Genomic DNA, 57671 nt, shown 5'->3' on the forward strand with positions numbered 1-57671 from the left:
CTCCTTTACGTCCAAAATTTTCTGCCTGTTAAATTCTAATTTATCTAGTTCTATTATATTATATAGTTCCTCGCATGTATAGACTCTTACAGTAAATATTACAATCTTGTTATCACTGTATTACCATTTATCTTAGCTTTACCCTTTCGTGTAATATACTTTTCAATATCAAAAACATTTTTCTTATCACAATCTTCCAATAACTTATAATTCTTATGTTTTGTAATATCAAATTTATCAGATAAGAAAAGTCTCACTCCGCTTAGCTTATATATACACTTACCACCATCCATTAAAGTAGAAACTACGTTTAATAACGTAGTTTCAAACTTAATATAAAAGTTAAAAAAAGCTATTAGCAAACTCCATACTAATCTTATTGGTAATAAAATTATTCTAATTATCCATCTCATACATACCCCTAAAAATTAAACTGGATTCATAACAAATCCCAGTTTAGTAATTAGCGTTGTTCTTTAATATAATTTTGATCCTGCTGGAATATTATTATCCAACATTATTAAGGTTTAAGTTTTTACTTCTTCCGTCGTTACTCGCAAATTGCAGATATAATCATACCTTCTGAGTCGACTCCCATCATCTTACGTGGAGGAAGATTACAAATCGCAAGTAGTGTCTTTCCAACTAAGCTCTCTGCGCTATAATATTCCTTAATACCAGATAAAATAACTCTTTCTTTTTCAGAACCATCATCTAATGTAAATTTCAATAGTTTTTTTGACTTTGGAACTTCTTCGCAGTTCTTAACTTTTACAACTCTAAAATCAGATTTTGAGAATGTATCAAAATCAACCATATCTTCAAATAATGGCTCTACTTTTACTTTTGAAAAGTCAATTTTTTCTGTCGTAAGTTTGTCATAAGTTTCGTAAGTTTCTTTTGATAAATCACTATTTTCTGTCTTTTCTAAGCCTATTGGCTTCATTGTTGGGAAAATCCCCTCTACCTTAGATAATTGTCTAAATCTCTATAAAAGTCTATTTTATGGTACTTCTCCATTTACGACAATTTGCTAACTCTCTATAAGTGCCTATAGATTTCTAGCAAATTGTCGTAAATTTGTCGTAAGCTGTCGTAAATTCTAAAATATAAATTTCATTGCTTTTTCAAATTCTCCCATCTGTTCTATCTTAAAATCTTCTGTTGCATCTACATATATATCCATTGTTGTACTAATATCAGAATGACCTAGAATAGACTGCATTGCTTTTGTATTTATATTTTGTTCATTAAGCCTTGTAGTAAAGGTGTGTCTGAAAATGTGATTGCTTAAATGTGGAACTAATAGAATATCATTAGAGCTCGATTTATTTTTATCCATTATACTTAAATTGCAATCTCTAACAATTCTTCTTAAAGCTTTATTAAGTGTTCCATTATTGTGAACCTTTCCGAATCTGTTTAAAAATACAAAGTCTTTGAATCCATCGATTGAATCACAACATTCGATTCCAAAAGTCTTTTGTAACTCTCTTTCCATAAGAAAAGCATCTTTTACTTTTTGAACCATAGGAATACTTCGCTTACCTGATGCTGTCTTCGGTGTATTAATAGCATATCTATTGTTTAATCCTTTACCTTTACTATAATATACCAAAGTCCTATTTACATTTATAAGACCATTATCAAAATCTAGATCGTCCCATTGCAATCCTGTAACTTCTCCAACTCTCATTCCTGTCCAAAGCATAACAATGAATATTGGATACCATTTTTTATATTCATCACTATTAGATAAATATTCTTCAAATAGCACCTGTTCTTCTATTGTCATGGCTTTTTTCTTCGGAGATTCATTTCGATAAGCTACTTTCAATTCTTTCAAAGCATTGTCAGATGGATTAAACCTTATATATTCGTCATCCACTGCTAATTCTAATACCTGATGTAAGACAGTATGAACACAATCTATAGTAGAAATCATTAATCCTTGATCTTCCTTTAATCTGTTATAAAAACTTCTAACATCAGATCTTTTAATATCAGATAGTTTAATACGACCAAAAGTCGGTTCTACAAATTGTTGATACATATAGATGTAATTTTTAAAGGTATTATCCTTTAAACCTCTTTTAACCTTTGTCCATAGCTTAAAAGTATCATTTACAGACAAGCTACTTCCTTCGTTGTTGATTCCATCTATAGTATTGCGTAAAATATCTAATTCCTTTTCTCTTAATTCTTTTAGAGTTTTCGCATAGATAGATTTTCTACGACCTATTTTGTCTTGCCACTTAAATTCATAAGTGCCATTTGACCTTTGATATTCACCGTCTTTTAAAACAACCCCTTTACTATCTTTGCGTCTTTTTACCATAAAAATTCTCCTTTTTTGATAAAAGACACGCTATAATTATTATACCGCATTAAGCGTGTTTTATATATAGTTTTAGATTAAATAGAGAACTGTCTATTTAAATATTCTTCCATTAATTTTTTCTTAATAAGACGCTTACTTCCATTAAATAATACAAAATCGCAATCATTTTCATCCGTTAATTGTCTAACTTTATCTTGACCAATATTAAAATATTCAGATGCTTCTTTTAATGTTAGAAATGCTTTCTCAGAAACACGAACACCTTTTATATTTTCGTTAATCATAAATCCTCCAAATAATATATTTAAAATATTTATTTTAATATTTTTAAAGTTTTTTGACATTGACAAGTGCCTTGGATTAGCGACATAGGAATCTCACCTCCGCCTCTGTTCAGGATGAGCCGGCTTCAACCTTAGAAGTATCATTATCCTCATTTTCTTCATAGCGAATAGGGTATCCCTCCCTATATTCAAACTCTTACTTATCGCTCCCTTTCTTCTTCCCTTGCTTTTAGTTTAGTAGTACTTGTTTTGCCGAATTATTCAGCAGAAAGATCTTGGCGGATAGGTTATTACGCTCCAAAAATGATTAATGTCTTGTCTTGGTCTATTCAATTGTTAAGGTTCAAATATCATTTAGATTTCTTTTAAAGTAGAAAGAGGACAAAACTCCCCTCACTTTATAAAGGAAAATTTGCCCTCTTTGGTAACCAGAAATTATATTTCTTCTATAAATTTCTTTAGTTTTTCTAAAATCTTATCTCGCCTTTTTATTAAAGCAGGATGTGAGATATTTTTAGTCTTTGCTACTGCACGAAGTGTTTCATCATTGAAATATAATCTTTCTATGATTTCCCGTTCATCCTTATTTAACTTTGACATAGCATTTTTTAATGCTTCAATCATCATTTGTGTAGCTACAACTTTTTCTACATCAACGTTTTTATCTTCTAGATTATATTCAAAATTCCCATCGTGATTTAGGGACGAAAAAAATAGCAAGTGGTTTTTCTTGTCCACCTGCTCTAAATATTTTTCGTGTTCTCTTTCTTGCCAGTAAACTTTGTATATCTGCTCACTTACTTTGATTTTTTGCCCACCGACATAAAGGTAATATTCTTTTGTCATTTATGTTTCCTCCATCCTTTTTTTGTCTTTATGTTTTCAGACAAAAAAAGGAGGACTCCTGCTCTTGGGCATGGTTAGTCCTCTAAAATGAAAGAAACTCTTTCTGATAAGAATTATATTTAATTTTTTAACTGAGTTATCTAGCTTATAAACAGCGTAAATCAAAGAAAAAAGGTAAATTTACTTTAATTATATTTATTTGCATATTTCCCTCCATTCTTTTAAATAAACCCACTTATTATTCATTACTTGAATTTTTCAAACTAATTTTATCCATCCTATTTAATTCCCCAAACATCATTACTACACCAACTATTATCATAATTAAATCTACAAGTGGTTCTGCAAACCATACTGCTTTAACTCCAAATATCATTGGTAAAATAATCATAGCAGGTACGAATAAAAATAACTGCCTTAGCATGACTATTATGCCAGCTTTTTTAGCGTTTCCTATTGATTGGAAGAATGTTATAGTCATTACCATTACTCCATATAGGATAAAGATAGAATAAAATAGTCTAAAGTTCCCTATTCCCTGAGTTATAATACTTTCTTCTACTCCAAATAAAGAAAGTATATTCTTTGAAAATGCTAATGCTGGCACCCAAAATATTGATGCAAGAACTAATCCTCCGATAGAAAATACTTTCATAGCTTCTTTTACTCTGTCGTATTTTTTCGCTCCAAAATTTGTACCAACTACAGGTTGTAAACCTTGACTCATTCCCCAAAGTGGAATAAATGAAAAGGCATATATTCTAAGTGTTGCTGCCATCAAGATAGCATTTGTATCTCCACCATATTTAAAGGACATTTTATATAACATTGTTTGTTGAATCATAAATAAAATTTGCATCATCATAGCAGATGAACCTACTCCAAACATTTCTTTTTTTATTTCCTGATCAGGTTTGATTTTATTTATTTTTACTGCTTTACTTTTATATTTGAAGTAATGGAGTGTTATTATTGCTTGAACTAATTGTGCTGTAATAGTTGCAAGTGCAGCCCCTTCTATTGCGTATTTTCCCATTAATTTCATTAGAATCGGATCAAGAATTATGTTTAAAAAAGCCCCTAGCCCCATAATGAGCATTGCTTTTTTCATTAATCCTTCTCCACGCATAACCATGTTTGCTGATTGAGTAAAGTTTACAAATAAAGAACCAATAAAAATTACTCGTAAATATCTGATACCATATTCTTTAATTTCTCCACTTGCTCCAACCATATCTAAAAAATGTGGCGCAAGTAAAATTCCGCCTATTGTAATAATTGATGAGAATAGAATAACCCAAAAGATTAAATTCCCCATAATTTTATCAACTGTTTTTTTGTCGCCCTTTCCTATAGCTCTTGATAAAACCGATGCTGAACCTACACCAATAAGTGTAGATACACCACTATTGAAAAATGTAAGTGGCATAGCTACACCACAAGCTGTCATTGCTGTTTGTCCTATAATATTTCCTGCAAAAATTCCATCCATTAGTGGATAAAGACCTATTACTATCATTCCTATTACAGCAGGGATAGATAATTGAAAAAGTAAATCTATAGGTCTTTTTGTTAATAATTGTTCTTTCATATCTTGTTTCATAAAATTACCTCCTTTTTTTCATCCAGATTTTTTTAGCAAATTTTAAGTTTGATCGAAGAATTCCCTAATTTTTCCCATATTCTTTTCATCTTTAATACCATGCCATTTGACTTTTCCATTCTCCATAAACATAAAATAATCACAACAACATTCTACTAATTCCGGATCATGTGTGATAATAAAAATAGTTTTTCCGTCCTCTTTAAGCCTTATCATTTCATTAGAAACTTCTTTCATATTCTTAAAATCCAAACCACTTGTAGGTTCGTCCAAAATCAGTATTGTCCTATCAGAAGCGATAGCACTTGCAATTGCAACCCTTTGTTTTTGCCCTCCGGATAATGACATTGGATGGCAATCTATAAAATCCATTAAATTTAACTTTTTACATATTTCATCGATCTTTTCTTCTTTATTCTCATCGTTCTCTATACTCAAAAGAATTTCTTCTTTAACTGATTCGGTAAATAATTGATGATTAACATCCTGCATCACCATAAAACATTTTTTTAGCCTTTCTCTTGTAGCATAACTTTCTGTTTGTATATTTAAAGTTCCTTTTGCTTTTTCTTCAACTCCACATAAGCATTTTGAAAAAGTTGATTTTCCAGAACCATTATTTCCTAAAACAGCCACAATAGATTTTTGAGGTAATACAGCATCATTAATTTCAAAAAAAAGGCTCTTTTCCATAACTAAACATAAAATCCTTAATCTCTATTTGTTCCTTAGATTCTATATTTTTTATACGGCTACTGGTATCAATAGGGTGTATGCTCCTTAACCCCATATTATTTAAAATGCTGTTAGGTAATTTCTTGAACTCAACACAAGAAAATTCTTTGTTAATTTTTCCATCTTTCATATAAATAAATCTATCTGCAATATCAATTAAATATTGTAGTCTATGCTCTGCAATAACCACAGTTGACTTTTTTTCTTTCCATTTTTTTATGATATATTTTAACATTTTTATAGTTTGTATATCTAAATTAGAAGATGGCTCATCTAATACATAGATTTCAGGCTCCATAACAGCAGCAGAAGCACAAGCAATTTTTTGTTTTTCTCCTCCTGACATAGAAAACAAGCTCTTATCAAGCAAATCTTTTATATTTAATTCTTTTGTTACCTTGCCAATTCTTCTACAAATTTCTTCTCTTGAAATCCCAAAATTTTCACAGGCGAATGCAATTTCGCTTGTTGAATCTACATTGAAAAATTGAGTTCTTGGATTTTGAAATACTGATCCTACATATTGACTCAATTCATTAATAGAATTTTTAGAAATTTCATGTTCATTTACAATAACGCTACCAGTCAAATTTCCGGAATAATACCCGGGAATTAACCCATTTATCAACCTACTTATTGTAGTTTTTCCGCAACCGGACTCACCACAAAATACAACTACTTCACCAGCATTGATATTTAAATTAATATTATAAATTCCAGCATTCTTATTCCCGCTATCATAAGTAAATGACACGTCTTTAAATTCAATCAATGCTATCCCCTCCTATATAAAAATAGTCCTGTAAAGGCAATTGAAAAGAGTAAAATGAGTAAATCATATATAGTAAACTTTACTTTTACTACAGTAGTTCTCTTTTTCAAAGCTCCCAATCCTCTACTTATTGCTGCCGCCGACAATTCATCACCTATTTTTGCAATAGAAACGATTAAAGGTATTGTTACATATTCCAAGTATAAACTTGGATTTTTCCACGCCTTTTTATTTTTAAAACCAATTCCTCTCATTTTCATAGCAGTCTTAATAGAGTTGTGTTCTTCTTTCAAAGTTGGAATAAACCTGAATGCAACTGCTGTTGGAATAATAAATGCATTGGGAATTTTCCACTTTACCATGGCTGCTATAAACTCGCTCGTTTTTGTGGACATTACAACATAATATCCCAACATAAAAATTGGAAATAGTCTTAAAATCAAGGCATTCAACAATACTGAAATTGTATTTATGAGTGTAGGCAATGTGTACATATCTTTCGTAAAGTGTGCCATAATAGCCAAGGTAAATAGCCCTCCATAAATGAAAGATATCTTAAATTGTTTATTAGATAATAATAATGCTATTGCCACAATGGCGGATATAAGGCTAACTAAAATATCCTTATATCCGACAGACATTATGGTTGTTATAAATATCATAAATAAAATTTTAGTACGAGGATCTAAGAAAAAGCCCTTTGGTTTATTCGGTTTATATACCTCATACTCTTCCATTAAATGATACCCGCTCTCTCAAAGTGTTTCTTAAGCATTTTCCTCCCTAAATTTGCACCAATAACTGAGCCGATAAAAATAATTCCAAATGCAGCAATCCCCATCCAAGAAGGCATATATTTTGCGAGTGCAAGTGCATATTGTTCTCCCATTTGTTGCTTAACACCTTCCATATAGGTATCTGCCATTACCCACATTGGCATTTGACAACCTATCATTCCGCAAGAAAATAGCCAAAATCCAATAACATTCTTTTTAAAACTCTTAAAACCACCTGATTTCATAACCAGATCACTGATAATTCCAAATGGAATGTATCCCACTAATGCTAACCATGTATAGCCCATAAAATACCAAAACACACCGATAATAATTGACATAATCGTAACCATGCCAAATTTTTCTACTTTAGTTAAAAACAACATAAAGGGAATTCCTGTGACTATAGGAATTAGAAGATAGATAGCTGGGTATAAAATAGGTATTGCATTCATCATCCCTATTACAAAAAACAGAACTAAATAAATAGCTGTATAAATTCCTACATTGATTAGATCTTTAGCTGACAATCCTTTTTTCATTTTTTTAATCCTCCTTAAATTAAAATAATATAAATCTACATGAGCTATATTTGAATAATTCTCATATAAATCATTTTCACTTATGACAGTTTCCAATTGACTGCCTTTTGTCGTGCCTCAACAAAATTTTTATAGATACCTTCTGCTTGAATTAGCTCTTCATGTGTGCCTTTTTGATTTATTTTTCCATTTGCTAAAACAAGTATTTGGTTTGCATTTTTTATTGTCTTTAGTCTGTGTGCTATCATTATTACTGTTTTATTTCTTGTGAGTTCCTCCATAGCAACCTGCAATTTATCCTCATTTTCAGGGTCTACATTTGCAGTAGCTTCATCGAAAATAATAATAGGTGCATTCTTTATCATTGCTCTTGCAATTGATATTCTTTGTCTTTCTCCACCAGATAGACTTGCACCTCCCTCTCCTATAACTGTTTCATATTGTTCAGGAAGCTTCATAATAAATTCATGACAACACGCTTTCTTTGCAGCTTCTATAACTTCCTCATGTGTAGCATCCGGCTTGGCAAACTTTATATTGTTCTCAATAGTGTCTTGAAATAAATAAACATTTTGAAAAACCATACTAATTTGTCTCATTAATGACTCCAATGAATATTCTTTAATATTGTGTCTACCTATGCTGATTTCTCCTTTCTCTACATCCCAAAATCTCGCTATCAAATTGCAAAATGTAGTTTTTCCAGCTCCTGAAGGCCCAACTATAGCTGTCATTTGGTTTTGTGGTATCTTGACCGAAATATCATCGAGGATTTTTTTACCTGAATATGAAAACTCTACATTATCAAAAGAAATATCGAAAGTAGTAGGCTTTATGTCTTTTCCATCAATATCCATCTGTGGAAATTCCTCTAACTTCCTTGTTTGCTCAATAGATCCACTAACAACTCTGAGAGAGGTTGTTGCACTTCCTGCCAATTTTATTTGAGAAAAAGCAAGAAAAGAAATTATAATCGTCATAACTGTATTTAAGAATGAGAGTTCTCCATTGATATAAAAGAAAATACCTGCACCTATTATCAAAATGCTAAACAAATCCAAAAGAATATTTTGCGAAATCGTATAAGGTGTAAACAGTTTTTCACAATCAAGATTTATTTTTCTACTATTTTCAATAGCACCTCTGACTTTTTCATCTCCTTTCCCTGTTAAATTGAAAGATTTTATAACAGACATTCCTCCAATTTGCTCTAAAATGGCATCAACTAATTTAGCAGATGCTTTTTGTCTTTTAGGAAGAACACTCCTTGATTTGCTTTCCATTTTTGAGAGAACAAATAAGTACAATAGGCATCCAATTGCAACAATAAAACCTATTCTCCACTCAAATGCTAAAATCATTATTGTAAATATTATCGTGTTTATAAAACCTGATAATGTATTTACCATAACCATTGCGGCGGTATTTTCTACATCTTCTAAAACAGTTGTAGAAATTCCAACCACTTCACCAATATTGTTTTCATTGAAAAATCCCATAGGAATTTTTTTTGAGCATTTCTCCTATTGCTACTCTTTTATTTGCCACCATGAAATAACTTGCATGGCATTGCTGTAATTGTGAAAAATAATTTGTAACACTTCTTCCGATTATGCTAATAACAAGAAGTATTAATGCTATCCACGCAGGCATCATGCTCATGTCTTTTTGGGCAATTGCTTTCACTATAAAATAAATAGCACTGATTTGAAGCATATGAAAAATCGCAAACAAAAAACTTACCCATATAGAGTGATATACATTTTTCTTTTCATCACCTGAGAAATCTAAAATCTTTTTTAAAGCACTTAACATTTCATCTCACCATCCTTAGTTCCTATGTGAGCGTTCCACATATTTCGATATAATTCACAACCTTCCAATAATTCATCATGCTTACCGTATGAAACAAGTTCTCCATTCTCAATTAAGAATATTTGTTCTGCATCTGTTATAGTTGATAACCTATGAGCAATAATAATCACCGTTTTATCTTTTATAAGCTTTGATAAAGCTTGCTTTATAATCACTTCATTTTCAGGATCTATATATGAAGTAGCTTCATCAAGTATTACTATAGGTGCATTTTTGAGCATTGCTCTTGCAATTGATATTCTTTGTCTTTCTCCACCAGAAACATGGCTCCCACTACTTCCGACAACCGTATCGTAACCATGTTCCATTTTCATAATAAAATCATGACAACCCGATTTCTTAGCAATGTCTTCTACTTCTTTATCACTGGCACTTGGATTACCCATTCGGATGTTTTCCCTAATACTTTCGTTGAACAAAAAATTATCCTGAGAAACAAATGCAGTTGAACTATATAATTGCTTTAATGGAATTTCCTTAAGATTGTATCCACCAATATTTATATTTCCTTCCGTAATATCCCAATATCCAGCTATTAATTTTGCTAAAGTTGACTTGCCACTTCCACTTGGCCCAACAAAAGCCACTGTTGTCCCTTCTTTTATGTTTAGGGATATTCCATGAAGAATTTCTTTTTCTTCTTCATATCCAAACTTTACATTTTGTAAATCAATATTATATTGCTGGATAGTCACTTCTCCATCAGAATGCTTTTGTTCTTTTCCTTCTAAAATTGAGTTAATAGAATTAGCAATAGTTCCTATCTTAGCAAGACCATCAACAAAATTGATTGTTTCAAGTAAAGGTCCTGCAATACCTAAAGATAGAATAATAACAGATATAAATACTTCTGCACTCAAACTGCCACTAATGTAGAAATACCAACCAAATGGAAGCACTGTTATCATTGTAGTAGGAGATATATTTTTAGATAAAGATACAGGTAACTGGCAGCTCTTCATCCATTCATAAAAGTATCTTGCATTTGCAATGACTTTATCTTTGTACTTTGCGTACGATCTCTTGTCTTGATTAAATGTTTTTATCACTTCTATTCCATTGACATACTCAACAATTGCAGAATTCATTTCTCGATTTACCTTTACAGATCCTTCATATTGAACAGCATAATTTTTCATTACGAGTCCCATAAAAAGCATCCCCACAGGAATGGATACTAATGATAAAAGAGCCATTCTCCAATCAAGAAATAATAAGTAAATAAATATACTCAAAGAGCCTAATAAATTTGAGGTCATTTCAGGTAAAAGGTGTGCCAGAGGCTTTTCCATACTTTCAACTTGATCAACCATAATTTGCTTAAAATTTCCACTTGGAACAGAGATTATTTCCCCTAATGGCATCTTTGGGAGTTTTTCAAGCATTCTTAAACGAACATCTTTCAGTACATTAAAAGTTGCTTTATGAGATACAGATAAAGCCATAGAGTATAAAAATGATTTTAAAATATAAGATAACAATCCTATTCCTAACCATAAGGAATAAATTTTAAAATCCTCATTTCCCTTTAACAATTCAACTAAAATACGACTTGCTGCAATATATGGAACAATCCCTGCAATAACACCGATACTCGCTATAAATACAGATGTTTTTAACTTTGAATGTTCCTTTTTTGCAAGTTCCCACAATATAGTAGCAGGACTTTTTTGTTTCATAATCAACACCTCCAAATAAAATAACTTAATTAGCTAACTTAGTTATCTTTTCTTTAAAAAATATAAGGGCGTTTAATACCCTTTCCCTTATATTTAAAAACCTCGCAATTTCTCCCATCCATCATAAAAAAACTTCGAAACTATTCTTGTGTTTAACTTTACCTCTTCTTCTGTTTGAGAATGTATTATAATTTCACACAACGCATTGATATAAGCGTGGTTTAACAAATGCATTGCATCTTTAGAGACTTCTGGTTTTATATTCTTTTTATTTGAAACCATATGAAACGCTTTATGTCTATTTATATCTTCCTTTTCCACAAGAAGCTCTATAAAATTATCATATTTCGTACCATATGATTTATATATTAAAAGATTAAATAAATCTTTTTTGCTAAACATATATAATGCAGATTCAATTGACCCTTCAATGTTAATTTTTGATAAATCTTCTCCACAATTTTTTTCTATGTTTTGAAAAGATTCCTCTTCAAACTTGCTATAAAAACCCAAAAGTTCGTTTGCCAATGGATCAACTAAACTGATAAATAAATCTTCTTTATCATTAAAATGCCTGTAAAAAGCACCCGTTGTAACCCCAGCATCTTTGCAAATTTTTCTTAAATTAGCTCGTTCATACCCATCATTTAAAAAATTAACTTTACCACTATCCATAATCTTTTTATGTGTTAAATCGTAACCAGTAATTTCTGTCATATCCCACTTCCTTTACTAACGGCTAAATTTATAAGTTTGCGACATATAGATAACTTAGTTATCATTATATACTCTTATCTTATTTTTGTCAATACGAACAGTAGAAAATCATACTTAATTATGATATAATTACTAATAATTAAATACAGGCTTAACGCTTATAACTTTAATAGCAAGCACAGTAAGTGTACGGACACTTACGAAAAAATTAATGGAGCAGACCTTTACGGAATGCTCCATTTTTTTAATTTTTACCTTGTTAGGGAGAACCCTAAGACCCCTAAATATATTTTATAAAGGAGAATAAAATGACAAATAGATTTAGAAATGAAAGAATAGAAATAAAACTAACTAAAGAAGAAAAAGAAGTTTTTGAAAAGAAAATGAAACTTGCTAATTGCAAAACTATGTCCCACTTTCTTAGAAAATGTGTATTAGAAAAAGAAATTTATGTTGTAGATTTAGAACCATTTAGAAACTTACAATGGCTACTTTCAAATGCAACAAATAATATAAACCAGATTGCAAAAGCTACTTATACAACTGGTGTTATTTACAAAAATGAAATCGAGTCAATGAATAAACAGATAGAAAAATTATCAAAAGAAATATTGCAGATCCATTCCCTACTTCTTAACAAATCAAAAGAAAGTTCTGGTGATTAATATGGCAATTACAAAAATACATCCTATAAAATCAACTCTAAATTTGGCAATAGATTACATTACTAAAAGCGAAAAAACTGATGAAAAAGTCTTAGTATCATCATTCAAATGCTATCCATCTACTGCCCATATTCAATTTATGAAAACACGAGAAGACAATGATACTAAAGGTACAGTTTTGGCTAGGCATTTAATTCAATCTTTTCTACCAGGAGAGGTTGATCCTATAAAAGCTCACGAAATTGGAATGGAATTATGTAAGAAAATTTTAAAAGAAGATTATGAATTTGTTCTTGCAACTCATGTAGATAAAGGGCATATCCACAACCATATAATCTTTAATAATGTTAATTACAAGACTGGTAAATGCTACCAATCTAACAAAAAAACTTACCATAAAATTAGGTATCAAAGTGATGAATTATGTAAAGAAAATAAGCTCTCAGTCATTGATGAATATTATGAAGCTTACAAGAGAAAATATAAAACTGCTGGTAAATCTTGGTACGAATATGACCAAAACAAGAAAGGAAATTCTTGGAAATCTAAACTGCAATTTGATATAGATAGAATGATTAATAAGTCTAAATCTTGGGAAGAATTTTTGGAAAATATGAAATCTCTTGATTATGAAATTAAGTTTGGTAAACATATTGCTTTTCGCCATAAAGATAAGCAAAGATTTACAAGATCGAAGACCGTCGGTGAAGATTATACTGAAGAAAAAATCAAAGAAAGAATAGATTTAGCAATTAAAAATAAAGCTAATCCTATTAAAAAGCGTGTAGGAAATGTCATTGATATATCTACTAATGAAAAAGCTCAATCCTCTAAAAGCTATGAAGTTTGGGCAAGAAAACACAATATCAAAACAATGGCTGATTCAATAATTAAACTTAGAGAACAAGGAATTAATTCAATCACTCAACTAGATGATCTAATCAAAAAATCTGCTGATGATAGACAAGACTTGTTGGATAAAATAAAGAAAATTGAAGCTGAAATGAAGAGTTTATCTCAAGATATGGAAAATATAAATACTATAAATAAGTATCGTGAAATCTATAAATACCATAAGAAAAATCCTGAAGACAAGCAATTTGCAGAAGAATATTATAGTGAACTTTCTGTCTATAAAATAGCCGCTAAAGAAATCTTAAAAAACTATAATAAACTCCCTAATACAAAAGAAATACTATCAAAGCTCGATAAATTGCAAGAAAAAAAGAACACCCTTATGCAAGAGTATTCTTTGAATAAAGAACAATTTTATGACCTTGTTCAGTATAGTAAAAACTATGAAAATTATTATGGGAAGGAAGTGGAGAGATAAAAAGCTATAAAAGAGTAAACGATAACTCTGTGTAATTGCATTAAAGGGTATTATAATATTTATTGTTAAGTATAAGAATTTAAGAGTCAAGTCCATAATATTGTGTAAATTAAACTAGTACAATATTATGGACTTGACTAAATTTTTTAAATACCATTATATTTTAAAAAAACAATTAATACTAAACTTATAAAAATAGCACTAATAAAAGCTATCCAAAAAATAAATTTATCTACTTTAAACTTAGATTTAAATTTTTTTAAAGCTAAATTATATATTCCCACGCCCAATACACCACCTAATGTATTATTAATTATATCAGTTATATCAAATACTCCAATTGACAATGCGTACTGTAAAAACTCTATAGCTAAACTAAAGAAAAATACAAAAAGAATACTTTTTAAATTGTTTTTACGAAATAAAATAGATCTAATCATAATTCCCAAAGGTAAAAAAATGAGTATATTTGATACCATCTCATCAAAAATAACTTTAATATTAACTGTATTGTCATAATAAAATGGTAGTAAATTTATTTGTCGCTCAATCAATAAATTATTGATTGAAAATGTCATTTTAAATACTACAATAAAGATTAACCAAATTATATAGTATACAGTTAGCACTTTCATCCCAACTGAAATATATTGATTTTTCAATTTCATAATTAATTCCCCTTCAATCTATTAAAGTCACTTAAATTCCTTATTATACATTAACTTATATCTATTACAGTTTTCAATTAAATCATCGTGACTCCCATCACCTACTATTTTTCCATTATCCATCACAATAATTCTATCAGAATTCATCGCACATCTTATCCTATGGGTGATATATATAATAATCTTATCATTCAAATTATTTAAAATATTATCAAATCTAGTGGAATGACTTTGAATTATATTAATTATTGTTTGTCCTAATTTAAGAACTAAAAACGGAAAAACACCACTTACAATTGACAATATTATAGTAATCGCAAAAGAATTTTTAACTACTTCATAAATCATCTTGAATGCTATTTTTATACATTCAAGATGATTTATTTTATCCTTACCCATATATTTATCCTCTACTTCCCATTAAAATATTTATTGCTCTATTTTGTTATATGATTTTATACTTAGCAATAAATAGAGAGCAATATTAATTAAAGCCATTATTACTAGAAACTTTGGAATCCATAAAATTTTACCTGGCAACTTAACAAATTCAAATTTTTGATACTGTTCAATTAAGCTATTTTCTGCAGTACCTAATCCCAAAGACGGCAAAAAATAAAATATTGATTTAAACAATTTTTTTCCATACAATAATGCTGGAATAAAAAATAAAGCACTCGATATGGCTGATGAAACCATAGAAACTTTTGAATTTATAGCGACAAATATTGACATCATTGAACTTGCAATAGTAAATAATATACTTAACAAAAATACACTTAATATAACTTTACCTATAGTTAAATTAGATATTGACAGTTGATTAAATAGTAACATTTGAAAAGATGAGTCTAAACCACTAGTGTAAATATATTTAATAGCGCCATAATAAATAGATATATTTAATATCAAATAAAGCGATATAATACTTGCTAAGGCAAGTATCTTGCTGCAAATATATTTATTTCTTCCATTTCTAGTTGTTCTAAAAATTGAATCTAGGTAATTTTCTTTATCTTCAACAATGCATTGTGATGAAATCAATATACATATTAATGATAATATTGTTACAAATATATTTACGAAAAATAGTGTATCTTCACTAAAATACCCTGCATAATAATATGGTTTATTAACCTCTTCATATTTTTTTAGAGCAAATTCTGTTATCTTGTCGTTGTTATATTTCTGTTCTATGTCTTTTTTCAACGCATCATTACAACTTTGATAAAAATTTAAATCTTTTTCTGTATCAAGTTCGTTTACATCAAGTAAACTTCCAGATGTTGTAATTGTATATGGGTATGTTATTACTCTTAATATAGGATCAAATTTCGATATATTTTTTTTAGCATCCTCTGATAAGTTTTCTCTACTGTTTACATTTTCATTATTTAATATTTCTTTATAAGATTTTACTACTTTAGTTATTTTTTCTTCTGTCAAATAACCTATAGAATCTTTACTATCCTCATTAAAGTGTTCTATAGCCTCTTTACCAAAATAAGTAATTGTATCTCCAGAACTTATATCATCATATTGTATACTTACATAAGTAATAAATGATATCAAAAAAGTAAAAACTAAACCCATGCCTAAAAAGACTCTTACCGATTTTTTAAATAAAAATCTTTTAAGTTCCTGTATATATATATTCATAATCTATAAACTATACCTCCCTTACAGCTTTGACAAAGAAAACTAGTCTTATTATTTATAATTATTATAGAAGCCCACAAAATATAGACTAAAATTTCTATATAGTGTGAGCCTCTATGATTCATCATTAATATGATGCTCTAAGAGTTTTTAAAGCGCGAACTCTGTTACCAGTTCTATATTCTCCTTTACCGCCAGTATCACTATCATAATAGTAAAAATTATATTTTGTTTTAAATGTTTTGCCTAATCTCCCTGGATATTCTTCCTTACATAACTCTTTGTACTTATTTTCTAACTTTTCTTTTTCTAGGGTTATTAAGTCCATAATTACCTCCAATTTTTGAATACATCATTACTACTAAACTTGGTAAAATAATAATATATATTACAGCTGATATCATTATAAGACTTGATGAACTCATCCAATTTCCAAAAACATTTACAAAATTAAAATCAGCTATTTGATTTTGTAATGAATTGAGTAGTCCTATTCCTGAAGATGGAAAAATATAGTTTATAGCACTAATCATACCAATAGGAGAAATTATTGTTGGAAATACTGCTAATAAAATTGATTTCATTATGGATTCAACTTTTCTTTTACTTAATACAGAAATAATTAGTGTAGCAAGAATGGTTGAAATCAATATGATACTATTACAAATAAGCATATATTTATTAAACTGTCCAAAGTTCCAATTATGCAAACTTAAAGCACTAAACATCATCTGAACAGAAGTCTTTTTATACTCTGTTCCAAAAGCATAGTCTAATATAGAGCCTTGTATGAAGTTTCCTAAGAGCAAAGTTAATACCGAAATCGTAAGTGTTGCTAGGATTTTATAGATGGCAAACTTTCTTCTCCCATATTTAGTTGTTTTAAATATATAATCTAAATCATTCTCACTATCTGACGAGAATATTGGAGCTGCTACTATAACCATTAAAATTATTATTATCGTATTATAAAATCCTCTATAATCATTTGCATCTGTACTATAATATCCATAATATTCATATGGAGTTTTTATTTTACCCAGTGCTTTTTCAGATTTTTCTATAATTTGATTCTGAGCTTTATTAGGATATTCATTTTCAATTACTTTATTTAGATAACCAAATACTTTATTGTAAAAATATTTGCTATCATTGATATCCATGCTTAAAACTGGAGGAAGGTTATTACTTTGAGAATCAGTGAATACTTCATTTACTTTCTTACTTATATGTTCTATAGGCATAAGCTCCTTTGTATTAATTTCAGGTTTTAATTCAGACCTATCAGTAACATTATATTTTCTTAGTATTTCTCTATATTTTTTTGTGCCATTATAAATTAAATCTTCTGTTATCTTTCCTGAATAAGGCTCTTTAGCTTTTTTAATATATTCTATTGCTTCTTTTCCTTTTAAATTTTTTACTTGATCTCCTTCTCCATAGGTAATTTTTGTAAAATTAATTGGAGCTATGGAAAGCAATATAGCAAGTAGTAATGAAAACAATATTATAATTTGATTTGTTTTTATTGATAAAATTCTTCTTATTTCATTTAAATAAATTCTCATATTAGTTCACCTTAAAGCTTCTATCCTCTGGGAATACCCACAAATAAAAATCTTCCAAGTGAGCTTTTACTAATTTAGAATTATTCAATATATTCTCTTCATTTGATATATATCTAATGAGTACGTTTCCATCATCTTGTTGTTTTACATTAACAACATTCAATTGTGTTTCTTTTTCTGCATATTCTCTATTTGATATAGATGCTTCGTATACCTTATTCTTAATTTTAGATATCAGTTCATCAGTTGTTCCAGAATATACAAATTTACCATCTTTCATAATTAAATTTGATGTTGATATATATTCAATATCAGAGACTATATGAGTCGAAAGCAAAACTATTTTATTTTTTGATATTTCCGTGATAAAATTTCTTAATTTTATTCTCTCACCAGGATCAAGTCCTGCTGTTGGTTCATCTAAAATTAATATTTTAGGATCATTTAAAATAGCTTGACATATTCCTACTCTCCTTCTCATTCCTCCTGAAAGCTTTACTACTTTTTTGTACTTGACATCAGATAAGTTTAATACTTCTAGGAGTTTATCAATCATTTCTTCTGTTTTGCTCTTGTCTATACCTTTTAAAGCAGCTACATATTGTAAAAATGAATTTACAGTAAACTCTGGAGCACAAATAAATTCTTGAGGTAAAAACCCTAACAAATTCCTATATTCTTCTCCTAATTTGTTGATTCTTTCCCCATTATATAAAATTTCTCCTTTACTTGGTTTGCTAATTCCAGTAATCATCTTTATTAATGTAGTTTTCCCAGCACCATTTGCACCTAAGAGTCCCCAAACACCTGGACATAACGTAGCTGATGCATTATCAACCGCTAATTTATCTTTAAATTTCTTACTTACGTTTTTAATCTCTAATTCCACTAAACTACCTCCCTTATCTTTTATGCTTCCTTATTAAAAAGTAAAAAATACATCTTCATGTTAGTGATAAAAATTTTACTCCTCTATGATTTTATTTTAATTGATACAATAAAAAAGTGTTTTAATATTCTATTGATTAATTCTTAAGATTTCATTAATTTTTAAAAAATAAAAACACCTTAATTATGTAGTTTTATACATAATTAAGGTGTAATCCTCATTTATTTTTTAATCTTACAATGACAATAACTTCATTATTAAAACTTTCTACCTCTATCTTACCCTCATGTAATTCAATAATTTCTTTTGCGATAGGTAAACCTAAGCCACATCCCACTTTTTTTGAATTTCTTGCTAGATTTAATCTAGTAAATTTGTTAAACATATTTCTTATCTGCGCTTCTTCTAGTGTATCGGCCTTGTTAATAATTTTTAATATTACACACTTATACGTTTGATATATTTTAACTTTTATCTCTGTATTTGCATAAGAATATAAGATTGCATTTTTTAAAATATTCTCTAAGGCTCTTTTCATTTTATTTGGATCGACATTTACAACTATTGAGCCTTCACTTGAGATATTTATCTTATGATTATTCTCTTTCATCATAGGATAAAGCTCATCTTTTAATTGTATTAAAAAATATTCTAAATCAATTTTTTCTTTATGAATACTAAATTCACCATTATTTAATCTAGCAATTTCAAAAAATTGGTTTATAAGATCTTCTAATCCTAATGCTGTTTCTAATAATTGTCTAATATATTTCTCTCTTTGCTTATTAGGCAAGTCTTTCATTTCATCGAGCATTGATAAATATCCAATGATAGATGTCAAAGGAGTTCTTAGGTCATGTGCTAAGTAGGTGATTAAATCATTATCTTCATTTTCTCTTTTTTTAAGCGTATATTCTATCTCTTTTTGTTTAAATTTTAATCTATTTATGGAATCTTCTAAAGTTTTATAATGAGTCGGGAAACTAACAATATTCTCATCCAAATCGTCTATTTTTTTGCATAAGTCAATATAATCTTTCTCTAATTTTGAAAATTCTTTTATTATAATAATTAATATCCCCAATAATAAAATAACAAAAAAAATCAGATCCAATCTATTAACAAAAAATTCGTGTATTTCATTATTAAATCTAAAAATATTGCTATCTATTGCAAGCATACAACTTAAAACTATAAGTAAAAATATAGCAATTTCTTTTATCAGCTTTTTCAGAATACTTTCAAAGTATTTATCTTTATCCAATCTTATAACCTACCCCCCAAACAGTTGTTATTATATTATTTTGCATTCCTAACTTTTCCCTAATATGTCTAATATGAACTGAAATAGTATTGTTTTTTATATAATATTCATCCGGATATATTTTATAGAATAAATCTTCGGATCCTAGTACTTCAGATTTTTTCTCTAGTAATGATTTTAAAATAATAAATTCAATAGGAGTTAAATCAATTTCCTGTCCATCAACTAAAACTTCTCTTGATTTGATATTTAAATCCACATTTTGATAAGTTAAAATATTTCCTGTACCTTCTTTAGTTTTTAAATTATAATTATTGTATCTTCTTAATTGAGCCTTTACTCTAGCAACTAACTCTCCAGGTAAAAATGGTTTAGTTACATAATCATCCGCTCCAAAGGTTAAGCCCTTAATTTTACTTGACTCATCATCTTTTGATGTAAGCATAATAATTGGATAATTAAAAGACTCTCTAATCTTTTTGCATAAATAATATCCATCTTTATCAGGTAACATAATATCTAAAATCGCTAAATCAAATTCTTCTTCCTTAATATATCTAATTGCTTCCTCTGAACATGTTGCCTTTTTTATAATATAATTTTCATTTTCTAGATATATCTCTATTAAATCTAAAATACTTTCATCATCTTCTACTACTAATACTGAGTAATTCATAACTAAATTTCCTCCATTTTAAATCTATCACTTTTGTCAAAACAACTTTAAAAAAATAAAGAAATTTTTTAAGTAAAAGAATCAAGAAGAACAATACAACATCCTTTTAATGAATTAAATCTATCTTTCTAAATTTCTTAAATCTATAATTTTTGATTTAATATACATTTCTTTCGTTGTTTATAAATGTCTACTTATAAATAAGTATACCATTATTCTTTATCTCATTTCAATATCTATATCTACTATATTGATAATAGATTGTCTTTGCTGTCATCACATATACTATATCTTTTAAAAAGTTTTCGTCTGTTCTAGCCTTCTAATCGTCTTTTCTTTTTCAGACTTCAAATCCAAAACATTTTAGCTTGGTTGGTTTAATAACTTTGAATTTTGTTACATTTATTTTAATCCTAACTTCTTTTCTATACATTTGGTTACTAAAACCATTACTCTGTTTGCCACTACACTGTTTGCTACTGTTAGTATACTGTAATCTACATATCTAACCAACCTTAATATCATATTCATGTTCATCAAGTCAGGTCGTTCCTCTCTTCCACATATCTCCATGTGAAATTTCAGGATTGCTATGGAATTCGTCGACAAATACGCTGTTTAGGGACTTTCACCCCAGTATTGGAACTTGCCCCATCATACAATACAGTAAGCAGACAAAAACCTGCCCCCTATAATCTTTTACCTTTCTATGCTTTTATCATTTTTCTTCTTTTCATCCACTTTCATATCCCCTTTAGTCTTAAATTTCTTTAATTTCTCTATTGTTGATATTTTTGCTTTAGTATGCTCTTTAGCTTTTAATAATTTGGCAGAGTATACTTTTAGACTTGTGTATTCCTTATTATCTTTTCCTATGCTTTTTAGCTTGCTTTAGGTCTTTTTTAAATTTACTTGTAAACTTATCTTATACTTCAAGGGCTTTCCTCAAGTCATCCATATTGTCATAGGATTTCACATTCGTATCTTTAGCTATCATTCTTCCTTCTTCAATCGCTTTTATAGTTTCATCACTTGGAACATTAAGTTTTAAATCAAAAGGAATGCCACTTTCTCTAATACTCGCCCTTAAAAACATGTTAATTGCAGTAGTCATATTTAAGCCTAAACTGGAGTAGATCTTTTCGGCAGCTTCTTTTATTTCTTTATCTGTTCGTATATTCAAATTTGTTGTAGCCATTTCCCCATCTCCTTTGACCTTATTATATGACTAAATTCGTGCGTAGTCGATACACTGTCATTATATTTGATGCATTAATTTTACTGTTGATATTCTCCATTATCATACTCAAGTAAATCACCTGGTTGACAATCAAGCTCCTTACAGATGCTCGCTAAAGTGTTAAACCTTATGCCTTTGGCTTTTCCTGTTTTTAATATTGATAAATTTGCTTCGGTTATTCCTATCCTTGCTGCAAGCTCTTTCGATGTCATATTTTTCTTTTTTAATGCTTGATCTAGATTTATAATTATTTGATCTTTCATTTTCAAATTATACTTTCCGAATCTTCTTTTAAGGATTTTCCTGTATCAAATATAATCATTGATGAAAATGCTATAACCATAAAAATTATATTTGTTAAATAGTCCTTAATAGTTAAATTAAAAACACCGCTAACATTGTCAACTTTAAAATAATTGAAAACTAGTTTAGAAATAATTTGGCATATTGTCAAAATTAAAATAGCTATTAAAATGTTTTTCGAATATTTTGAGTTTAAGTCAGAAAAATATTCTTTCTTTTCTAAATTCACTAAAATCTTCTCGAATTTATCCAATGAGAAACCAACCACAACGAATATCATAAGAGCACTCCAGCATGAATAAATAATAAAAGGAAGTGAAACCTCTTGTAGATTAAATTGTTGAGACTCTACTACTTTTATTACATCATCTTTGAAAATTAGAGTTAATACACTTCCAAGCAAGGTAAAACCTGCTGCCAAATATGAAATACACCTTAAAATCTTAGATAATATAATCGCTATTTTAAAAATAAAACTCTTCATAACTTCTCCTCAACACTTTCGTTTATCTATTATCATCTACATCTTTCCATTCTTGTACTTTATCTTTCAGATCATTTAAATCTTCTTTAGAAAGTTCCAAGGTTAATGAAGATGGAATCATGGGCATTCCCTCCATTGTAATATATGGATAATTTTCATAAATATAAAAATCTATCTTTGTAGCTTTTTTATCCTCTCTCTTGCTGGTTAATATGAAATGGTAAGACTCTATTGCATCATCTGGTATTTCTTTAAAATAATTGTCGAAGTTTTTATCATTAATATTTGCTACGCTCATTCCTGTTAAATTGCCAAAGTAGTCTAAAACTTCTTGTTCTTCTGTTTCAACAATTTTTTTATTGTTAGAATCAAATATTTCAATCTTTTCTTCTTTTTTACTACTTGTTTGTTCTCTTGTAGTATTTGGACTACAAGAAGTTAAAACTATAGAAAAAACAAGAAAAATAGCCATTATTAAAAATCTTTTTCTCATGATAATCCTCCTCATCGAATTATTGTAAAACGATAATTATCTTTGATTATTATTGTAAAACAATAATTATAGTTTGTCAATATCATTCGTAATGACTTAAAACTTATCAAAGTCTTCTTGCGTAGCTACTTCTTTGTATTTATATTCACCGTTATTATTTTCTGTAAACATATCATTTACAAGTCCAATTGTTAGTAAGGATAAATCAAAAACAGAAAGACAAAGTTCCACTGCCCTTAGTAAAAACAAGGGTGTAGTCATTGGTCTTTCTGTTGGTCTTAATTTTTTTAGGAACTACTTCCGACTTTATGTTTAGCCCCCATAATTCAATTATTTGAGGCAGAATTTTAAGACTCATTTAGAACTTTGTTAGAATCCGATTTTTCCGTAAAAACATTAGTTCTAAAAGTTCTGGAATAAGAGCGATTTATAAGTCTCCGTCATATCCAATATTTTTCTCAGTTAAGACTGTTTCAATTTTACTGAGTGCAATCCTACTTTTATAATCTGTTATCTTATTATCTATACATCAATACTACAATCTACACATATAGCACCATTATACAATCTATTTACATATGACAAAAAAATAAAGGCAGTCCGAAGACTGCCGATATTTATCTCTCTGTACCTTTGCTATGGTCTTTCTTGTTTGATTTAGATTTCTCATCTGTCTTAAAGCTTTTTATTTGCCCTAATATGGACTTTTTATCCTTGTCTTGACTCTTTACTTGTTCTTTTGCTTTTAAGAGCTTAGAAGACAAAATACGAACATTTTTATGTTCCTTTCCGTTGTTATCAATGCTTGTTTTTACTTGTCCGAAGATTTTAACAAAATCTCCTTGTTTTAGGTTCTCTAAATCTTTTGTCTTATCTCCATAGGCTGAACAATTGGTATAAATTTTATTCCCATCGTCATCTTTTGAAACAATTGAAAAGTTGCTTACCTTGAACTTTTCTCCATTAGCATTTTCTCTTTCAAGATTTTCTACTTTGCCAGCTATATTACCAACGAGATTTATGAGATTGTCTTTTTCTTCAAGTTCATTGGTATTTTCAACAATCTTACCTTGTTCTTTCATATCATCAATCATATAGTCAAAGTCATCATTTAATAGACCTGTTGTGTCTTTGATCATAAATAAAACATAGACTTCTTCAAGTGCCTTTTCATCATTAACACCCTTTTCTATGCTAACAAGTGCTTTTATAAAGTCCTTGTAGTTATCATTCATCATTTCTTCTAAGTTTTCTCTAATATCTTTGTATTCCATAATTTCCTCCTTGTACTAAATAAGGAGAGCCTTTCGCCCTCCTCTATCTTTCTTGTCCTTTTTCACTTTTTTCTTGATTTTTATCTTTTTCTTCTTCTGATTTGAATTTGGATATTTGTCCCAATATTGATGGTTTCTCTTCCCTTGCGTGAAGATTATCCTCTACATCATAAGTTGATTCAAAGTAATCACTATCTTTAAAATCATTGTCATACCTATCTGGTATTCCATCATTATCAAGATCTTTTGCTAGTGGATCATAGAAGTTTCCATCATCATCTATTTCTAGTCCTAGAGCTTGTTTCAAATCTTCTTCATCTACTGATACCAGATCATCAAAACTTGACATCTTTATGGCTTCGGTCATATCTTTAATAGCTTGTGAATTAGATATATCTTCTTCTACAAAAGATTCTGCTCTAATAGCAACATTATCTACATACTGAGTCCATGTTTTTTCTTCCAAATTTACCTCATATTGGATAGAATGCTTACCATCTGGTGTTTCTGTATAGGCAAGTCCTATATGACTTAAATCAGGGTATAGTTTGTCAAAGTCTTCATAACTATTAGTTTCTGAAAACTCGTAGTTAGAATAATCGACTATCGCCCTCTTTAAATTTTCTAATAATGGTGATTGGTTTTCTAATTCTTCGACTTCTCCCATATCTAAAAGTTTATTAATCTCAGCTAGTCTTAGTATCTTATCCCTTAACTCATCTGCTTTTTCAAATGGTTTTGTCAATTCTACTTTGGCATTTTCTAAAGATTCTTTATAGTTTTCAAGATTTTGATTTAACCTTTCAAGTCTTACAGGCATTTTTTCAATGGCATTATCAAGCCTTGTTATATTACCATCAATAGAGTTTGAAAACTCTCCGAAGTATTCTGCTTTTCCTAGAAGTTTAAAGGTGTGAGTGTTAGTCATAAAGTTATATGAAACTTGTAAGTCTAAATTTCTATATTTACCAATGACCTTGCTATCATTTATCTTTACTTTTTTTATTTCTTCTAATAATTTCTCTCCAGCTTCTTTCTTATCTAAAATTTTATCTGTACCAAGACTGATTGATGTGAATTTGCTATCTCCTTCTCCTAATTTCTCAATATTTGCAATATCTTCTTTAACTGCTTTTATTTCCATTTCAGTTTTTAAAATACTTTGGGGATAAATTTTATTTACCTTATCTTCAAGCTTGTATTTATTAGACTTGTAGTTTGCTTCAAGCATTTTTAGTTTTGTAACTTCGTTATCTAAATCCATTTTTTCTTTAATCAGAGGATTACCAGTAGCTAAAGCCTTAATTTCTGAATAAGATAGACTTGCTTCATCAACATCTTCTGCTACACGCACAGGCGTCTTGCTTGTCATAATTTGAGATATGAATTTTTGCTTATTCTCTATTGTCTGCCATAAATAAGAATCAAAGGTATTTTCTGTTACATATCTAAAGATATTTACCTTATCATTTTCATTACCCTGACGAACAATTCTACCACTTCTTTGCTCTAGGTCAGACGGTCTCCATGGGACGTCTAAATCGTGTAAGGCTATTAATTTGTTCTGTACATTTGTACCTGCTCCCATTTTTTGAGTAGAGCCTAATAATACTCTTACTTCTCCTCTTCTTACCTTAGAGAACAATTCATCTTTTTGTTTGTCTGTATCTGCTTCGTGGATAAAGGCTATTTCTTCTTTTGGTATTCCCATATTCACTAGCTTATTTCTAATATCATCATAGATATTAAATTCTCCATCTCCTTTTGGTGTGGACATATCTGAAAATACTAATTGGGTCGATGAATTTTCTTTTGTCTTATCCCAGATCGAAAAGATATTTTTAACGCATACATTTACCTTTGAATTAGGATCATCGGGAAGTAGTGGATTTATTAATCTTTGGTCAAGGGCAAGTTTTTTACCATCATTTGTAATCTTTAACATATTATCTTCTGTTGGCTCTACTTGGTTATTTCTAACTGCGTCAGCTCTTTCTGAAATAGCTTCTAATATTTCTTTTTGTTCCTCAGTAGGTTTCGTTTTAATAACTTCAAAATTTGCTTCTGGTACTGGCAAATTTAACATATCTGAAGTCTTTATATCTGCTACTTCTTTAAACATGCTCATCAATTCTGGTAAGTTATAAAACTTTGAAAATCTTGTCTTTTGCCTATATCCTGTGCCTTCTGGAGATAATTCAAAAGTGTTTTCTGTTTCTCCAAAGGTAGAAGCCCAGGCATCAAAATGTTCTAATCCTCTTGCCTTTAAATCATCATATTGAAGATATCTTTGCATGGTATAAAGCTCTGTCATTGAATTTGATATTGGTGTACCAGTAGCAAATACAACTCCCTTTCCATCTGTCATTTCATCCATATACCTACATTTCATATACATATCTGAAGACTTAAAGGCTTCACTTTGACCGATACCTGCAACATTTCTCATCTTGGTATGCAAGAATAAGTTTTTGTAATTATGAGCTTCATCTATAAATAACTTATCTACTCCTAGTTCTTCAAAGGTTATTACATCATCTTTTTAAAGTCATCATTTAGCTTTTCAAGTCTTACCAAGAGTTTCTTCTTTGTCTTTTCCAGTTGTTTTACTGTGAAATTTTCTCCTCTATTTCTTTTGTTCTCATCAATAAAGGAAACTATATCATCTATTTGGTCTTGTATATGCCTTACCTGGTATTCCTTGGACATTGGTATTTTTTCAAATTGAGAGTGTCCTATGATGACTGCATCATATTCTCCTGTTGCAATCCTACCAATAAATCTTTTTCTATTTTTAGGTTGAAAGTCTTTTTTATCGGCCACCATAATATTTGCTGACGGATATAATTGCATAAACTCCCTACCAATTTGAGTGGTTAGATGGTTAGGAACTACAAATAATGATTTACTTGCAAGTCCTAACTTTTTAGATTCCATAGCAGAAGCTACCATTTCAAAAGTTTTTCCTGCTCCTACTACATGGGCAAGTAGTGTATTTCCACCATAAAGAGTCCTTGCTATGGCATTTTTCTGATGTTCTCGTAGTCTGATTTCAGTATTCATTCCATCAAAAGTTAAGTTAGAGCCATCAAATTCTCTATTTCTAATTGAGTTAAATTTTTCATTATAAATCTTTTCTAGCCTATATCTTCTATCAGGATCTTCAAATATCCAATTCTTAAATTCTTCTTTAATCAGTTCTTGCTTTTGACTTGCAAGCATAGTTTCTTTTTTGTTTAATACAGAAGTCTTAGAACCATCATCATTTATTACTTGGTCAAATACCTTTGTATCTTTTAGATTAAGAGCATTTTCAATTAGCTTGTAGGCATTTACTCTACTTGTACCATAAGTCATGTTAGCAAGGTCATTAGTCGAGTCAACACTTTTACCCTCAATATTCCATTCACTTGAGTGTGGCGAGAACCTAACATTTATATTCCACCTATCATAACCTGGTGTTTTTAAAAGGTTAAAAGTAAAGTCTTCTATATCTTTTTGAGGTATCCAGGTTGCTCCTAGCCTTACATTTATATCAGAAGCCGTAAGTTCTTCAGGCATAACTTCTTGTAATTTTTCTCTTTGATATTTGAGTTTGCCCAACTCGTTTAATAATGTGTCTTTCTTTTCAGAAGCTGCTAAATCTATTACATTTTCAATTTCTCCGATATATGAATTGAGGTAGCCAATTTTTTCTCTAATATTGCCACTTAAATACTCGTCAGCCGATACATATGAAAAATGAAATGGATCGTCATTGTCAAAGTTTTCAAAGGGCATTCTGTTATTTATTAGGTCTGTGTCCTTAATGTCTAAAAAAATCTCGCCCTCAAGCTCACCGATTAAAGTATCCCTATCTTTACTTGTGATAGATTCCATATATTCAAAATCTACATATCCCTTTTGTGAAACTGATAAGACTAAGGCTTCAAGAGAAGTATCTACATGGTCTACTACCTTTGCCTTTGTTATTGTTCTTTTTGAAAATATATCACTCTTAGCTTTGAAATTATCCTCATCATCAAGTATTTCTATTGATGATACCAAAGGAAAGTTTGAGTCTTCCTTTAAGGCTCTAGTATTTGATAAGGAGTTAATAAAGCCATGTTTTTTTGAAAAGTTATCATAGACTTCATTTAACTTTGCTTGCGACTCCTTTATTTCCTCGTCTGAAAAATCATCCTTTTGCTTTTCTATTACATCTTTCAAAGCATTCATTACATCAAGATAATCTTTTATCTTTTCTTTGTTTTTATCTGATATATTTTGCTTTATTAAGACTGAGTTTTCTCTTAGGTAGACCTCTTCATCAATAATGGTGTAAGAAAAATTCTTAACATCATCTGTTGCTGGAAGACTTAATTCTTCATCTTCCAATAGCTCAACCTCTTCATATTTTGAATTTGAAGATATTTCCTTACTTGCAAGATCCATTAAATCTTTTAAATTTTCATCTTCTCTTTCATCGCAAGTAATAGTATTTCCAAATCTTCCAGATACTTCTTTCATATCTCCTAATACCATCTGAGGATTATCTACAAAGTATTTATTATAAGTCAAACCCTTTTTATCAGTTGCTAGGTGTATCCAATCGTCATCTCTTTCAATAACTGAATCTCTCTTTTTTAAGAAAATAATATCCGAAGTAACTTCTGTACCAGCAAGTCCTTTAAATGTTGTATTAGGAAGCCTCATAGCTCCTAAAAACTCACATCTTGCATTAATATATTTTCTAACAGATTCATCTTTTTTATCCATAGTTCCAGATGAGGTTATAAAGGCAATAATTCCTACATTCCTAACCTTATCTATTGACTTTGCAAAAAAATAATCGTGAATCAGAAAGTTATTTCTGTTATATTCACGATCGTTAACTTTAAAATCTCCAAAGGGAACATTTCCTATAACTAAATCGAAAAAGTTATTTGAGAAGTTTGTTTCTTCAAAGCCTTTAATTTGAATATTAGCTTCAGGATAAAGCTCTCTTGCTATTCTTCCGCTTAGACTATCTTTTTCTACTCCATAAATTTTAGACGCTTTCATTTCACTTGGCATATTACCAATGAAATTACCGACTCCTGCAGATGGTTCAAGGATATTCCCAGTCTTAAATCCCATATCTGTTATGGTATTATATATTCCATCCATTACCTCTCTAGGTGTATAAAACGATGTTAGAGTAGACTCTTTAGCATTCAAATACTCTTCATTTGTTAGATTTTCCTTTAAAATATTCCTTGCTTCAAGCCATTGACCTCCCTTTTCTTCATCAAAGACATCAGCAAGACCTCCCCAACCTAGATAGTCAGCAAGATAGGCTTGTTCATACTCTCTTGGACTCCTATTTTCATTTTCAAGTCTTTTTAGCATTTTAATAGCTTTTATATTTTTATCTAACTTTTCTGATGGTGTTAGGTATTCCGAGTAGATATGATTTTTCAAGTCATAATTTCTAGCAAAACTTAACTTTTCCTTATTAGGTTCATATCCTAAATTTTTTAAATCTTCTTTACCCCTCAATAAGTTTTCGGCTGCTTCCCTAGGCACATTGTATTTATCCATCATTTGATCAATTTCAGGATTGTAGTTATCAATAAAGCTTTCTTGCTCTACTTGTCTTTCAATTTGTTTTTCATGCTCAGATAATTTGTATATCTCATAATTTCCACTATCTAAAAGATCATCAATCTTTCTACTTTCTTCAAATGTTTCACCCTTATATAAGGGAAATTCTTCTCCATTAACTTCTACTTTAGTTCCTGTTTCAATTAAGTTAATTCCATCAAAGGTATTCTCATCTTCTAAAATAAATTCTTTTCCAACTTTTACTGCTAGTTTTTCTCGTGTTTGACTTAGATTTTCAAAGATTTCTTCAAGGTATGAATCGTTTCTATATGGAATTACTTCCGAACCCCTAATCATACCTCCCATATATTCCATATTATCTCTGATAGTGACGGTTTTAAGTCCTCCACTTAGTTCATCAAAATCTGTAATGGTGAAGTCCTTATCTTTATATCTAACCTGATCACCTATCTTAAATTTAGGTTCTATCTTTTCCTTAACTTCTTCTTGTGAAGCTTTTTCCTCACTTAGTGCAACTTGTTCTTCTAAATATGAAAATTCACGCTCATTTACTTCTTCACCATCACCAAGGTCAATCCTATAGTGTTCGACAACTTCGCCATCTATATAGTGGTCAAAATAGAATTTGAAATATCCGATATAATCATCTGTCATTTCTCCAAATTCATTTTCTCCATGAGTTTGATTATGGTCTTTTACATCTATATCCTTTTGTCTTAGGATATTTATTAAGTCTTTAGTTACTATCTGCCCACTATAATCGGGAACTAATTCGTGGTTTTCATTAAATTCTACAATCCAGTAGTCTTTTCTATTTTCAGTGTTTTTGCCATCAAAAAAAGAAGCTTCATCAGCTTCCTTTTCTTGGCTTATTTCATTTTCTAAGCTTCCACGTATTCCTTGATTGCCATTTTCTTCACTGTTGCCATCAAGTTGTTCATCTGTCCTTGGTATTCTTCTGGATTCTCTCTTTTCATCTTCTCTGTCAATCCTTGTGCTTTCATCATCTTGATTTTCTCTCTCTTGATAAAGTCTACTGCCTGATTCTGAATTTCCTTCAGATGGTTCAAAAGTGTTTTCTCCTCGTACATTTTCTGAAGTTTCTTCCAGTTCTCCATGTCCTCGCTTCCCACTAGATAAGACAGTCTTAGAACTGCGTATGTTGGATTCGGAAATTTCTCCATAAATTCCAGATCCTTCTCCATCATGTCCAAGGTTTTCTCTTCGATCTTCATCGCTATTTCCTCTGTCGCTTCCATCTGTGAAAACTCGTCCATCTCTAATTCTTGACCTATCATCTCGTCTATATAAATCATTTTGACCTCCTCTATCTTCATTTATATTTTCTTTATCTCTATTATAGTCGGCAGCGGCCCTTTCTGTCAGCAGCCTAGCTCGATCCATTTCCTTAGATTTTTCTATTGTTCTATCTATAATATTTTCGCTAACCCTTGATATTACAAGACCTATCTGCTCTAAAGAAATTGTATTAATCCTAGAAAAATTATTTTTTAAATTTTCCATATCCATAGGATAGGCTGTATTAAACCTATTAGCTACCGAATAGGATATTGAGTCTCTCATAAACTTTTCAAAACTCAGTCTATCCTCTATATCTATTCTCAAATCAGCAAGAGCCAAGTTAATATATTCATCTCCATAAATTCGACTTAAAGAAAATATATTTTCATTGAGTGAATCACTAGCTTCAAATGAAAAATCACTTATTATTTCTTTTAAAGCCTCGTTATGGTTTTCGTGATCAAACTGCCATAAGCTAACTTCATTAATATTCCTATCCATTGATGTGGTCTGACTAACATCAAAAATATATGAAATTCTTTGATTTACATCACTTCCAACTAAAATTGGAATACCCTTTTGACCTCTCATAACAACTCTGCCAAAATATTTCTTCCACATATCAAAAGTCGCACAAGCTCTAGCTTCAGGTTCTTTGTTGTATATACTTAGTTGGCTAGAAAAATCATATTTCTGATTATTGCCTATAACTTTTAAGAGTTTTAAATATTCTTTTTCATCTTGCAAAACTTCATACTTTATTGCTTCTTGTATATTCTTAAAATCATTTACTTGCATTTCCTACCTCCATTCTATGAATTTCTTTTATAATAGCCATTAAAATATCAACCACAATAGAATTGCCGGCCTGCTTATATAGTTTGCTTGAAGTGCAATTTTTTCTTTTTGGATGTACTTCTTCTAGTTTGTCAATATCAATATCATCAAAACCCATAAGTCTTAAACATTCTCTTTCTGTTAAATACCTATACTGACCATTTCCAATATCTATTATTCCAGAATTAGGTACTCTCATCTGTTTTGTAGAAATAGTATAAGAAAAATCTTTAATCACTTTTAGTCGCCCTCTAAAACTGTTATCTATACCTTTATTTAAAAATTTCAGCATATAAGGTTGGGTCATTGTATAAAGTTCACTTACATTCTTTTCTAAAATTTCACTTAGTGGGCTTGTTTCTTTCCTCTCCAATTTATTAAAAGAAAAGTTATTTGCTCCAAGACATGAAACAACAAATATCCTATCCCTTTTTTGAGGTATCCCAAAGTCCATTGCATTTAAGATTTCATACTTGCTTTCGTATCCAAGGTTTTCTAGTTCTTTTAGATAAATAAAAAAGGAGTCCCTCATATTTCTATCAAGGACTCCCTTTACATTTTCCCAAATTATCCATTTAGGTTTTTCTTTCATTTCTTTAATTATTCTAATTGTTTCAAATAGTAGGCTTGATCTAGTTCCTGAATTCTTTACTCCTCCTTGCTTTTTTCCTATTCTTGAAAAGTCTTGGCAAGGACTTCCATGCATAATTAAGTCTATCTTCTCATTAGGTATTTTATATCCTACTACTGATTTTGGCTTATAGTTTTCTCCATAAAGTGCGTTATATGATTTAACACAAGCCTTATCTATTTCTACATAATCAACTACTTCATAAGGTATCTTCAAATTAATAAAAGCCTTTCTAATAGCACCTATGCCACCGAAAAGCTCTAATATTTTTACCTTATTCATTTAGATTATTCTTGTACCTATCTACAAGATCCCTTATACTATCTTCGATTTCTCGTAAAAAGTCTTCTTTATCAACCTCACCTGAGCTTATCTTCGCAAGTTTCATTTCCCATTCAGATGTTGTTTCTGCTGATTTAAACTTATCCTCTACAATTGATACAAGCCTATTACCTTTTTCTGTTACAAGTAGATTTTTCTTATCTCTTCTTATAAGATCCTTATGGATAAGATTTTCTATAATTCCAGCTCTTGTAGCTGGCGTTCCTAAACCTTTCCTTTCTACTTCTATGTCTTTCTCCAAAGACTCTACTCCTGCATTCTCCATAGCCTTTAAAAGTGTATCTTCATTATAATGACTTGGAGCTTTGGTAAATTTCTCCGATATATTTTTAGAACTTAGCTTAATTTTATCTCCAGTCTTTACATCTGGTAATTCATTTTCTTGTCTTTCCTTCCCATAAGGCTTTAAATACTTGGCATAACCTTCATCGATTATAGTCTTGCCACTTGCATTAAAGTTAAATTTATCATATTCATATCTAATTTTTCTACTAGATTCCTTTAAGTTATCCGAACATGAAGCAAGTAATTTATTCTTAATTAGATTATAGATTTTGCTTTCTTTATCAGATAAACCTTTGGCTTTTCCAATACCTGATATAGTAGGAATAATTGCATAGTGGTCTGTAACCTTAGATGAATTAAAAATAGACTTAAAGTTTGATTCATTTATCTTAAAATCTTCTTCAAGTCCTTCTAATAATTCTTTCATAGTATTAACCATGTCATCGGTTAAATATCTACTATCTGTTCTTGGATATGTGATTAACTTCTTTTCATATAAACCTTGTGCTAAGTTTAAAGTTTCGTTCGCTGAATATCCAAAATATTTATTCGCTTCTCTTTGTAAGGTAGTGAGATCATAAGGCTTATCTGGTTTTGTGCTTACTTCTTTATTTTCTACCTCTGTAATAACTATTTCATCTTCTAGCAAGTTTAATAGTTGTTCTGCAACTTCAATTTTATCAATTCTATCTGATACAAGTTTCAATCCTTCATAAGATAAGTCAACTGTATAATATTTTTGCTTCTTAAACAGGTTTATTTCACTATCCCTTTTAGCTATTAAATATAGAGTTGGTGTTTGTACTCTACCGACTGAATATGTTTCCTTGTAAATGCAAGAATAAAGCCTACTTAAATTCATTCCTACCAGCCAATCCGCAATTGCTCTTGCACTTGCCGATCTATATAAGTCTTCAAAGTTTTCTCCGTCTTTAAGATTTCTAAAGCCATCTTCAATAGCTTTGTTTTCCATTGAAGATATCCAAAGTCTTTGAATTTTCTTCTTACATTTAGCTTGATTATATACAAGCCTAAAAATAAGTTCTCCCTCTCTTCCAGCATCACAAGCATTTATTACTGTGTCGATGTTCTTATCGTTTAAAAGCTTCTTTAAAACTCCATATTGCTTTTTAGTGCTTTTAGATACTTCATAAATATAGTCCTCTGGAATTATAGGAAGGTTTTCTATTGTCCATTTCTTCCATTTTTCGTCTATCTTATCGGGACTTGCCATTTGAATTAAATGACCTACACACCAAGAAACAATGTATCCATTCCCCTCATAATATCCGTTTTTTCTTGTTCTTGCTCCAATTATTTTTGCAATTGTAACTGCTACACTTGGCTTTTCTGCTATTACTAACTTCATTAATACCTCCATAAATAAAAAAAGAGCGAAAGATTTCTCTCTCGCTCAAAATATTTCTCCCGAATATCGTATTATTTTCGGGATAATTCTATTTTCTTTTTTAACTTTATTTGTTTACTTTCCAATATCCATCTTTAGCACTACCTATATACTCGATTGTTTTTTCATCTGTGAGAATTTTTAAATCTCTTTCTATCGTGCTTACAGACACCAATAATATATGAGACAATTCAATTGTTGTTATATTTGAATTTTCTTTCATAAGTTTCACTATCTTATTTCGTCTATCTTTTGGTTTTAACTTTTTACCGTCATTTTGACCTTCATTTTCACCCTCATTTTGCCCCTCACTTTGACCGTCATTTTGAGTGGCATTTTGGGCGTCATAATTTAAATTCTTTAAAATTGTAGTAAATGAAGATTCTGTTGACTTAAACTCTGGTTTTAATTCTTCTTTATAATTTTCTTCAGCCTCATAAGCTTCTATGATTTTTCTAAGTCCAGATCCTCTCCTTTCCATTAAATCCATGCTAGCAAATACATCCGCTATAATTGGGTTTCTTCTTGTGGAAGATACATCTAGCGGATTTATATCTTGAATAAATGTACCATCATACATTCCTCCAGGAGAGTATATTTCCAGTCTGTCATCATAGATATCTACATGGACTTCACTGCCAATTACCGAATAATCTCTGTGGATTAGTGCGTTTACTAGAGCTTCTTGGACTGCCCTTTCAGGATATTCTGGATATTCTATTCTATAAACTGGACCTTTTTTCCACATCTTTTTTGAATTTCTTTTTACAAAGTCTAAAGAAGCTTTTAGCAGATAAATAATGTTGCCTTCAAATTCTATATCATCCAAGGCATCCATTCTCCCATTGGCTTTAGTAAGCCCATTCCATCTAGTACAGAATACTCTTGACTGATAAACTTGATAGTTATCTGCAAATAAATCTCCTGCTATGGTTAGATTTCCCTCATCATTTACAAGTCCAAAAGATTTCAAATCTTTTTCTTCAAAATTTTTTCCCGTTCTTTCTTTGTACTCGGTTTTAAATTCCTTAAAGCTTACATCTTCTAGTTTTTTCTTTGATTGAAGTGAATCATAACTTATATGTTCTCCCTTTAAAGACAAATTAAAAAGATCAATTCGACTTGCAGAGACACTTTGATTTCCTATTCTTTTGTAGGCTGTTCTCGTTCCACCATCTACTACAAAGTATGGAGTATTTTTTCCAGCAAATATACTTAAAATCAATATAACTTTTCCATCAATTTCCTTGATTTCCATATCAAATTCTGGATTCGGATCCATTTTAGTTTTTATGATTTCAGAAATATTTTCAGAAACTTCTTGATAGTCACTAAGTCCAAGAATTGTATTATCTTCTTTAACTCCAAATATTAACTTCCCACCTCTACCATTAGCAAAGGCTGACACAGATTTTAACCAAGACTTTGGTTTGTTCCTTTCTAATTTTTCTTTTTTGTCATATAGATTTGTTTCTCCTAGATAGTCTTTTAAGTTCAAAGTATCCCTCCTCTCTGGCAAATATTATACTTAATTATACCATATTTTTGTATTGTTTATTCGATAATAGGACTTGAGATTTATAATAGTTCATCATCTTCATCTAAAGATTCTTCGTGAGTTTCATCATCGTCATCATCTTCTGACTCACTAATATAATCCTCATCATCTTCTTCAAAGTCTTCCAACATTTTATCTTCCTTAGCTTTGACTACCTTAAAATAATATCCTGCTCCTACAACTCCTCCAATTACAAGTGCAACAATTAGAAATGAACCTATCCCACTTTTCTTTTCTTCTTTTACTGGAACAGTCTTAGGTTCTTCTTTTTTTACTTCTTCTTTCTTAGGTTCTTCAACCTTTATAGTATTTTTATCTTCTGATTCAATCATATTAAGTAAGTCTTGCTCTCCTACTTCTGTCAATAGCCTTACATTATCTTGATTTGATGAGTGATCCACTATTAAGTGCATAGTTTTTCCACTTTTGGTTTGAAATGTTAAAAATTGTCTTACATCTACTGGATTTTCTTTATCTTTTTCTGTATCTCCACTTGGTGTAATATCTTTTCCATTCCTATCTACATTTTCAATTACTGAACCTCTTGCCTTATTTTCCCCAGTTGCTAGACTATTTACTGCCTTTGTATTACCCCCTTTTACAAGTGGGGTTTTCTTTGGAGGATTATTTGAAGGCTTATTTGGTTCACTTGTATTTCCTGGTATTCTTGGAACATCTTGATAAGGAATTTCTTCTTTTGATGGTGTAAAAACATCATCTTTTAACATTTTTTCAAATTCTTCTTTTTGTGGTTCATAGATTGATTCGTTTTGACTTTCTATTTGCCCTTCATTTGTCATAGCAAATGTAGTTGCTGGTACTGTAAATGTAAAAAGGAGTAACGCTATGGCTACTCCTCGTTTAATACTCTTATTCATTTTTCTATCCTTTCTTATTTTACATTTTTAAATACATAGACTGCTTTTCTTGCATTATCCCATTCTATTGTTTGGTTTTTGCCATCTTTAATATCTCCATGACTTGCTCCAAAAGCTTTAGCAATATTTGAAATTGAAGCATGAATTCTTCCATTTATAATCACTGGCTTAACATCTGAATTGTAGACTTTTCCATCTGAATCTTTCATAACACCAGTATCAATATTTAGTCTTAATGTCTTTTTAGCTAGGATATTATTCTCTTTATTTGAGAAAATAGCTTCACGAGTAGAGTTGTCATACTCAACATTAAAACCTAGAGTATAAGCAATATATCTTACTGGAATCATAGTTCTTCCTTGATCCACATAAGTTTTTACATCCATATAGACTGTTGTCTTACCATCTTTGTTGATAATGTTATAGAAGTTTTTGTCTACTTGAAAAACTGCAAATTCTTTTTCATCTTTAACTTGTTTTTTGTCATGTTGTTTCTCTTGCTCTTTCATCCTATTAAGATCAAATTGATTTAGGATATTCTTGTCATCAGCTTTCAAAAGTTCATCCCACTTCTTATCTTGAGATTTCTTATCTTCTTTCTTCTCTTTGTTTTCTTTTTGGAGTTTTAGAAGTTCATCTAATTTCTTAGATAAGTCTTGGTTTAGATTTTTGTCTTTTTCATCTTTAGCTTGTTTCTCAAGTTCTTCTTTAGCTTTTTTATTTGATTCCTCAATTAATTTCTTTGCTTCTTCAATTTTCTTATCTAATTCTTCTTTTAGCTTTTTAATTTCTTCTTCAGAAGCTTTTTGTTTTTCTTCTAGTTCTTTAATCTTCTCTTCTAATTCTTTTTTCGTATTTTCAGAAGATTCTTTTAAGCTATCAATAGCCTTTTGAAGCTCTTCAATTTTCTTAAAGCATTCTGACTTAGAACTTTCTGTTTCTTTCTTTTTATTCTCTAATTCTTTTATCTTATTATCTTTTTCATCAAGAGCTTTTTCTAAGTCCTTAATTTTATTATCTTTATCCTCAATTTCTTTAGTCTTCTTTGCAAGTTCCTCTTCTAAAGACTCGAGATTTTCTTGCATTTCTTTGATTTTATTTTCGTTTTTGTCGGTCTTTTCTTTCTCAGCTTCTAACTCCCATTTTGTAGATGAATAATCTTCTTTTAGTTTTGCATTTTCATATTGTAATCTTTTTAGTTCATCTTTAAGCTGAGTAATTTCTGCTATTAGTTCATCATTATTATTAGAATTTTTAAGATCCTCAATTTCTTTATTTAATTGAGCAATCTTATTGTCTTTATCTCTAATCTCTTCTTCTAGCTTAGCTTTTTCTTGTTTTAGTTTCTCTCCATTATCTTTGCAAGATTCTAACTTTTCCTTTAATTCATCTATCTTTGATTGGTCTTCTTGTTTCTTATCATTTAAGTCTTTGATCTGATTTTCTAAATCCTTAATGTTTTTAGTTAAATCATCAATCTTATTGTCCTTTTCATCAATATCTTGTCCTGTTAAATCTGTTTGAGTATCAATGGAATATTTATTTGGATTGTAAATAGTCATCTTTCCTTGATACATATCATTGTTATAATCAAATTCAAGTTCTACACTATCTACATTCTTATCAAAGACAAACTCTCCATTTTCAAACATTAATCCATTAGGAATAGATTTGAATCCTTGATTTCCGTTGAAACCAAAATGATTTTCGTAAAATGGATTTTGTTTTGGTCTATACTCAACTTCTTGATTATGGAATACTCCCTTACTGTTAATATTTGGATTGCCTAAAACTTTTATAGTGTGCAATTTATTTCTTGAAAAAGCATACTGTTCAATTGTCTTCACAGACTTCGGTATAGTTATTTCTTGGAGGTTATTTCTTTCAAAAGCATTATGTTCAATATTTACCAAAGTATCAGGTAAAGTCACTTCTCTAAGTCCACAATTGAAAAATGCTAAACCACCAAGATAAGTTAGACTATTTGATAGTTTTACCTCGTCTATACTTGCATCGTAAAAGGCAGCATAACCTAAATGCTTAACAGAATCAGGAATAATTACTTTATCCCAATGTTTGCCACGTCCAAATTCTCTTTTATATCTAAGTTCATCGTTTGAATGACTTAAAGAATAATTTCCATTTATAGATTTCGTTCCTTCAGGAAATACTAGAATATTTGTCTTCTCTTTCTTTTCTAAGCCTTTATCACTAAAGGCAATTATATTTCCCTCAGAGGAATACATAAAATCATCTTCCGTCCAAGTAACATCAGACTTTGCAAATGCACTTGTATGCACAGTTGATGTTAAAACTAATAAAAGAGCCATAAAAAAGGCTCTTAGTCTGTTCGTATTAAATTTCTTCATTATGAATGTTCTCCTTTTCTTTTAATTTTTCTTCTCTTTTTCTATCATTGATTTTCTCCATTAATTCTTCCAAGCTAATATTGTTCCTCCTAAGAGTTACAATTATTTCTTCATTTTCAACTTGTATTTCTTCATCGCAAATTTCCTTGTATTTTGCATTTAAATCTTTTAATTTCTCTTCTATTTTTTCTTTTATTTCTAATACTTATAAGTTTTCTATTCACATAATGTCTCCCTTCTATCTTGGTCTTCCAAAACCATAAAAGTGTGATTTCCAATATTTTGAATTTATTGATGTGTATTGAATTGGATCTCCTGCGTGAATCATCATTCCGTTACCTGCATATATTCCTACGTGAGATATTGGTGTTCCACTGTTATATGTTGAGTGGAAAAATATAATATCTCCAGGTTGAGCTTCACTTGGACTTACTGGATTACAATAGTCTTTGTATATTCTCCATGCAGTTGTTCTTGGCATTCTCTTTACACCAGACTTTGTAAATGACCAACATACAAAACCTGAACAGTCAAAGTTAGATGGTCCACTTGCTCCAAACACATATCTTTTGCCTATATGTTTTTCTGCTTCATTAAATAAGGCTTTGGCAGTGGCTGAATCAAAAGCAAGACCAGGATTTCCAAAGTTTGGATTATCTACTATTTCTCCTAAGTCCCCATTACCTGATCCAAAAACATCTCCCATATTTCCCTTAGCTTCAAGAAGAGCTTCATAATGAACTACATTGTCTGGATAATCTTTAAATATTTCCCTAACAACTTCATCCATTTCTCTTTTCTTTAAAGTTACAATTAACTTTTTATATTCGTACTCTTCTTTTTCATAGCTAGTATAAGGATTACCACGACTATCATATCTAGTTCTTGCTACTGTTCTTGTTCTAATTTCAATTTCTTCCTTGAAATCAAGCTTATACATCTTATCGAAAAGTTCTTTTAAAATTCCTTTTACTTCAGATGCTGATTTTACTTCTCCGCATCTTGAAGTTACATAGGATAAAAGTTCATGGGTATTATGACCAATTTCTCCTTCTTTATTTATGATATATTCGTCATATCCAGGATGACTTGTTTTTACACTTTCGATTTGTGATTGTAGGTCATATTCCATTGATGAAAATTCTTGATTAACTTCACTTAGAACTGTATCTTGTGATAGGTATGTTGTTGTCATTACTGAGTTAACAGAGTTGCTTAATCCACTCATACCAACACTTCCACCACCAATCATGATTGATAGCATAAGACCTAGCCCTATTACTAGAAATAGAACCATCTTACTTTTTCTTACTATTAGCTCTTTAGAAGCCTTACCTAAACTTAAAATAGCTTTTTTAACTCTATCTACGAGTCTTGTTTCGTGCTTTTTAGCTATCATGCTCTTCATTTGCTTTCTCTGGTAAAACTTCTTAAATCTATTTTTCTTAATATAGGCATCTGACTTTTTTAAATCCTCCAAGCCACTTTTAAACTCCAACTTGCTTTTTCTCTTTCTTATTTTCTTATCAAGTTTAGATAGCTTTTTTAAGGACTTTTTCTTTTTTTCTAGCTTATATTTCCTTATTCCATGCTGGAGTTTAGAGCTTACATTAGCGACTTTTTCTCCAGTTTCTACACCAGTATTGTCAGATCCTGAACTTAAATAATCTCTCACTAATTCTGAAGACTTAGCTCCAGATAATAAAACCCCAGAAGATAGACTTCCTTTAGTTTTATTCTTTAAGATATTATCCTTTAGCTTACTTTTAGACTTTTCAAGCTCTCCAATCTTTTTATCTGAGATAAAATCTTTAACATCTTGTGCTTTCTTAGAATCTTTCGGTGTAGCTTTCTTAGATTCATTTTTTAAGTCATCAATTTTCTTTCGAGTGAATTTATCACTTTCATAATTTTTTCTCTTATAGTAAGTCTTCTTTTTATTAACTTTCTTTTGTTCTGAAGGTTTAAGGCTTGTTTCTTTTTCATCTTTTATAAATTCAAGATTATTGTCTTTAAACTCAGGATTATCAAAAGTTTTATCTGTATCAACTTCACTTAGCTTACTCTCTTTATCTATTTCTTTAGAAATTTTTCCCTTATCTCTAAACTTCTTTTCTTGATAAAGCTTCTGCTTTTGCTTTTTATCGATATTAGCATTACTCTCGTTCTTACTTACTTCATCTTTAACAAGCTTATCTTTTCTATATATTCTCTTGCTTTTCTTTGCTTCGATAGGTTTATCTTCACTTGTCTGGATTCTCTTAGACTCTTTCTCGTTAATTTTGTTTTGGAATTTATCCTTACTATGGATAAGTTTATCTTCGTAATTTTTGAGAACTTGTCTTTTACTTGATGCCTTCTTATTACTCATTGGTTGAGCCTTAGCTGAAATATCATCTGTTGTTAATTTATTAGAATTAATATTTCTATTGTTTCCACTATCAAAATTTACTTTTTTAAAGTCTACATCTAAGTCTTCATCAAGTTTAAAGCTTTCATCTGTCCTTATTTCAAGATTAGCTTGTTTTGTTTCTCCAGCCTTATTATTATCTAAAACTTCTTTTCTGATTCTTTCCTTGTTTTTAGACTTCTGAAAATCTTTTAATTTATCTTGTTTTTGATCTTTAGATAATACATTCTCATGAATAAGTTTAGATTCTTTTTCTGAAATTTTATCTCCGAACCTATCCTTAGTCTTAATTATCTTATTGGTATAATCATCTGAATGAACAAGTTTACTTTCAAGATTCTTTTCAGGAGCGTCCCTATTTCGTATAATTTTCTTTTGAAAATCTTTTTTTAGTTTTTTATCCATATCACACCTACTTAGCTTCTTCTGGTTTTGTTGTCATTAGCTTATATAACATGGTGTCTTTAGGGAATTTATCTATAAATGGAACAATAGTATTTCCGAAGAATAATAGTCCCTCACCTGCATTTGAATTAGTAATATAGTTTAACTGATAAGGCGATATTTTTAATTTCTTAGCAAGTATATCTCTATCTCCAGATGCTTGATTTAACATTAGAACAAAGTCTGTATTGTCAAAGATATTTTCAATTTCCTGACTTGTTAAAAGGTCTTTTACGTTTTGAGTTATACCTGTTGGAATACCACCCCATTTTCTAAATCTTTTCCAGATTTCTACTGAATATGAAGCAGTTTGTGGGTCTTTTAATAAAAGGTGGAACTCATCTATATAGTATCTTGTAGACTTGCTTCCTCTATTAAGGGAAACCTTGTTCCAAACCTGGTCTTGAATTACAAGCATACCTATTTTTTTAAGTTGTGTTCCTAGCTCTTTTATATCAAAACAGAGCAGTTGCCTATTTAGATCAACATTTGACCTATTATTAAATACATTAAGACTTCCCTTGACATAAATTTCCATTTCTGTTGCGAGTTTCCTACCAACTCTCTCTTCTTGAGATAGGAGCATGTCGTATAAATCTCCTAATATAGGCATATTTTCTGGCTTTGGGGTCTTCAAAATATTTTTGATATATCTTTGGTAAACACCTATCTATAACAGATTTTTCTGCAGCAGTAAGACCAGATCCTCCTACTACAAGTTCAAGCATAGACATTATGAAGTTTGCCTTATCCTTTAAAGGCGCGTCCCCATCTCCATAGTTCATATTAATATCTAGTGGATTTAGGTAGTCCTTTGACTTTGCTGAAACTTTAATAACTTCTCCATTAAATTGATTTACAAGATTTGAATATTCGCCCTCAGGATCACAAATAATTACATCATCATCTGTGACAAGAATTGCATTTGCCATCTCTCTCTTTGCCGAGAAAGATTTACCAGAACCTGGTGTTCCTAATATTAGTCCGTTAGGGTTCTTGAGTTTCTTCCTATCTGCCATAATCAAGTTTTGGCTAAGGGCATTTAATCCATAGTACAAAGAATTTGCCGAATCAATAAATAGCTCTTCTGTTGTAAAAGGCATAAATACTGCCGTTGATGATGAAGTTAAAAATCTTTTTATCTCGACTTGGTTAACTCCTAGAGGTAAGACAGAAACAAGTCCTTGTTCTTGTTGATGAGATAATCTTTTTACCTGACAATTATGTCTGTTAGCAATTGATGATATTTGAGCAATTGTATTTTCTAATTTTTGATTAGTTCTAGCAAAATTCATCATTACTATGGTAACTACAAAGAGCCTTTCATCTCTATTTTGTAAGTCAGATAACATGGACTTAACATCAGCCCCAAAAGTATTTATATCTGAAGGAATAATATCCATATCATAGCCTGCACGAACTGCTTTCTTTTGTTCTTCTATTTTCATTCTGTCTAGGTCTGTGTTCTTTCTCTTAATAAGTTTTATAGCTTCTGCTTGTTCAACTACATCTATATGAAAAGCTACATAAATATTGTCATCAATGTCTAAAAACTCAGATAACATTCTGTCTGATAACTCACTTGCAAGTATTTGAAAATGACTTACTGCTCCAATGTATTTCCCAAATTTAAAATTATTTGCTGGTGCAAAATTAAAGATATTGGGAGTTATATGTGATTTTGTAGACTCTTTCTTCTTCAAATCTTTATATGAAAAACCAAAGTTCTTGTCTGGATTTAACATATCGTGAACAAGTCTTAGCCTTTCTTCGCCATCAAGGCTTTCTGCTCTTACTCCCATAGATTTAAAGTTAGATAAAATATCTACTTCAAGTCTATTTAACTTTGCTCTTGCTTGCTCTAGGTTATCTGCTTCTGTGGTAAAAGTTATATACTTCATCTTTTTAAGTCCGTTATTGCCCTTTGCAAGTTGAAGCTTTAACATTTCCCTAAACTCTTTTCTTACATCGTCATAGAAGTCTCCCTTATCAGCAATTTTAATTGCATCTTGTAGGTCTTTATTTCTTCCTAATTGATTTACATATGAAAGTTCGATGTGTACACTTGGATCAAAAGAATTTAAAAAGTTGGCAAATTGGTTAAAGATTAAATCTCTATCTTCTTCCAATGCCAACTGGTAATTTATATCTTGAAATGAAATTGTCTTTGAATAATTTTTTTCATCTAACTGGCAAATGCCCTCTGGTAACATTCTTATATATGGAATTGTATCCTCAACAGTAAATCTCTTCTTCTCTTTATTTAAAAGTACACTTAGAAGACTATTTGTTGGATCTTTCTTTGTTTTTAGCCTTCTTACTTCCTTTCGGTCTTTTTTTAATTGTTTTTCCCTTAGATTTAAGTCGCTGATTTGCTTTTTTCTTTGCTTCAAGGTATGCCTCCTTTCTTATTCTCTTAGTTGGTTGATAAAACTTATGAAGATAGAAAAATCTAAAATACTTTTCAAAAGTTAAGGTGTCTTTTTCATATAAGGTTATAAAAAAGATTGGCAGGGTTACTATTAGCATTACAATGATTGAAACATCATTAGGTAGATATTTCTTCATAAATAAATAGATTGGTATGCCAATTAATCCTGCCACAGAAAAACCTATAAGTTGTCTTTTAGTTAAGTTAAAGGCAACCTTTGTTTTAATCTTGTCCAAATCTTTTGGTATTGGTACATACGCCATTTTAATCTCCCTCTACTTCTTCTTTAGAAAGTTCAAGTATATGGTCATAATTAGATGTTGTTTCTTCTTCTAGGTAGCTAATTCTTTCTTCTAATTCTTCTTGTTTTTCTTCATTTCTGTCATTGTATTCTCCTTGATACATAACAAATTCATTGTGACATCTTCCGAGTCTGTTTATTCTTTTCTTTAAGTTTCTAATCTCTTCATTTCTTTTCTTCTCTTTTACGATTTCATAAGTTCCTCCCAATAAAATTCCAAGTCCTAATAAAGCACAATTTTTCTTTTTTAACATTTATTCCTCCTAGTGCGTATTCATAATACTTTTTGCAACTGTTCCACTCTTAAACATCATAAGTCCAAGTAGTAGAGCATATCCTAATATACTAAACAAGCTTGCGTGAATATCTGTAATCTGTACCGTTCTTATTAAAACGGTGTAGATACCTAAACATATCATCAAAAACAAACCTTGTAGTCCCAAGGCAAAAAGTCCCTTGATATAATTTGTTCCAATCTGACCCCATTCTTTATTTCCCATAGTCGCAAATGGTATGGATGATACTGATGAGTAGACATATATTTCAAACATACGCCCATATACTATTAAGGTAATAGTTAAAGATATACATTGAATGGCAATCCTCACTAGGCTTGTTTCAACTAATATCATTAAAAGCTCACCTATTTCTTTTTCTTTTAATGTATCAACCATTGCAACTATCTGATCTCCTGAAACAGTGGCAGAAGTAGTGATTACCCCTGCCGCTTTGTTTACAAGATTTTGTGCCACATCAAAGACTTCCATTGAAAATTCAAAGGCATGGCTTGCAAGGTAGACTGCTATAAACATCTTTATAATGTATTTGAAAAACTCAAAAGTATCTGTATCGTGCATATTATTCTTTTGCATAACCATATTTATGAGTTCAATACATAAAACTGCTGTTATTATAAGACCAGCTATTGGAACAATAACATTATCATTAATGTTTTTTATGAAGTTATATACTTCTCCATTCCAACCCATTGGTGTTTTACCAACATCAGTTGCAATAACTCCTACCTTGTCATTTATATCTAAGAACATGGACTCAAGATTTGCTTTGATACCTCCGAGTAGCATATCCTTAAAAAATTCAGTTAGCTTGTCAAAGATACCAAACATAGACTTTCTCCTAATTTAAAGCATTTGCAAGTAGTGGAATTAATTTAATACCGATTAGTACAATTCCCCCACCAGCCATAAGCTGCTTAATACCTTGAGATTTAGCACCAGGGTTATCATTACCATAACCTTCCATTAAGTTAATAACTCCCCATGCTCCTAAACCTGCACCAATTGCAGTTACAAGTGTCTTTAAAACTCCAACTCCAGCTGTAAAAAATTCCATATTATTCCTCCTCGTTTTCTTTCTTATTTTCTATTTTGTTTAGTGATTTAACTATAAAATTTTTGTAGACCTTATCTCCTTTTTTATTTTCTTTGAAATATCCAAAGACATGGATTAGATCTCCTTTTTCAAATTCTTTTACAATTTCTACCTTTTGTCCATATACTGAGCAATTTGTATATTCTTTGCCCTTTCCATATTTTTTAACAAGAGCAAAATTTGCTACTTGAACACTTTCTCCATCTTTTTCAAATTCTGAAAATTCAGCTTCCTTAACTAAATTTGCATTAATATTTATCATTTCTCTATCCATTAATTTCTTCTCCTTAATCCATAAATTTCAATTAAAAAAGCGACTGAACTTATATTTCAATCGCTAAATGTCTTATATATTAAATTGTTTTAAGTGGGGCTTCTTATCCTTACCATTTTGACCTCCTAATTTTGAGCATAAAAAAAAGACGACAGAATTATTACTTTCTATCGCATAACATCTATCTGTATTAATTTTTTTCATTCAAAAAAATAGTTTCTGTTTACTTGTGATAGTCTTCTATTTTATCCTCATATTTTTTTATAAGTTCTCGTGAATAAACTTTTTTGTTTTTTGAATCTCTGACTTCTTTCCAAAGAATTGCAGCTACTTGTATTTTATTAGAGTAGTTACAACTAATTTCGTCTGCACAAAAATCCTTTAAAAATTGATTCCATTGACAAACCGAATTATCATACTTAGCATAATCTGATTTTCCATAATAAACTTTGAGCATATCTTGAATTGTAAAACTCAAATCATTTTCTCTTTTTACTTTTCTCCAAGCAGTAGCCATATCAGCAGTAAATTTAAATGGCGAAACATCGGTTAAAATTGAGAAATACTCTCTGAAATGTGTGTTAAAGGAGAACCCGCATTCAAGTAATGGAGTATCTAAGGTAATAGTTTCTACTTGTTTCTTTTCATTTTTTATTGATGACTTTTTAATCAAATCACCCTTAAAGTACTGTTCAATAATATAATTGAGTTCCTGTTTTGTACCTCTGTATTCTAATCCTAATGACTTGCATATCTGTGAAAGTTCTTCACGATACCAATAGTATTTATTAAACTCATCAAACAATGTGATTTTATCAAACTTAGGTCTTCTTTCTATCATTGTTTTATCCTTTCGAAAAGATCTAAATATATGAATAGGCTACTCCAATTTATCTATTTCATTATTTTCATAACACTTGAACATGACTTGCTTCTTCACAATTAAGTGCTTCCTTCAAATCTTTAAAATACAGTTTTTGTTGGTTTCTTAAATATAGTCCTACAAAAGGTTTAAATATAAATTTTTTAGAAATAATATTTTCTGTAAAATCTAATGTTGTTTTATCTCCATTCGAATAAAATTTTCCTATCCAAGTTCCTTTTATATTTGCGTTTTCAATTTCAAAAGACCAGCATTGATGTTTCGGACATTCTATAACTTTAAAATTTGTTTCTATCCCATCTTTTGTAATCTCTACAAAATTCTTATCATCAATAATTTTGATATCTTTGATATCACTTCTCCAACCAAAATCACGAAGGTCAGTAACTTTATCCCATACTTTTTCTATTGGGCAATTTAATGTAACTTTGATATTTGCAACTGCCATAAAATCCTCCTAAGTAAACTTATTTATACTTTTCTATCTATAGAACTAATTTCTTCCATTTCCTAATCTTAGTCCTAAATGTTCCAAATGGCGCTACTGTATTTACATGAATAAATTTATATACTTCCCAAGTAGCAGTTTTGGTTGCTTCATCTGCCCATTTTCTCATATGTGGTTTAAATAATTCTTCATCTGTTAATTCATCTATCATAAGATAAATTTTTTTTACATTTTCTGTTAGTTGTTCTTTTAGTTCATATAGAGATTTATGGGCATAGTTCTCTGTAAACCATTGATATAATTCTCCAAGTTGATTCCACTTGAATTTATCTGATGGTGTTTTAACATCTATACCTTTTTTCTCATCTTCTTCCCATTTTAATACTAAAGTCGTCCAGCCTACTTGATAGGCAAGATTTTCTGCTGGTGTCCTATCAAATTCTTCTAGTCTTTTATCTTTTAGTTCTTCTGGTATATTGTCAAACTCTGAAATATATTTTTCAAAAGTTTTCTTTATCTCATTCTTTAATTCTTCCTTACTTTCATAAGACCTCATATGCCTACCTCCATGGTTTATATATAGATATTATACCAAAAATATTTTTATCCTTACGTTAATTCATAATCTTGTAATCAAACTGTTCCTATTTATTTTTATTTTATCTCTGTTTTTCAAAAACTCTTCCACATCAAATAAATTCTTCTTATCATAATCTTCCAATAACTTATAATTCTTATGTTTTGTAATATCGAATTTATAAGACAAGAAAGGTCTTACTCCTCTTAGTTGGCATAGCATTTATCACCATCCATACAGTTATTTCATCTTGACACATAAGTTTATTACCTGTCTTTTAGGTAATTTAGTCCAAAAGATTTTTGATTTGATCTTGTTTCTGATTTGTTATTTAGGTCTATGATTTCTTTTCCTTCTAGAAATAGTGTGGAGTCACAGTTACAACTATTGTATCTCATAATCTTTATAGATTGCTTTTAATTGAGATTGTGCTTGCAGTATTATGCTTACTGATATTTATCTTGAGAGTTTTTAATGTCTATCGCCTATTAATACCTTATTTCTAGTCTTCTAAAATCGATACTTCAAGGTCTATCGCTTTAAATGTAACAGTTATTCCTACTTCGTCCTTTACCGTTTTTTCAAATAGCTCAGCTATATCATATGGGGACATATCATATATATCTTCATACCATTCATTACTTTCATCGTACATTGTCTCACATATTGCTTCAATATAATTTTTTTCATCCCTTGTGAGTTCTGTATCACTTTCTAGAATAAACTGCTCACCATTTATATTTAATATAATTAAAGATGATTTTCTATTTTCACACATTTTGCTTTCTCCATAAACTCAAATGTTTAACCTATTTATCTTATAACTTGATTTTAACTTTACCTTATCTCTATTTGTTAGATACTCTTCTACATCAAACAAGTTTTTCTTATCATAATCTTCCAACAACTTGTAATTCTTATGCTTTGTAATATCGAATTTATCAGATAAGAAAGGTCTTACTCCTCTTAGCTGGTATATACACTTACCACCATCCATTACAGTTATTTCATCTTGGCTCATAAGTTCCTTGCCAGTCTTTTGATAATTTAGTCCAAAAGATTTTTGGTTAGATCTTGTTTCTGATGTGTTATATAAGTCTATGGTTTCTTTTCCTAAGGTTTCTGATAACTCTTTTACTGTTGTTTTTTCTTTTCCTCCTAAGAAAAGTGTTGAGTCACAGTTACCAACTATTGTATCTGCATGGTCTTTATAGATTGCTTTTAATTGAGATTGTGCTTGCAGTATTATGCTTGCTGATATTTCTCTTGAACGAATTGTTGCAATCAATTTTTCAAATTTAGGAATCAAGCCTATATTCGCAAACTCATCAAGTAGACATCTAACATGAACTGGAAGTCTTCCACCATACACATCATCTGCCTTATCACAAAGTAGATTAAATAATTGGGAATACATTATTGAGACTACAAAGTTAAAAGTATCGTCAGTATCTGATATTATTACGAATAAAGCAGTTTTCCTATCTCCAATTTTATCGAGTTCTAATTCATCTTCACTCATTAGCTCTCTAAGCTCTCTTATATCAAAAGGTGCAAGTCTTGCTCCACAAGATATTAGAATTGACTTGGCAGTTTTTCCTGTAACAACTTGTCAAGGACTTTCTAATCATTTTTGTCGACTTTTTGATGTTTTTCTCTCTCCATTTCTCTAAGCATTATGCGTTTTAATTTGTCTTGCATTGTTTCCGTTGCATTTTCATTAAAGTGAACAACAACCTCATAGGTTGCTTTACCAATTTTCTTTATAGTTTTTGTTCCTGTATTCTGTTTATTTTTATTTTCGTGCATATATTTTCCTCCTGTTTGTTGCAATAATAAAAGGCGATTAGATTTTTAATTTTCTAATCGCCTTTTAAGTGTCATATTTACATTTTTATTATCTCTGGCATACTTTGATACCTTTTTAGACTTAAAGTCTTTAATAATGCCTTTCCACCTCTTTTTATCTATAAAGATTCTCCTACGTCATAGTTCATTTTTTTATTTAAACCTTTCTGTCTTAGTTTGTCTTTATCTTCTTCATACCAATTAAGGATTGTTACATAATGGTCTTGATAGTTTTTTCCTGAACTTTTGATATATCTTGATAGCTTTTCAATCATTGTATCTGTATGACTTTGAAGCTTATCCTTTAGCTTATGGTATTCTTCTTCAGTTAATCGAACATTTTGATATTTTCCGTAAAAAGAAACTGGGGCTGATTGGTTTTCTTTTTCTCCTCTCCCCTTATCTATACTAACCTTATCTAATCTACCCTTACCTATACTATGCGGACAAATGGTTGACACTTGGTTGTCATTTGGTATACCAAGATTTTCAAGTTTGATATATGCTCCATTTTCTGTTTGTGTTAAGCTTTGTTTTTCTGTAATATACATCGTTTCTTTTCGCCTGTCATTCCTGATGTAGTTATTTATCTTCCAATGAGTAATTACAATAATTCCCCTTTCAAAGACAATTACAAAGCCTTTTGTTATTAAGATTTTTAGGTCATCTTCATTTGCTCCTATGATTTTTATTATCTTCTTTGGATTGTCCACAAAACCATCATCATCTGCCCTCATTGATAGATGAAAATACAGACATTGACTACTTAGTGGCATATCCAAAAATAAGTCGCTATCTACTATCTTTAGTGAAAACATTCTTTTATCTGCCATGCTCTCCTACCTTTCTTCAAATAAAAAAAGACGATAGTTTTTACTTCTATCGCCCTTTGTAAGTGTATATAGCTATTTATTTAATAACTATTTGCCATTTTCATATTTTATTTTTCTGAATCTAATTCTTTTATAGACTCTTCTATTTCTTCAATAGATGGTAAGCTGCTTTTATATTCCTGCTCGAGTAGTTTGCTAATTTCATACTTACTTATTCCTATTGGCTGTGAGATATTTTCAAGCGAATATTCAGCGACTACATTATCTTTATCTCTGCAAATTAGTATTCCTATGGTTTGATTATCACTATTTGATTTCATATTCTTATTTACAGCTGTTACATAAAAATTGAGTTGACCTGCAAATTCCGGCTTAAATTTTTCTGTCTTTAATTCTACTACAACATAGGAGTGTAGTTTAACATGATAGAAAAGTAAGTCCATATAAAAATCACTTTCTCCAACCTTGATATGGACTTGCCTACCCATGTAAGAAAATCCTGTCCCAAGTTCCAAAAGAAAAGAAGTTATTTGATTTACTAATGCTTCTTCCAACTCTCTTTCATCATATTTATCTCTTATTGTTAGAAAATCAAAGTTGTATGGATCTTTTATTGTTTGCTTAGCTAATTCAGATTGGACAGCCGGTAATCTATTATCAAAATTAGTAACTGCATTCCCAACCCTTTTATATAAATCTCCATCAATCTGATGTTCCAAAACCGTCCTGCTCCATCCATTTTCAATAGTCTTATCTATATAAAACAAAGCCTCTTTGACATCTTTACACTTATACATAATCCTTTGATTATGTCCCCAAGGAATACTTTTTATTCTTCTTTCAACATCCGATAATTGGGTTACAGCTTGTAACCCAATTAGGTAATCATTATAAAAGATATACCAATATCTTATGTGTTTTAAGTTTACGGCTGAAAATCCTCTCATATCTGGAAATTCTTTTCTTAAATCACTACTCAATAATTTTAGAAAACTATCACCCCAAGAATATTGCTTTTGTTTTTCAACAATTTCTTTTCCCAAGTTCCAATACAAATCAAGCAACTCATAATTAACTTTTACTGCTGCTTTTAATTGACTGCGTCTAACTTTTTCCTTTAAATCTAAAAGTAATTTTTTATATTCACTATCTCCTATAATAGCTAAATCTTTTTTATCCATTCTAATCACTCCAATCTGATTTTTTATTTTATTCTATTTCTAACGCCAATGGTGGGAGTTTTAATCTTTTTATCATAATCAGCCTATGGTAAACAAGCTCATTTTATCATTACACATTTAGTTTAATTAATGTGATTATACCAAAAATGTTAAATCTTTTCTATCTCTCCCTCTATCTCTTTCTCTATCTCTATATCTTTCTCTATCTCTATCTCTTGTCGGACATGGGTTGGACTCATTAAGGACAATGTCCTCTGTTTATTTTGTCTGTATCTTCTTTTTTTCTCTGCCCAGGCTGTTTCTGATCCTATTAAGTTTGGTATTTCAGTTAAATAGTATTCATCATTTTCTGTTACAACTTCTAGTAAGCCTTGATTGATTAAATAATTAACTGTGACCATTACATCATCGTCTGTTTCATCTATGGTTAGTGCTAACTCTTTTATAAAATCACTTTCTACTCCGTCATAATAGAGTTTGCCCTCATCTTTTAGGCTTAGTAGTAGAAGTTTTAGGTAGATTATCGTGTAGGTATCTCCTCCCGATATTCTCCTTAGTCTTTTTATCCTTTTGTCTGTGAAAAATTCTTCTTTCAATTTTATCCAATAATATCTTTTGTTTGTTGCCATATCTGCTCCTTTCTTGATTTTCGATAATCGAAATTCTTGATTTCCGATTTTCGGAATTCTGGACTTCTGCTTTTCGGAAGTCTTGTTATTATGGTTATTTAAGGGTGTAACTTTTCGTTACTCCCTTAGATTTCTCTGGTCATATCTTTTTTGTTTGGTTTTACTTTTTCTTTTACTTTTCTTTTGACTTTTTCTTTTGTCTTATCCTTGTTCTTGGATAGATTTTTATATTTCTTTATTTGTTTTAGGATACTTTCTTTTTCTCTTTTATTTTCTTTGGCTATGACTTGTTTAAAGGCATATTCCATTACTTTTATGTCTTTTGCTTGGAAAAATACTTCATAGTTTTGGTTTTCTTTGTTTTTCATTACTGAAAACTTTACTCCAATTTTGTTTAGTTCTTTTTTTAAGTCTTTTAGGTCGCTTTGATCTATGCTTATGTTTTCTAGTTGTCCTTTCTTGTAGAGGTCTTTTATTTTTATTTCATCGCCCATAAAACTTTTGAGGTTTCCGTTTGCTTTTTCTAAAGTATCATTCATCTTTTTTCTTATTTCTTTGTCTAAGTTGATTAATTCTTTTGCTGCCTTTATTGTGTATGATATTATGGTTTGTGCTGCTTGACCTGCTTCTTTGCTTATTTCTTCGTTTATCATGTTTTATCTCCTTTGTTTGAATTAAAAAAATGGAAGTATAGGCTTTAATTTTTCTATACTTCCCTTTAATTGTTTTTATTTGGTTGTTGGCGGTGGTGGAATGCCTTATTTTGATGTTTATATAGCTTTCTTAGGTCTTTATACCTTTTATACTTTTAAATAGCTTAAAATATCTTTCCACCTTTAATAGTTTATGTGTGTTCTTTGGTCTGATAGATAGTTTTTCATGTTAGAATATATAATCTGTATTTCTTCATTGTTCATTGCTTTTATTTCTTCTGTGCTTCTATATGTTTTGTATGTTCCATCTTGATCTGCTTTTATGAGTTCATCTATTAGCTCTTGCCTTTTATTCATCTCTATTACCTCCTAGATCTGCCTTTATTTTCTTGGTCATATTATAGCTTGGATAAGATATTTTTACCAGGTCTTATCTTTCTTGATTCATTTTCTTGTTTTTCATACTTTCTCTGTATTCATTATCTTTATTAACTTGGTCTTGGAATTTTTTAATCTGTGCTATTACACTTGGTTTTTCACCTTGTTTTATTAGCTTATCTATTTCTATGGATAAGTCTATACCTAATTCTTTGTTTACAAAATCTACTGAATATTTTATATGATTAATTTCCTGGTATTCATCTTTTATCTTGTCTTTCTCTTTATTTATTTCTTCAAGATTTGCCATTAAAAGATTTTTTTCTTCATTCCATTTTTTAGGACTTAGTTTTTCCTTATCTGATAGGAGTTTTTTTAATTTCCCGCTTACTACTTTATATTGGTCTATGTCTTTCTTATGTTTGTTATAGAATGTGTCTTTTGTGAATATATTTTTCTTTTGATATTCTTCATAAACTTCTTTTTTGGATTTGTAGATTTCATAGTATAAAATTTTCTTTTCTACATCTTCCATTTCTTTATGGATTGTCTTTGCTTTTTTATTTAGTTTGTAGCTATTAGACTTTAAAGATTCTATTTTTGTTTGTAACTGACCTATGGTTTCTATGTCATTTTTTCTTAAATAACTATATGCACTTGTTAGCTTTTTGAAGTCATATTTTTCTTTATTAGTTTTTGCATATTCTCTTAGATATTTACTTTTTTCTTTTTGAATTTCTGAATAAGTTAATAGATAATTTGTTAGATTGAAAAGTTTAGGGTTGTCTATTACCTTATCTCTTTCTATATCCTTAAATTTTTCATAAGCAGTAGATAGATTATCTAATAAATTTCCTATCCAACCCTTTAATGTTTTTATCTCTTCTTTTATTGTTTTTACAAGGTTATTATATTTTCTTATTTCTCTATTATAGTTTCCTTTGTCAGTTTCTATTCCCTTTCTTTCCATTGCACTTGCTGCTGATCCTAAATGGATTGTCGGTAGATAATCTGAATTTTGTCTTTTAAAACTCCTATGGTCTACTCTTTTTTCTATCTTGTTTTTTGCTAGATATTCATTGCAAAGGTCTGAAAAATTTTCTCTCCATTTTTCTACATTGCCCTTATCATTCCAGGTTGTTAGTTCTACTTTTCTTGTCTTTGGTTTTCCATTTTTGTTTAAAATCTTTTCTCCTTTTTCATCTAGGATATATTCTTTTTTTGACTTTGCTAAGAACTCTCCTTTTTCGTTTATGGGTCGCATTATGGTCATTATATGACAATGGATATTTCCATTTTTGTCTTGACTCTCATCATGGATTGCATAATCTACTATCATTCCTTGTGATGTTAGATTTTCTTTTATAAATCTTTCAACTAGGTTTTTATTTTCACTTAAAGTTAATTCTTTTGGTAGTCCTATTATGAATTGTCTTGCTAGTTGTGCATTAGAATTTTTTTCTGCCATTTCTACTTTATTCCATAAGGTCGACCTATCATTAAATTCTTTTGGTATATGATCAGGCAATATTATATTTTTTACTAATACTTTTTCTTTTCTTGTATAGTCATGGGTTACTCCGTCCCATTCATTTTTTATTTTTTCTCCACTTATATATGCTGCACTTGCTACTGCACTTTTGCCTTTTCCTCTTGATATTATGTTTACTGAAAAATGAAAACTGTCTACCATTTTTATCACTTCCTTTCTTTTTTTTGTTGTTTTAGGTGGAGGCTTAATAGATTTTTATATCCACTTTGTGAATGAGCATTTTGAAATGATAGAATAGAAAAAGCCGACTACTGAATTAATTTTTGTTGTTTCAGTATGTCGGCTTAATTGTTACTTTCATTTCAAATTTTAAAAATCAAGGGCGAGCGTTAGCGAGTTTATTTACCCTTGACTTTTAAAAAGCGAATGGTTGTTGCTCCCTGCAAGGGTTTGGCTCCGCAGGACGCAAGCACCCTTTAGGGTGTATAATTGCGCCCTTAGAAAATCTAAGGGAGATTTGATTATTTTATTTTTCTTAATTTTCTCTCATTATTTTTAGTGTTTCTTTAAATTCTTTTGTTTTTGTTGCTTCTTCTAGTAGAATTTTTATTTCTTCATCTGTTAGCTCTTCTGCATTTTCTATAAGACTTTCTAAGATTGCTCCTCTTGTTATGAGCCTATGAGTTCTTTCTTTTCTTTTTTTTACTATGTCTTGTTTTAATATCTTCTTTTCTTGATTTTTTAGTTGCCTTAATCTTTCTTCTGTATCATCAATTTTATCTTTTATTTCTTTTGACTCTTGACTTATTTGTTCTAGTTTTTTCATACTAATCTCCTTTCTTGTATTAAAAAAAGACGATGAAGATATACTCTCCCCGTCTTTAGGTTGTTCTCTACTTAAATATTAAATTTAAAATATTTATATCCTCCTTTTGTATTTTTAGCAATAAAAGTGGCAAAGAATTTTTTTCTTTTCTTAGCCACTTTTATCAATAATTAATATTTTTAATTAACACTTATGTTAATTATATTTTTAATTTTTTCGGTAAGGTCATTTTCTGTAATGTATGTTCTAAATACTTTGCCATTTTCATAACATTCTATATAAGTATTGTCACTTTCTGCATAAATCAACAACTTAGTTTTACCATCACTTACAATTTCAATAAATTTCATTGGTTCTATCTTTAACCAATCATCTTTATCTAACTCTTTAATATCATTTGCAATTAAAAGATCAGACAGTTCTTTTTTTATTTCTTTTGTAAACTTGACATTTTTATATGCATCTCCATCACTAAAGTCTATTTCATAATAATTTTCTGGTAAAATTTCTCTTATTTTTTCATAGCTTTTGTCATTATTAAAGTATAAAAATATAATAATAACAGCAATAAAAGATATTATAGATATGAGTAAAACATTCTTTTTATTTATAACCATTATAGTTTCTATTTCCTCTGAATCTTATTGGACAATATTCTGGTACTGCATCCGCCGCTTTCAAAGCTGCATTTCTAACCGAAATATTCTTATCAAGTTTTTTCCAAAGTTGTACTGAAAAATCATAAGAAAGCTTTTGACCAACACTTTCATACCAACCTAAAAATGCCTT

General features: G+C 29.9%; 50 protein-coding genes and 9 pseudogenes (1 of these 59 running past the window's edge). 2 read left to right on the forward strand and 57 right to left on the reverse strand.

Annotation, left to right across the window (positions count from 1 at the left end):
* Nucleotides 1–98: 98 nt before the first annotated feature.
* The 13 genes and pseudogenes from ANHYDRO_RS00180 to ANHYDRO_RS00235 all read right to left on the reverse strand — a co-directional run.
* Nucleotides 99–299 (reverse strand): annotated as a pseudogene (locus ANHYDRO_RS00180) (hypothetical protein); the annotation flags it as partial.
* Between the two features lie 177 nt (nucleotides 300–476).
* Nucleotides 477–958, reverse strand: a pseudogene (gene metG / locus ANHYDRO_RS00185) (methionine--tRNA ligase subunit beta); the annotation flags it as partial.
* 144 nt (nucleotides 959–1102) lie between these two features.
* Nucleotides 1103–2338 (reverse strand): tyrosine-type recombinase/integrase, encoded by a 1236-nt coding sequence (locus ANHYDRO_RS00190; protein ID WP_004812154.1) that lies wholly within the window; start codon nucleotides 2336–2338, stop codon nucleotides 1103–1105.
* 77 nt (nucleotides 2339–2415) lie between these two features.
* Entirely contained in the window at nucleotides 2416–2625 is a 210-nt protein-coding gene (locus ANHYDRO_RS00195) for an excisionase (RefSeq protein WP_009345237.1), read from the reverse strand.
* 435 nt (nucleotides 2626–3060) lie between these two features.
* Nucleotides 3061–3471: a sigma-70 RNA polymerase sigma factor region 4 domain-containing protein gene (locus tag ANHYDRO_RS00200; RefSeq protein WP_004812157.1), complete on the reverse strand. Its 411-nt coding sequence runs from the start codon at nucleotides 3469–3471 to the stop codon at nucleotides 3061–3063.
* Nucleotides 3472–3709: 238 nt separating this feature from the next.
* Nucleotides 3710–5074, reverse strand: a complete 1365-nt coding sequence (locus ANHYDRO_RS00205) for an MATE family efflux transporter (protein WP_004812158.1) — start codon at nucleotides 5072–5074, stop codon at nucleotides 3710–3712.
* 42 nt (nucleotides 5075–5116) lie between these two features.
* Nucleotides 5117–5767, reverse strand: a complete 651-nt coding sequence (locus ANHYDRO_RS10145) for an ATP-binding cassette domain-containing protein (RefSeq protein WP_004812159.1) — start codon at nucleotides 5765–5767, stop codon at nucleotides 5117–5119.
* On the reverse strand, nucleotides 5745–6581 hold the full coding sequence (locus tag ANHYDRO_RS10150) for an ABC transporter ATP-binding protein (RefSeq protein ID WP_004812160.1): 837 nt from the start codon (nucleotides 6579–6581) through the stop codon (nucleotides 5745–5747). The genes ANHYDRO_RS10145 and ANHYDRO_RS10150 overlap by 23 nt, the downstream gene beginning before the upstream one ends.
* Before the next feature lie 2 nt (nucleotides 6582–6583).
* On the reverse strand, nucleotides 6584–7318 hold the full coding sequence (locus tag ANHYDRO_RS00215) for an energy-coupling factor transporter transmembrane component T (RefSeq protein ID WP_004812161.1): 735 nt from the start codon (nucleotides 7316–7318) through the stop codon (nucleotides 6584–6586).
* Nucleotides 7318–7899 carry an MptD family putative ECF transporter S component gene (locus ANHYDRO_RS00220; RefSeq protein ID WP_000715596.1) on the reverse strand — a complete coding sequence of 194 codons (582 nt, stop codon included), beginning with the start codon at nucleotides 7897–7899 and terminating at the stop codon, nucleotides 7318–7320. The genes ANHYDRO_RS00215 and ANHYDRO_RS00220 overlap by 1 nt, the downstream gene beginning before the upstream one ends.
* An 80-nt stretch (nucleotides 7900–7979) precedes the next feature.
* A pseudogene (locus ANHYDRO_RS00225) lies at nucleotides 7980–9714 on the reverse strand (ABC transporter ATP-binding protein).
* A complete protein-coding gene (locus ANHYDRO_RS00230) occupies nucleotides 9708–11453 on the reverse strand; it encodes an ABC transporter ATP-binding protein (protein ID WP_004812168.1) in 1746 nt (581 codons plus the stop codon). Before ANHYDRO_RS00230 ends, ANHYDRO_RS00225 begins: the two are co-directional and overlap by 7 nt.
* Nucleotides 11454–11546: 93 nt before the next feature.
* A complete protein-coding gene (locus ANHYDRO_RS00235) occupies nucleotides 11547–12170 on the reverse strand; it encodes a TetR/AcrR family transcriptional regulator (RefSeq protein WP_004812170.1) in 624 nt (207 codons plus the stop codon).
* Between the two features lie 308 nt (nucleotides 12171–12478).
* On the opposite strand from ANHYDRO_RS00235, the gene ANHYDRO_RS00240 reads away from it, so the two are divergent.
* Entirely contained in the window at nucleotides 12479–12835 is a 357-nt protein-coding gene (locus ANHYDRO_RS00240) for a plasmid mobilization protein (protein ID WP_004812171.1), read from the forward strand.
* A gap of 1 nt (nucleotide 12836) precedes the next feature.
* Complete coding sequence (locus ANHYDRO_RS00245; protein ID WP_039913588.1) at nucleotides 12837–14168, forward strand: relaxase/mobilization nuclease domain-containing protein; 1332 nt, start codon at nucleotides 12837–12839, stop codon at nucleotides 14166–14168.
* Between the two features lie 146 nt (nucleotides 14169–14314).
* Here the strand turns inward: ANHYDRO_RS00245 and ANHYDRO_RS00250 are convergent, their stop codons facing one another.
* The 44 genes and pseudogenes from ANHYDRO_RS00250 to ANHYDRO_RS00460 all read right to left on the reverse strand — a co-directional run.
* Nucleotides 14315–14836 carry a VanZ family protein gene (locus ANHYDRO_RS00250; RefSeq protein ID WP_004812176.1) on the reverse strand — a complete coding sequence of 174 codons (522 nt, stop codon included), beginning with the start codon at nucleotides 14834–14836 and terminating at the stop codon, nucleotides 14315–14317.
* A 27-nt stretch (nucleotides 14837–14863) separates the two neighbouring features.
* A complete protein-coding gene (locus ANHYDRO_RS10155) occupies nucleotides 14864–15235 on the reverse strand; it encodes an ABC transporter ATP-binding protein/permease (protein WP_004812177.1) in 372 nt (123 codons plus the stop codon).
* A gap of 30 nt (nucleotides 15236–15265) precedes the next feature.
* Complete coding sequence (locus ANHYDRO_RS00260; protein WP_004812179.1) at nucleotides 15266–16495, reverse strand: ABC transporter permease; 1230 nt, start codon at nucleotides 16493–16495, stop codon at nucleotides 15266–15268.
* A gap of 127 nt (nucleotides 16496–16622) precedes the next feature.
* Entirely contained in the window at nucleotides 16623–16823 is a 201-nt protein-coding gene (locus tag ANHYDRO_RS00265) for a hypothetical protein (protein WP_004812181.1), read from the reverse strand.
* Nucleotides 16783–18063, reverse strand: coding sequence for an ABC transporter permease (locus ANHYDRO_RS00270; RefSeq protein WP_004812182.1), 1281 nt, complete (start codon nucleotides 18061–18063; stop codon nucleotides 16783–16785). The genes ANHYDRO_RS00265 and ANHYDRO_RS00270 overlap by 41 nt, the downstream gene beginning before the upstream one ends.
* Nucleotide 18064: 1 nt before the next feature.
* On the reverse strand, nucleotides 18065–18952 hold the full coding sequence (locus ANHYDRO_RS00275) for an ABC transporter ATP-binding protein (protein ID WP_004812186.1): 888 nt from the start codon (nucleotides 18950–18952) through the stop codon (nucleotides 18065–18067).
* Nucleotides 18953–19169: 217 nt separating this feature from the next.
* Nucleotides 19170–20216 (reverse strand): sensor histidine kinase, encoded by a 1047-nt coding sequence (locus ANHYDRO_RS00280; protein WP_004812187.1) that lies wholly within the window; start codon nucleotides 20214–20216, stop codon nucleotides 19170–19172.
* Nucleotides 20209–20892, reverse strand: a complete 684-nt coding sequence (locus tag ANHYDRO_RS00285; RefSeq protein ID WP_004812190.1) for a response regulator transcription factor — start codon at nucleotides 20890–20892, stop codon at nucleotides 20209–20211. The genes ANHYDRO_RS00280 and ANHYDRO_RS00285 overlap by 8 nt, the downstream gene beginning before the upstream one ends.
* Before the next feature lie 925 nt (nucleotides 20893–21817).
* Nucleotides 21818–22090, reverse strand: a complete 273-nt coding sequence (locus ANHYDRO_RS00290) for a type II toxin-antitoxin system RelB/DinJ family antitoxin (protein WP_004812197.1) — start codon at nucleotides 22088–22090, stop codon at nucleotides 21818–21820.
* Nucleotides 22091–22170: 80 nt separating this feature from the next.
* Nucleotides 22171–22395, reverse strand: a complete 225-nt coding sequence (locus ANHYDRO_RS00295) for a helix-turn-helix domain-containing protein (protein ID WP_004812199.1) — start codon at nucleotides 22393–22395, stop codon at nucleotides 22171–22173.
* Nucleotides 22396–22397: 2 nt separating this feature from the next.
* Complete coding sequence (locus ANHYDRO_RS00300) at nucleotides 22398–22919, reverse strand: DUF2975 domain-containing protein (protein WP_004812201.1); 522 nt, start codon at nucleotides 22917–22919, stop codon at nucleotides 22398–22400.
* A gap of 22 nt (nucleotides 22920–22941) precedes the next feature.
* Nucleotides 22942–23412, reverse strand: a complete 471-nt coding sequence (locus ANHYDRO_RS00305; protein WP_004812204.1) for a hypothetical protein — start codon at nucleotides 23410–23412, stop codon at nucleotides 22942–22944.
* Between the two features lie 96 nt (nucleotides 23413–23508).
* Entirely contained in the window at nucleotides 23509–23673 is a 165-nt protein-coding gene (locus ANHYDRO_RS10015; protein ID WP_004812205.1) for a hypothetical protein, read from the reverse strand.
* A 356-nt stretch (nucleotides 23674–24029) separates the two neighbouring features.
* Nucleotides 24030–24686, reverse strand: a complete 657-nt coding sequence (locus tag ANHYDRO_RS00310; protein ID WP_004812207.1) for a hypothetical protein — start codon at nucleotides 24684–24686, stop codon at nucleotides 24030–24032.
* A gap of 43 nt (nucleotides 24687–24729) precedes the next feature.
* Nucleotides 24730–30572: pseudogene (locus ANHYDRO_RS00315) on the reverse strand (helicase-related protein); the annotation flags it as partial.
* Between the two features lie 1786 nt (nucleotides 30573–32358).
* Nucleotides 32359–33324: a DNA cytosine methyltransferase gene (locus ANHYDRO_RS00320; RefSeq protein WP_004812212.1), complete on the reverse strand. Its 966-nt coding sequence runs from the start codon at nucleotides 33322–33324 to the stop codon at nucleotides 32359–32361.
* Nucleotides 33317–35038 (reverse strand): DNA topoisomerase 3, encoded by a 1722-nt coding sequence (locus tag ANHYDRO_RS00325; RefSeq protein ID WP_039913594.1) that lies wholly within the window; start codon nucleotides 35036–35038, stop codon nucleotides 33317–33319. The genes ANHYDRO_RS00320 and ANHYDRO_RS00325 overlap by 8 nt, the downstream gene beginning before the upstream one ends.
* A 106-nt stretch (nucleotides 35039–35144) precedes the next feature.
* A complete protein-coding gene (locus ANHYDRO_RS00330) occupies nucleotides 35145–36575 on the reverse strand; it encodes an AlbA family DNA-binding domain-containing protein (RefSeq protein ID WP_039913596.1) in 1431 nt (476 codons plus the stop codon).
* 80 nt (nucleotides 36576–36655) lie between these two features.
* Nucleotides 36656–37513: a CD1107 family mobile element protein gene (locus ANHYDRO_RS00335; RefSeq protein ID WP_004812217.1), complete on the reverse strand. Its 858-nt coding sequence runs from the start codon at nucleotides 37511–37513 to the stop codon at nucleotides 36656–36658.
* Between the two features lie 14 nt (nucleotides 37514–37527).
* Complete coding sequence (locus ANHYDRO_RS00340; protein ID WP_004812218.1) at nucleotides 37528–39882, reverse strand: leucine-rich repeat protein; 2355 nt, start codon at nucleotides 39880–39882, stop codon at nucleotides 37528–37530.
* Nucleotides 39869–40106: pseudogene (locus ANHYDRO_RS00345) on the reverse strand (hypothetical protein). Before ANHYDRO_RS00345 ends, ANHYDRO_RS00340 begins: the two are co-directional and overlap by 14 nt.
* A 14-nt stretch (nucleotides 40107–40120) precedes the next feature.
* On the reverse strand, nucleotides 40121–42697 hold the full coding sequence (locus ANHYDRO_RS00350; protein ID WP_004812222.1) for a CD1108 family mobile element protein: 2577 nt from the start codon (nucleotides 42695–42697) through the stop codon (nucleotides 40121–40123).
* A 7-nt stretch (nucleotides 42698–42704) separates the two neighbouring features.
* Nucleotides 42705–45129: pseudogene (locus tag ANHYDRO_RS00355) on the reverse strand (VirB4-like conjugal transfer ATPase, CD1110 family).
* On the reverse strand, nucleotides 45020–45430 hold the full coding sequence (locus ANHYDRO_RS00360; RefSeq protein ID WP_004812226.1) for a PrgI family protein: 411 nt from the start codon (nucleotides 45428–45430) through the stop codon (nucleotides 45020–45022). Before ANHYDRO_RS00360 ends, ANHYDRO_RS00355 begins: the two are co-directional and overlap by 110 nt.
* A gap of 1 nt (nucleotide 45431) precedes the next feature.
* Complete coding sequence (locus ANHYDRO_RS00365; protein WP_004812227.1) at nucleotides 45432–45722, reverse strand: hypothetical protein; 291 nt, start codon at nucleotides 45720–45722, stop codon at nucleotides 45432–45434.
* A gap of 9 nt (nucleotides 45723–45731) precedes the next feature.
* Nucleotides 45732–46595 carry a VirB6/TrbL-like conjugal transfer protein, CD1112 family gene (locus ANHYDRO_RS00370; RefSeq protein ID WP_004812229.1) on the reverse strand — a complete coding sequence of 288 codons (864 nt, stop codon included), beginning with the start codon at nucleotides 46593–46595 and terminating at the stop codon, nucleotides 45732–45734.
* Between the two features lie 10 nt (nucleotides 46596–46605).
* Entirely contained in the window at nucleotides 46606–46821 is a 216-nt protein-coding gene (locus ANHYDRO_RS00375) for a Maff2 family mobile element protein (protein ID WP_000394204.1), read from the reverse strand.
* 1 nt (nucleotide 46822) lies between these two features.
* On the reverse strand, nucleotides 46823–47134 hold the full coding sequence (locus ANHYDRO_RS00380; protein ID WP_000373442.1) for a hypothetical protein: 312 nt from the start codon (nucleotides 47132–47134) through the stop codon (nucleotides 46823–46825).
* Between the two features lie 223 nt (nucleotides 47135–47357).
* Complete coding sequence (locus ANHYDRO_RS00385) at nucleotides 47358–47975, reverse strand: SAP domain-containing protein (protein WP_000572867.1); 618 nt, start codon at nucleotides 47973–47975, stop codon at nucleotides 47358–47360.
* A 67-nt stretch (nucleotides 47976–48042) separates the two neighbouring features.
* Nucleotides 48043–48465 (reverse strand): SRPBCC family protein, encoded by a 423-nt coding sequence (locus tag ANHYDRO_RS00390; RefSeq protein WP_000257434.1) that lies wholly within the window; start codon nucleotides 48463–48465, stop codon nucleotides 48043–48045.
* Nucleotides 48466–48502: 37 nt separating this feature from the next.
* Complete coding sequence (locus ANHYDRO_RS00395) at nucleotides 48503–49021, reverse strand: ClbS/DfsB family four-helix bundle protein (protein ID WP_001258250.1); 519 nt, start codon at nucleotides 49019–49021, stop codon at nucleotides 48503–48505.
* Nucleotides 49022–49084: 63 nt separating this feature from the next.
* Nucleotides 49085–49498: pseudogene (locus ANHYDRO_RS10160) on the reverse strand (TraM recognition domain-containing protein); the annotation flags it as partial.
* A gap of 46 nt (nucleotides 49499–49544) precedes the next feature.
* The gene (locus ANHYDRO_RS00405) at nucleotides 49545–49820 is read right to left on the reverse strand and encodes a hypothetical protein (protein WP_004812247.1); all 276 of its coding nucleotides are present in this window, start codon (nucleotides 49818–49820) and stop codon (nucleotides 49545–49547) included.
* Nucleotides 49821–49838: 18 nt separating this feature from the next.
* A pseudogene (locus ANHYDRO_RS00410) lies at nucleotides 49839–50654 on the reverse strand (VirD4-like conjugal transfer protein, CD1115 family); the annotation flags it as partial.
* A gap of 11 nt (nucleotides 50655–50665) precedes the next feature.
* Complete coding sequence (locus ANHYDRO_RS00415) at nucleotides 50666–50851, reverse strand: transposon-encoded TnpW family protein (RefSeq protein WP_039913606.1); 186 nt, start codon at nucleotides 50849–50851, stop codon at nucleotides 50666–50668.
* Between the two features lie 158 nt (nucleotides 50852–51009).
* Nucleotides 51010–51723 carry a hypothetical protein gene (locus tag ANHYDRO_RS00420; protein WP_004812254.1) on the reverse strand — a complete coding sequence of 238 codons (714 nt, stop codon included), beginning with the start codon at nucleotides 51721–51723 and terminating at the stop codon, nucleotides 51010–51012.
* Between the two features lie 107 nt (nucleotides 51724–51830).
* Nucleotides 51831–52904, reverse strand: a complete 1074-nt coding sequence (locus tag ANHYDRO_RS00425) for a PDDEXK nuclease domain-containing protein (protein WP_004812256.1) — start codon at nucleotides 52902–52904, stop codon at nucleotides 51831–51833.
* A gap of 289 nt (nucleotides 52905–53193) precedes the next feature.
* Nucleotides 53194–53533, reverse strand: a pseudogene (locus tag ANHYDRO_RS00430) (phage replisome organizer N-terminal domain-containing protein); the annotation flags it as partial.
* A gap of 125 nt (nucleotides 53534–53658) precedes the next feature.
* Nucleotides 53659–54186, reverse strand: coding sequence for a PcfB family protein (locus tag ANHYDRO_RS00435; RefSeq protein WP_004812259.1), 528 nt, complete (start codon nucleotides 54184–54186; stop codon nucleotides 53659–53661).
* Between the two features lie 183 nt (nucleotides 54187–54369).
* Nucleotides 54370–54543, reverse strand: coding sequence for a hypothetical protein (locus ANHYDRO_RS10020; RefSeq protein WP_004812262.1), 174 nt, complete (start codon nucleotides 54541–54543; stop codon nucleotides 54370–54372).
* A 73-nt stretch (nucleotides 54544–54616) separates the two neighbouring features.
* Nucleotides 54617–56257 (reverse strand): MobQ family relaxase, encoded by a 1641-nt coding sequence (gene mobQ, locus ANHYDRO_RS00445; protein ID WP_004812263.1) that lies wholly within the window; start codon nucleotides 56255–56257, stop codon nucleotides 54617–54619.
* A 334-nt stretch (nucleotides 56258–56591) separates the two neighbouring features.
* Nucleotides 56592–56882 carry a DUF3847 domain-containing protein gene (locus ANHYDRO_RS00450; RefSeq protein ID WP_004812265.1) on the reverse strand — a complete coding sequence of 97 codons (291 nt, stop codon included), beginning with the start codon at nucleotides 56880–56882 and terminating at the stop codon, nucleotides 56592–56594.
* A gap of 179 nt (nucleotides 56883–57061) precedes the next feature.
* Nucleotides 57062–57499: a hypothetical protein gene (locus ANHYDRO_RS00455; protein WP_004812269.1), complete on the reverse strand. Its 438-nt coding sequence runs from the start codon at nucleotides 57497–57499 to the stop codon at nucleotides 57062–57064.
* On the reverse strand, nucleotides 57486–57671 hold the final stretch of the coding sequence (locus tag ANHYDRO_RS00460) for a hypothetical protein (RefSeq protein WP_039913610.1). The gene runs 1224 nt beyond the window's last position; only the last 186 of its 1410 coding nucleotides appear in the window; the start codon falls outside the window, past its right edge — the gene reads right to left on this strand; the stop codon is at nucleotides 57486–57488. The genes ANHYDRO_RS00455 and ANHYDRO_RS00460 overlap by 14 nt, the downstream gene beginning before the upstream one ends.

Origin of the sequence: Anaerococcus hydrogenalis DSM 7454, assembly GCF_000173355.1 — a bacterium.
Classification (GTDB): Bacteria; Bacillota; Clostridia; order Tissierellales; family Peptoniphilaceae; genus Anaerococcus; species Anaerococcus hydrogenalis.

Coding starts and splice junctions, on each gene's coding strand:
- ANHYDRO_RS00190 (WP_004812154.1), bottom strand. CDS start 2,338: ATGGTAAAAAGACGCAAAGATAGTAAAGGGGTTGTTTTAAAAGACGGT.
- ANHYDRO_RS00195 (WP_009345237.1), bottom strand. CDS start 2,625: ATGATTAACGAAAATATAAAAGGTGTTCGTGTTTCTGAGAAAGCATTT.
- ANHYDRO_RS00200 (WP_004812157.1), bottom strand. CDS start 3,471: ATGACAAAAGAATATTACCTTTATGTCGGTGGGCAAAAAATCAAAGTA.
- ANHYDRO_RS00205 (WP_004812158.1), bottom strand. CDS start 5,074: ATGAAACAAGATATGAAAGAACAATTATTAACAAAAAGACCTATAGAT.
- ANHYDRO_RS10145 (WP_004812159.1), bottom strand. CDS start 5,767: ATGGAAAAGAGCCTTTTTTTTGAAATTAATGATGCTGTATTACCTCAA.
- ANHYDRO_RS00215 (WP_004812161.1), bottom strand. CDS start 7,318: ATGGAAGAGTATGAGGTATATAAACCGAATAAACCAAAGGGCTTTTTC.
- ANHYDRO_RS00220 (WP_000715596.1), bottom strand. CDS start 7,899: ATGAAAAAAGGATTGTCAGCTAAAGATCTAATCAATGTAGGAATTTAT.
- ANHYDRO_RS00230 (WP_004812168.1), bottom strand. CDS start 11,453: ATGAAACAAAAAAGTCCTGCTACTATATTGTGGGAACTTGCAAAAAAG.
- ANHYDRO_RS00235 (WP_004812170.1), bottom strand. CDS start 12,170: ATGACAGAAATTACTGGTTACGATTTAACACATAAAAAGATTATGGAT.
- ANHYDRO_RS00240 (WP_004812171.1), top strand. CDS start 12,479: ATGACAAATAGATTTAGAAATGAAAGAATAGAAATAAAACTAACTAAA.
- ANHYDRO_RS00245 (WP_039913588.1), top strand. CDS start 12,837: ATGGCAATTACAAAAATACATCCTATAAAATCAACTCTAAATTTGGCA.
- ANHYDRO_RS00250 (WP_004812176.1), bottom strand. CDS start 14,836: ATGAAATTGAAAAATCAATATATTTCAGTTGGGATGAAAGTGCTAACT.
- ANHYDRO_RS10155 (WP_004812177.1), bottom strand. CDS start 15,235: ATGGGTAAGGATAAAATAAATCATCTTGAATGTATAAAAATAGCATTC.
- ANHYDRO_RS00260 (WP_004812179.1), bottom strand. CDS start 16,495: ATGAATATATATATACAGGAACTTAAAAGATTTTTATTTAAAAAATCG.
- ANHYDRO_RS00265 (WP_004812181.1), bottom strand. CDS start 16,823: ATGGACTTAATAACCCTAGAAAAAGAAAAGTTAGAAAATAAGTACAAA.
- ANHYDRO_RS00270 (WP_004812182.1), bottom strand. CDS start 18,063: ATGAGAATTTATTTAAATGAAATAAGAAGAATTTTATCAATAAAAACA.
- ANHYDRO_RS00285 (WP_004812190.1), bottom strand. CDS start 20,892: ATGAATTACTCAGTATTAGTAGTAGAAGATGATGAAAGTATTTTAGAT.
- ANHYDRO_RS00290 (WP_004812197.1), bottom strand. CDS start 22,090: ATGGCTACAACAAATTTGAATATACGAACAGATAAAGAAATAAAAGAA.
- ANHYDRO_RS00295 (WP_004812199.1), bottom strand. CDS start 22,395: ATGAAAGATCAAATAATTATAAATCTAGATCAAGCATTAAAAAAGAAA.
- ANHYDRO_RS00300 (WP_004812201.1), bottom strand. CDS start 22,919: ATGAAGAGTTTTATTTTTAAAATAGCGATTATATTATCTAAGATTTTA.
- ANHYDRO_RS00305 (WP_004812204.1), bottom strand. CDS start 23,412: ATGAGAAAAAGATTTTTAATAATGGCTATTTTTCTTGTTTTTTCTATA.
- ANHYDRO_RS10015 (WP_004812205.1), bottom strand. CDS start 23,673: ATGACTACACCCTTGTTTTTACTAAGGGCAGTGGAACTTTGTCTTTCT.
- ANHYDRO_RS00310 (WP_004812207.1), bottom strand. CDS start 24,686: ATGGAATACAAAGATATTAGAGAAAACTTAGAAGAAATGATGAATGAT.
- ANHYDRO_RS00320 (WP_004812212.1), bottom strand. CDS start 33,324: ATGAATAAGGTAAAAATATTAGAGCTTTTCGGTGGCATAGGTGCTATT.
- ANHYDRO_RS00325 (WP_039913594.1), bottom strand. CDS start 35,038: ATGAAGTTAGTAATAGCAGAAAAGCCAAGTGTAGCAGTTACAATTGCA.
- ANHYDRO_RS00335 (WP_004812217.1), bottom strand. CDS start 37,513: ATGAATAAGAGTATTAAACGAGGAGTAGCCATAGCGTTACTCCTTTTT.
- ANHYDRO_RS00340 (WP_004812218.1), bottom strand. CDS start 39,882: ATGAAGAAATTTAATACGAACAGACTAAGAGCCTTTTTTATGGCTCTT.
- ANHYDRO_RS00350 (WP_004812222.1), bottom strand. CDS start 42,697: ATGGATAAAAAACTAAAAAAAGATTTTCAAAAGAAAATTATACGAAAT.
- ANHYDRO_RS00360 (WP_004812226.1), bottom strand. CDS start 45,430: ATGGCGTATGTACCAATACCAAAAGATTTGGACAAGATTAAAACAAAG.
- ANHYDRO_RS00365 (WP_004812227.1), bottom strand. CDS start 45,722: ATGTTAAAAAAGAAAAATTGTGCTTTATTAGGACTTGGAATTTTATTG.
- ANHYDRO_RS00370 (WP_004812229.1), bottom strand. CDS start 46,595: ATGTTTGGTATCTTTGACAAGCTAACTGAATTTTTTAAGGATATGCTA.
- ANHYDRO_RS00375 (WP_000394204.1), bottom strand. CDS start 46,821: ATGGAATTTTTTACAGCTGGAGTTGGAGTTTTAAAGACACTTGTAACT.
- ANHYDRO_RS00380 (WP_000373442.1), bottom strand. CDS start 47,134: ATGGATAGAGAAATGATAAATATTAATGCAAATTTAGTTAAGGAAGCT.
- ANHYDRO_RS00385 (WP_000572867.1), bottom strand. CDS start 47,975: ATGATAGAAAGAAGACCTAAGTTTGATAAAATCACATTGTTTGATGAG.
- ANHYDRO_RS00390 (WP_000257434.1), bottom strand. CDS start 48,465: ATGGCAGTTGCAAATATCAAAGTTACATTAAATTGCCCAATAGAAAAA.
- ANHYDRO_RS00395 (WP_001258250.1), bottom strand. CDS start 49,021: ATGAGGTCTTATGAAAGTAAGGAAGAATTAAAGAATGAGATAAAGAAA.
- ANHYDRO_RS00405 (WP_004812247.1), bottom strand. CDS start 49,820: ATGTGTGAAAATAGAAAATCATCTTTAATTATATTAAATATAAATGGT.
- ANHYDRO_RS00415 (WP_039913606.1), bottom strand. CDS start 50,851: ATGCACGAAAATAAAAATAAACAGAATACAGGAACAAAAACTATAAAG.
- ANHYDRO_RS00420 (WP_004812254.1), bottom strand. CDS start 51,723: ATGGCAGATAAAAGAATGTTTTCACTAAAGATAGTAGATAGCGACTTA.
- ANHYDRO_RS00425 (WP_004812256.1), bottom strand. CDS start 52,904: ATGGATAAAAAAGATTTAGCTATTATAGGAGATAGTGAATATAAAAAA.
- ANHYDRO_RS00435 (WP_004812259.1), bottom strand. CDS start 54,186: ATGATAAACGAAGAAATAAGCAAAGAAGCAGGTCAAGCAGCACAAACC.
- ANHYDRO_RS10020 (WP_004812262.1), bottom strand. CDS start 54,543: ATGAATAAAAGGCAAGAGCTAATAGATGAACTCATAAAAGCAGATCAA.
- mobQ (WP_004812263.1), bottom strand. CDS start 56,257: ATGGTAGACAGTTTTCATTTTTCAGTAAACATAATATCAAGAGGAAAA.
- ANHYDRO_RS00450 (WP_004812265.1), bottom strand. CDS start 56,882: ATGAAAAAACTAGAACAAATAAGTCAAGAGTCAAAAGAAATAAAAGAT.
- ANHYDRO_RS00455 (WP_004812269.1), bottom strand. CDS start 57,499: ATGGTTATAAATAAAAAGAATGTTTTACTCATATCTATAATATCTTTT.